A 56130-nucleotide genomic window follows, 5' to 3' on the forward strand; every position below is an offset into this window, starting at 1 on the left:
GGCACCAAGCAGCTGACGATCGGCGGCTGGCCCGCGTACCGCTACGCCAAGGACACCGCCGCCGGAGACGTCAAGGGCCAGGGCGTCGGCAAGAAGTGGTACGCGCTGGCCGCGGACGGCAAGAAGGCCAAGGCCGAACCGGCCGCCGGGCTGTCCACCCGCGAGGACCCGAAGCTCGGCGAGATCGTCGTCGACAAGAACGGCATGACCGTCTACCGCTTCCTGAAGGACGAGGCCTGGCCGAAGCCGGTGTCGGCCTGCACCGGCGCGTGCCTGGAGAAGTGGCCGGTCGTGGCACCCGTCGAGGCCGACGACACCGAGGGCGTGGAGAAGAAGGGGCTGATGAGCTTCACCCGGCCCGACGGCGCGGCCCAGCAGACGATCGACTGCTGGCCCCTCTACACCTTCGCCGGCGACAAGAAGGCCGGGGACACCAACGGTCAGGGCGTGGGCGGTACCTGGTACGCCGTCAAGCCCGACGGAAAGCCGGTCGGCGCACCGAAGAAGTAGCGACCTCCCGCCCGCCCTCCTTCGGCGCGCGACCGCGGGCCGTCCCCTCCGTACCCAGACGGAGGGGACGGCCCTGTTCGTATGCTTTGGCACGCCTTCGCCCACGGCACGTGCCGCAGGCAGTGACCGGGAACGGACGGTCAATTTCCGTTTGGGCTCGCCCCTTTGGCGGGCGATCAGTAGCCTCAGCTCGAACACCGGATCGCCTATGCCTTGGAGAGCTAGATGGAGCGTCCCGCCTGGGCCCCTCGCAGCATCGACATCTCGGTGCCCAGCGTGTCCCGGATCTACGACTTCTACCTGGGCGGTTCGCACAACTTCGAGGTCGACCGGGAGGCGGCCCGCAGGGCGATGGAGTTCATGCCGGGCCTCCCCAAGATCATGCAGGCGAACCGGGCGTTCATGCGCCGGGCCGTGCGCTTCGCGGCCGACCAGGGCATCGACCAGTTCCTGGACATCGGCTCCGGCATCCCCACCTTCGGCAACGTCCACGAGGTGGCCGGACGCAGCCGCCCCGGTGCCCGCGTGGTGTACGTCGACCACGACCCGGTCGCGGTCGCGCACAGCGAGGCCGTCCTGGCGGGTCACGACGACGCGGACGTCGTGGCCGGCGACCTGCTCAAGCCGCGGGAGATCCTTGCCAGTCCCCAGGTGGAGCGGCTGATCGACCTGAATCGACCGGTAGCCCTGCTGCTGGTTGCCATACTGCACTTCGTGGAAGACGAGGACGACCCGTACGCCGCGGTGGCCGAGTTGAGCGACGCGCTCGCGCCCGGCAGCCTGCTGGTCCTCACGCACGCCTCCTACGAGGGAATCCCGCTGCCCGCCGAGCGGGCCGGGGGCGCGGTGGACGTGTACAAGGACATCCGCAATCCGCTGATCATGCGTTCGCGCGAGGACATCGCGCGGTTCTTCGAGGGGTACGACATGGTGGAACCCGGACTGGTTCCGATGCCGCGCTGGAGGCCGGAGGGGGAGCCGGAGGAAGAGGACCCGTACGCGTTCTCCGGGTTCGCCGGCGTGGGGCGTACAGCGTGAGCGGGGAGCCGGACGGGCCGCAGGACAGACTGCGCCGGTTCGCGACGATCTGGAGCCGGGCGGTGTTCCCGGTGACGTCGACGTCGTCCACCCGGACCGAGTTCGAGGCCGAACTGCTTCCGCTGGCACGCCGGTTGAGCAAGGTGCTGCGGGCCCGGAGCTTCGACGCCGAGGAGGCCAGGGCGGTCGGCGCCGCGCTCGTCGACGCGCACTGCACCGACCCGGAGGCGCTCTCCCAAACCCTGGACTGCGTCGACGCCTACCTGGTGCTCTACTGCGGCGAGGGCGGCGACCCGGAGGACCTGCGGGCCCGTTCGGCACGGCTCCAGCACGCGATGGCGGCCGGGTTCGCCGGGGCGCTGCGGGCCCGGACCCTCGCCGAGCAGGAGGCCATCGCGCAGGCCGCCCTCAAGGCGCAGGGCGTGGTGGCCGAGGCCCTGCACGCCAGCGAGGCCCGCTTCCGCGCGGTCTTCGAGGGCGCCGCCATAGGCATCGGCATCGCCGACCTGGACGGCAACATCCTCCAGGTCAACCAGGCGTTGATGCGCATGTTCGGCATCGCCGACCCCGCGCTCGGCGGCCGCCGCGCCATGGAGTGGACCCACCCCGACGACGCGCCGCAGGTCTGGCGGCTCTACCAGGAACTGGTGCGCGGCGAGCGCGAGCACTACCACGTGGAGAAGGCCTTCTACCGGCCCGACGGGACGGTCCTGTGGACCAACCTCACCGTCTCCCTGCTGCGCGACGCCGACGGCACCCCGCAGTACCAGCTCGCGCTGATGGAGGACACCACCGAACGGCGGCTGCTCAACCTGCGGCTGCGCTACGAGGCCACGCACGACGCGCTCACCGGCCTGCCCAACCGCAGCTTCTTCTTCGAACGCCTGGAGAAGGCCCTGAACGCGGGCCCGGGACAGCGCTTCGGCCTGTGCTACCTCGACCTCGACGGCTTCAAGGCCGTCAACGACAGCCTCGGCCACGCGGCCGGCGACCGGCTGCTCGTGGAGGTCGCCGACCGGCTCCAGGCCTGCGCCACCGCGCCCGGCGAGATGGTCGCCCGGCTCGGCGGCGACGAGTTCGTGGCGCTGACCACGGGGCCCGACACCCGGCACGAGGTCGACGAGCTGGCCGGGCGCATCATGAACGCGCTGCTCTCCCCGGTCAGCGTCGACGGCCGCGAACTGACCGTGCGGGGCAGCATCGGCATCGTCGAGGGCCCGGCCGGCGAACGCAGCCCGGCCGAGGTCCTGCGCAGCGCCGACATCACCATGTACCGGGCCAAGTCGGCGGGCGGCAACCGCTTCGAGCTGGCCGACCCGGAGGCCGACGCCCGCGTCATCACCCGGCACGGGCTGACCACCGCGCTGCCCGCCGCCCTGGAGCGGGGCGAGTTCTTCATCGAGTACCAGCCGCTGGTCCACCTCGGCGACGGGAGTGTGCGCGGCGCCGAGGCGCTGGTGCGCTGGCTGCACCCGCAGCACGGGGTGCTCGGACCCGACCGGTTCATCCCGCTCGCCGAGCACACGGGGCTGATCGTGCCGCTGGGCCGCTGGGTCCTGGAACAGTCCGTGCTCCAGGCCCGCCTGTGGCGCGAGCGCTACGGAGAGGGCGGCGCCGCGGGCCCGCTCCGCATCAACGTCAACCTCTCGCCCTGCCAGCTCACCCACCCCGGACTGGTCCAGGACACCGTGGAGATCCTGGAGCGGACCGGCGTCGCGCCCGACGCGCTGTGCCTGGAGGTGACCGAGTCGGCGCTGATCGGCGCGGACGACGACCTGCTGAAACCGCTGCGCCGGCTGGCCGAGATGGGCGTGGACATCGCCCTGGACGACTTCGGCACCGGCTACTCCAACCTGGCCAACCTGCGCCGGCTGCCGGTGAGCGTCCTCAAGCTGGACCGCTCGTTCACCCAGAGCATGCAGCAGTTCCCGGCCGACCCCGTCGACCTGAAGATCGTCGAGGGGATCGTCGCCCTGGCCCACAGCCTGGACCTCGCGGTCACCGTGGAGGGCGTGGAGACCGGCGCCCAGGCCGAGCAGCTGCGCATACTGGGCTGCGACACGGCCCAGGGCTGGTACTACGCCCGCCCGGGCCCGCCGGAGCGGCTGCACGAACTGGCCCTGGTGGACGCCACGGGCTGAGCGGCGCCGGGGCTGAGCGGTGCCGCCGCGACGCTCAGGTGGCGTGGTGGGCGGCTTCGGCGACGGCGGTCGCCGCTCGGACCAGGGCCGCGGTCGCCGTCGAGCGGGACTGCCCCGGCCAGGCGAGGGAGAGGACGACCGGCGGCGCGTCGACGACGGGACGATAGGCGACGCCCGGGCGCGGATAGCGGGCGGTCACCGAGGCGGGCAGCAGGGTGACGACCTTTCCGAGGGAGACGGCCGCGAGCACCTGGGCCAGGTCGTCGTGGCCGCGCCGGGCCTCGTCGACATGCCGCTCCACGCTGCCGGTGTCGAGGCCGAGGTCGGCCAGCTCCAGCCGCTCGCGGGCGGCGAGCGGGTGGTCCGCGGCCAGGGCGGCGACACGCGGTTCGGCGGCGAGCGTCTCGGTGTCGAGGCCGGTCCCGTCGAACGGCGCGTGGACGAGGGCGACGTCCGCCTCGCCGGTGCGCAGCAGTCGTGGCTGCTCCTGCCATCCGCACAGGCGGACGGCGACCGGCACGGACCCGGGCTCGGAGGCGTAGCGCGCGAGGATCGGCTCCAGCAGCCCGGCGTCCCCGTCGGCCTTCACGGCCAGCACCAGCTTCGGCCCCTCGGCGGCCCGTCTGGCCCGCCGCCCGGCGGCCTCCAGGGCGTCCAGCGCGACGCGCGCCTCGGCGAGCAGGACGTCCCCGGCCGGGGTCAGGGTGACACGGTGGGTGGTCCGCTCGAACAGGGTGACGCCCAATGCGGTCTCCAGGCGGCGGATCGCCCGGGACAGGGGCGGCGGGGAGATGCCCAGCCGCTCGGCGGCGCGCGCGAAGTTGAGTTCCTCGGCGACCGCCACGAAGTAGCGCAGCGCACGCGACTCCATGCCTCGCCTCCCTCCGACGCCGACCGGTATTGCCTTCAGGGTAACAAGCGGGATCCGATCGATCCTTCAGTTCCCCCGGTCCCGCGCACAGGATGGAAGAGCGCCGGGATGCGAACGGAACGGGCTTCCCGCCCCGGCGCGGTCCCTCTCTTCTCCCCTTCCCTGAACCGGAGTTGTGCTCGTGATCGTCATCACCACCCCGACCGGCGGAATCGGCCGGCAGGTCCTCGACAACGTCCTGGACGCCCTCGGCGCCCGGGACGACGGGACCGCCCTGCGCGTCGTCGCGCGCGACCCCGGCCGGCTCACCGCCCGGGCCCGGGAGCGGGCCGAGGTCTTCCAGGGCTCGCACGCCGACCCCGAGGTCCTGGGCGCGGCCTGCGAGGGTGCCGACCAGGTGTTCTGGCTGGTGCCGCCCGCGCCCGGCGCCGACAGCGTCGAGGGCCACTTCCGCGACTTCACGCTGCCGCTGTGCGAGGTGATCGCGCGGCAGGGCGTCGCACGGGTCGTCGCGGTGTCCAGCCTCGGACGCGGCGTGGCCAAGGACGCGGGACCGATCTCCGCCTCCCTCGCCATGGACGACCGGATCGCGGCCACCGGCGTGCACTACCGCGCCCTGTGCCCGCCCTTCCTGATGGAGAACCTGCTCGGGCAGGCGGCGGCCCTGCGCTCCACGGGCGAGTTCCGCATGGCCTGCGCCGCCGACCGGGTCCTGCGGACCTGCGCCACCGCCGACATCGCGGCCACGGCCGCCCGCCTGCTCCTCGACGACTCCTGGACCGGCCGCGCCGACGTCCCGCTCGTCGGACCCGACGCGCTGACCCCCGCGGGCATGGCGGAGACCCTGTCCGAGGTGCTGGGCCGTCCGGTACGGGTACGGGAGACCACCCCGGAGGAGTACAGGGCGTCCGCCCTGCGGTTCGGGGCGAGCGAGGCGGGCGCCCGGGGCCTGGCCGACATGGCCGCCGCGATGGACACCCAGGGCTTCTACGGCGCCGCCGAGCCCAGCACCCCGGACACCGCCCCCACGGGTTTCCGCCGCTGGTGCGAGGAGGTACTGCGCCCGGCCGCGCTCGCCTGAGAGCGGCGGGGTCTGCGGGGCGGGGGCGTGTCGGCGCGCGCCTGTCGGGACAAGAGCCGCCATGGCCATGGCCATGGCCATGGCCATGCGGGGCCGCCGGGTGCGGTCCGGCGGGTGGCCGGCCCGGAGGTCCGGGGTCTGCGGGCCGGGGCGGGTGGGTGACCCGGAAGCGGTACGTCAGCGGCTCCGGCTCCGAGCCGATGAGCGTGTCGAACGCGCTCTCCGACCACCACGCCGACCGGAGGGGCGGTCTCGCAGGCTCGGGTGCGGCCGTGCGGGGCCGGGCGCGGTCCGGCGGGTGGTCGGGTCGGAGGTCCGGGGTCCGGGGTCCGGGGTCCGGGGGCCGGGGCGGGTCGGCGCGTGCCTGTCGCGAGGACGCGAGGAGCGGGGCCGCGGTTGCCGCCTCGCGGGGCCGGGCGTGGTCGCGCCGGGTCGGGCGCGGCCGGGCGGGGTCGGGGGTGGTCTCACCGGACCGGGGGGCGGCTTCGCCGGACCGGGGGCCGGTCCCACCGGGCCGGGGGTGCGTCCGTGGCCCACCCGGCGACCGCCGTGACCAGGCGTGCCCCCCGTGGCGTCGCCGCGCGAGTGACCCGGCGGGACGGCGGTGCGCGGCACCCGGAGCGCGGGGCCCTTAACGCTCCAGCAGCATCCGCTGCAGCTCCCGTGCCGCCCGCGGTGGAGCCACGTCGCTGCGGTGGGCGAGGGCGATGGTCCGGTGCAGGCCCGGCCGGGCCAGCGGGGTCACCCGCAGGCCGCGGCCCGAGCGGGCGGCCACCATCCGCGGGACGACCGCCATGCCCAGCCCGGCCCGCACGAAGCCCAGCACCGCGTCCATCTCGCCGCCCTCGACGGCGAAGTCCGGCTCGAACCCGGCCGAGCGGCACGCGGCCACGGTCAGCTCCCGCAGGTCGTAGCCGTGCCGGAACATCACCAGGCGTTCGCCCTCCAGGTCGGTGATGCGCACGGCGCGGCGCCCGCCACCCGGCCGGGGCGACTCCGGGGACGACACCACCACCAGGTCCTCCCGCAGCAGCTCCACCGTGGTCAGCGCCGGTGAGGCGGTGGGCAGCGGCAGCACCACCAGGGCGAGGTCGAGCGCGCCGCGCGCCAGCTCCCGCACCAGGTCGTGCGAGCCGCCCTCCTCGATCAGCAGCTGGATGCCGGGATAGCGGTCGTGGAAGGCGCGCAGCACGTCCGGGAGCAGGCCGGTGCACAGGCTGGGGGTGGCGCCCAGCCTGACCCGCCCCCGGCGCAGCTGCGCCAGCTCCTGCACCTCGTGCCGCGCGGTGTCCGCGTCCGCCAGGATGCGCCGGGCCAGCGGCAGCAGCGCCTCCCCGGCGTCGGTGAGCGTGATGTTCCCCCGGGCCCGCAGGAACAGGTCGGCGCCCAGCTCCCGCTCCAGCGCCTTGATCTGCTGCGACAGCGAGGGCTGCGCCACGTGGACCACCTCGGCGGCCCGGGTGAAGTGCCGGGTCTCGGCGACCGCCACGAAGTACTGGAGCTGCTGCAACTGCATGGCGCGAGCATACGTCCCCGATAGGGCATGCCTATGAAAACCAGGCGTTCCATGTCTTGGACCGATGAGGTGCCTCCCCCGTAACGTCCTGTGACATGGCTCTGGCAACGCGGACGGACCGACGGCCGTCCATGGCGCGCACCGTGTGGGACTCGACCGTCGGCAAGAAGACAGTGATGGCGGTCAGCGGTCTCGTCATGCTGCTCTACCTGGTCGCCCACATGATCGGGAATCTGAAGATCTACTTCGGGGCCGAGGAGTTCAACCACTACGCCCACTGGCTGCGCACGGTCGGCGAGCCGTTCATGCACTACGAGTGGACGCTCTGGCTGATCCGCGTCGTGCTGGTGATCGCCGTCGTCGCCCACGCGGTGTCCGCGTACCAGCTCAGCCGCCGCGACATCAAGGCGCGGCCCAGCAAGTACGTGCACAGCAGGCCCCGTTCCAGCTACGCGACGCGCACCATGCGCTGGGGCGGGATCATCCTCGGCCTGTTCATCGTCTGGCACCTCCTCGATCTGACCACCGGCACCGTGCACTCCGGCGGCTTCGAGACGGGCAAGCCCTACCAGAACGTCGTGGACACCTTCTCCACCTGGTACGGCAACGTCATCTACATCGTCGCGATGCTCGCCCTCGGCCTGCACATCCGGCACGGCTTCTGGAGCGCCGCCCAGACCCTCGGCGCCGGCAGCCGCACCCGCGACCGGGCCCTCAAGACGACCGCGAACGTCCTCGCGCTGCTGCTCACGATCGGCTTCGTCGCCGTACCCGTGGGCGTCATGACCGGAGTGGTGAGCTGACATGACAACCTACGCCGACTACACGACCGGCGAGCCGGTCGCCGACACCAAGGCCCCGGCCGGGCCCGTCAACGAGCGCTGGGACACCCGCCGCTTCGAGGCGAAGCTGGTCAACCCCGCCAACCGGCGCGGCAAGACCGTCATCGTCGTCGGTACCGGCCTCGCGGGCGGCTCGGCGGGCGCGACGCTGGCCGAACAGGGCTACCACGTCGTGCAGTTCTGCTACCAGGACTCCCCGCGCCGCGCCCACTCCATCGCCGCCCAGGGCGGCATCAACGCGGCGAAGAACTACCGCAACGACGGCGACTCGATCCACCGCCTGTTCTACGACACCGTCAAGGGCGGCGACTTCCGCTCCCGCGAGTCCAACGTGCACCGGCTGGCGCAGATCTCGGTCGAGATCATCGACCAGTGCGTGGCGCAGGGCGTGCCCTTCGCCCGCGAGTACGGCGGACTGCTCGACACCCGCTCCTTCGGCGGCGTGCAGGTCTCCCGTACGTTCTACGCCCGCGGCCAGACGGGCCAGCAGCTGCTGCTCGGTGCCTACCAGGCGCTCAGCCGGCAGATCGCGGCCGGCACCATCGAGATGCACGCGCGCACCGAGATGCTCGACCTGATCGTGGTGGACGGCCGGGCCCGCGGCATCGTCGCCCGGGACCTGATCACCGGGAAGATCGACACCTACTTCGCGGACGCCGTCGTCCTGGCCAGCGGTGGCTACGGCAACGTCTTCTACCTGTCGACCAACGCCATGAACTCCAACGCCACCGCGATCTGGCGGGCGCACCGGCGCGGTGCCTACTTCGCCAACCCCTGCTTCACGCAGATCCACCCGACCTGCATCCCGCGTACCGGCGACCACCAGTCCAAGCTCACGCTGATGAGCGAGTCGCTGCGCAACGACGGCCGGATCTGGGTGCCGAAGGCCAAGGGCGACGACCGGCCGCCGAACAGGATCCCCGAGGACGAGCGGGACTACTACCTGGAGCGCATCTACCCGTCCTTCGGCAACCTGGTGCCCCGCGACATCGCCTCCCGCGCCGCGAAGAACGTCTGCGACGAGGGCAGGGGAGTGGGCCCCGGCGGGCAGGGCGTCTACCTGGACTTCGCCGACGCGATCAAGCGTATGGGACGCAAGGCGGTCGAGGCCAAGTACGGCAACCTCTTCGACATGTACCAGCGGATCACCGACGAGGACCCGTACGAGGTGCCGATGCGGATCTACCCCGCCGTGCACTACACGATGGGCGGCCTGTGGGTCGACTACGACCTCCAGACCAGCGTCCCCGGCCTGTTCGCCATCGGTGAGGCCAACTTCTCCGACCACGGCGCCAATCGGCTCGGCGCCTCCGCGCTGATGCAGGGCCTGGCCGACGGCTACTTCGTGCTGCCGGCCACCATCAACGACTACCTCGCCCGCACCCCCCACCAGGACGACGTGGGCGAGGACCACCCGGTGGTGCAGGAGGTGCTGGCCGAGACCGAGGACCGGCTGAACCTGCTGCTGTCCGTCGACGGCGACCGCACACCGGACTCCTTCCACCGCGAACTGGGCGAGCTGATGTGGGAGTTCTGCGGCATGGCCCGCACCGACTCCGGCCTGCGCAAGGCCCTGGAGCGCATCCCGCAGATCCGCGAGGAGTTCTGGCGGCGCGTCAAGGTCCCCGGCACCGGCGAGGAGTTCAACCAGTCGCTGGAGAAGGCCAACCGCATCGTCGACTACCTGGAGCTCGCCGAGCTGATGTGCCTCGACGCACTGCACCGCGAAGAGTCCTGCGGCGGCCACTTCCGCGAGGAGTCCCAGACCCCGGACGGCGAGGCGGCCCGCAAGGACGACGAGTTCGGCTACGCCGCCGCCTGGGAGTTCACCGGCACCGGCGAGGCCCCCACCCTGCACAGGGAAGACCTGGTCTTCGAGTACGTCCACCCCACCCAGCGGAGCTACGCATGAAGCTCACCCTGCGCGTCTGGCGGCAGAAGAACGCCGACGCCGACGGCGCCATGTCCACGTACGAGGTGGACAAAATCTCCAGCGACATGTCCTTCCTGGAGATGCTCGACACCCTCAACGAGGAGCTCATCCTCCGGGGCGAGGATCCGGTCGCCTTCGACCACGACTGCCGCGAGGGCATCTGCGGCGCCTGCTCACTGGTCATCAACGGCGACGCCCACGGCCCCGAGCGCACCACCACCTGCCAGCTGCACATGCGGTCCTTCAAGGACGGCGACACCATCGACGTCGAGCCGTGGCGGGCCGCCGCCTTCCCGGTCGTGAAGGACCTGGTCGTCGACCGCTCGGCCTTCGACCGGATCATCCAGGCCGGCGGCTACATCACCGCGCCCACCGGCGCCGCGCCCGAGGCGCACGCGACACCGGTGCCGAAGCCGGACGCCGACCTCGCCTTCGAGCACGCGGAGTGCATCGGCTGCGGCGCCTGCGTGGCGGCCTGCCCGAACGGGGCGGCGATGCTGTTCACCTCCGCGAAGGTGAACCACCTGAACGTCCTGCCGCAGGGCGCGCCCGAGCGCGAGACGCGGGTGCTGGACATGGTGGAGCAGATGGACGCCGAGGGGTTCGGCGGCTGCACGCTCACCGGCGAGTGCGCCACGGCCTGCCCCAAGGGCATCCCGCTGGTCTCGATCACCAGCATGAACAGGGAATGGCTGCGGGCCACGCGCAAGGTGGCCAAGAAGTAGCCCCCACGACGTTCGCCGACAGGTGCGGACGGACGGGGCCGGGAGAGGTGCTCCTCCCGGCCCCGTTTCGCTCGGCCGGGACGCCCGTCCGGGAGCCCGGCATTCAGGAAGCGCACATCCGCGCTCCCGGCGGTCGTCACGCGCAGTACAGCCGGCGTCGGAAGAACTGTGGCGGAGCCGTCCCCACGACCACCGTTCTCACGACCAGGAGAGCACCCATGACCGGCGTACTGACCGCTGACCGTCCCCCGAAGCCCGCCGCGCCCCGCCGCTACACCGTCGCGCTGGCCCGCGACGAGGACGACGTGCGGGCCGCGCAGCGGCTGCGGCACGACGTGTTCGCCGGGGAGATGGGCGCGCTGCTGGCGAGCCCGCACCCCGGGTACGACGTCGACCCCTTCGACGCGTACTGCGACCACCTGCTCGTGCGCGAGGAGACGACCGGGCAGGTCGTCGGGACCTACCGGCTGCTGCCGCCGGAACGCGCGGCGGTCGCCGGACGGCTGTACGCGGAGAGCGAGTTCGACCTCTCCGCGCTGACCGCGATCCGGCCCTCGCTGGTCGAGGTCGGCCGGTCCTGTGTGCACCCCGACCACCGCGACGGCGCCGTCATCGGACTGGTCTGGGCCGGCATAGCCCGCTACATGACCGACCGCGGCCACGCATGGCTGGCGGGGTGCTGCTCCCTCCCGCTCGCCGACGGCGGGGCCCTCGCCGCCGGAGCCTGGGACCGGGTACGGACCAAGCACCTGGCGCCCGAGGAGTACCGGGTACGGCCGTTGCTGCCCTGGGTCCCGCGCCCCGCGGCGCCCGCCGCCCGCACCGAGCTGCCGGCGCTGCTGCGCGGCTACCTCCGGCTCGGCGCCTGGGTGTGCGGGGAACCCGCGCACGACGTGGACTTCGGCGTCGCGGACCTGTACGTGCTGCTGCCGATGAACCGGGTCGACCCGCGCTACCTGCGGCACTTCCTCTCGCTGGCCCCGGCCTGATGGGCGGCTGGCTGCCCGTCGCGCCCTGCACCCCCGCCGCGTGCCTGGAACCGTCCCCCCGGGCCGCGGCGGCCGTACCGCGCGCCGTGCTGCGGCTCATCGCGGTCGCCGCGCTGCTTCTCGCCGGCGTCGCCGTGGTGCTGGCGCCGTCCGGTCTGCGGCGCGGGCTGCCCGCGTCCCTGGTGCGGCGCTGGTGCCGGTGGGTCGTGCGGGCCGCGGGGGTCCGGGTGCGCGTCACGGGGGCCGCCGTCCCCGGCGGCGGGCTGCTCCTCGTCGCCAACCACGTCTCCTGGCTCGACATCCCGCTGCTGGCCGCCGTACGCCCCGCGCGGATGCTGGCCAAGAGCGAGATCCGGCGCTGGCCGGTGGCGGGCGGGCCGACGGCGCGCGCCGGGGTGCTGTTCATCGAACGGGACCGCCCGCGGGCCCTGCCGGGCACGGTCGACGCGATCGCTCGGGCCCTGCGCGCCGGCGCCGCGGTGGCCGCCTTCCCCGAGGGCAGCACGTGGTGCGGACGGACCCACGGGCCCTTCCGCCGGGCGGTGTTCCAGGCCGCGCTGGACGCCGGGGTACCGGTCCAGCCGGTCCGGATCCGTTACCGGTCCGGCGGGCCGGCGGTGAGTACGACGCCCGCGTTCGTCGGCGCGGACCCGCTGCTCGCCTCCCTGTGGCGGGTGGTGTCGGCACGTGGCCTGATGGCCGAGGTGGAGGTGAGACCGGCCGTCCGGCCCGGCCGCCACCGCGACCGCCGTTCCCTGGCCCGGGCCGTCGAGAACGAGGTCCACGGTGACCAGGGGAAAGCACCTTCGAAAAGTATGTGTGTTTTGTGAGGTTTGTGCCGTTTCCTCGGCGCCTGTTGCGGACAACCGGAAGGCAGGCACTCGAAAGGAGGGTGATGGCAGATGATCACCCGTGAAGAGATCGCCAACGTCCTGGACCAACCGGTCTACGACGGGGACGGCAACAAGATCGGCGACGCGAAGCATGTCTTCTTCGACGACATGACCGGGCGCCCCGAGTGGGTGAGCGTCAAGACGGGTATGTTCGGCTCCGCCGAATCCTTCGTGCCCATCCGCGACGCCGCGCTGGTGCAGGACCACCTCGAGGTTCCCTACGGCAAGGACCAGGTCAAGGGCGCGCCCTCGGTCGACGTCGACGCGGGCGGCCATCTGTCGGAGACCGAGGAGCACCGGCTCTACGACTACTACGGCATCAACTGGGACAGCGTGCTGTCCGAGGCCGAGCGCACCGACGACGGACGCTTCGCCGCGGGACCGGGCCCGGCGGGCGCCGCCGGAGCCGCCGGAGCGGCGGGTGCGGCGGGTGCGGCGGGCATGGCCGGCCGGACCGGCGAGACCGGCGAGCGGGGCGGGAAGGACATGCGCCATGCGGCCGGTACCGGCGGGATGACCGGCCGCAAGGACGCCATGCAGCGCGAGGGCATGCGCGGCGACGAGGCCATGACCCGCTCCGAGGAGCAGCTGCACGTCGGCGTCGAACGGCACGAGTCGGGCCGGGCCAGGCTGCGCAAGTACGTGGTCACGGAAGAGGTCCAGCAGACCGTTCCGGTCACCCACGAGGAAGTGCGCGTGGTGCGGGAGCCCATCACGGACGCCAACCGTGACGAGGCCCTGGCCGGGCCGGAGATCAGCGAGGCCGAGCACGAGGTCACGCTGCACGCGGAACGCCCCGTCGTGACGACGGAGACGGTGCCGGTGGAGCGCGTCCGGATGACCACGGAGGAGCTCACGGAGAACGAGACGGTGCGCGGCCAGGTCCGCAAGGAGCGCATCGAGGCCGAGACCGAGTCCTTCACGGAGGACGAGACCGGCCGGGGCGGCAAGCGGCGGGGCCGCGAGTGAGGCGTCCCCGGCCTCAGCGCGGGACCGTGCGCCGGTGAACCGACTTCACCGGCGCTTCCCGCCGTCCAGGGCCCGGGCCAGATAGGGCGCGGTGGCGCTTCCCTCGGTGCCCGCCACCTCGGCGGGCGCCCCGGCCGCCACGATCCGGCCGCCCGCGTCGCCGCCGCCGGGCCCCAGGTCGATCACATGGTCGGCGCCCGCGACCACACTCATGTCGTGCTCGACCACGACCACCGTGTGCCCGGCGTCGACCAGTCCGTGCAACTGCCGCATCAGCACCTCGACATCGGCCGGGTGCAGACCGGTCGTCGGCTCGTCGAGCAGGTACAGGGTGTGGCCGCGGCGCCCCCGCTGCAACTCGCTCGCCAGCTTGATGCGCTGCGCCTCCCCGCCGGACAGTTCGGTCGCGGGCTGGCCGAGCCGCAGATAGCCCAGCCCGACGTCCAGCAGGGCGGCCAGACTGCGGGCCGCCGCCGGTGTGTCCGCGAAGAACTCCGCCGCCCCCTCCACCGTCAGGTCCAGCACCTCGGCGATGTTCCGCCCCCGGTGGGCGACTTCGAGCGTCTCGGGGTTGTAGCGCGCCCCGCCGCAGTCCGGGCACGGGGCGTAGGTGCTCGGCAGGAACAGCAGCTCGACGCTGACGAAACCCTCGCCCTGGCAGGTCTCGCAGCGGCCTCCCGGCACGTTGAAGGAGAACCGGCCGACGCCGTAACCGCGCTCCCGTGCCTGGCCGGTGGCGGCGAAGACCTTGCGCACGACGTCGAACAGACCCGTGTACGTGGCCAGGTTGGAGCGCGGGGTGCGGCCGATCGGCCGCTGGTCCACCGAGACCAGCCGGTCCACGCCCGCCAGGTCCTCGGTGATCTCGCCGACCAGGGTCGACTTCCCGGAGCCGGACACGCCGGTCACCGCGGTGAGCACCCCGAGCGGGAAGCGCGCGGTCACCCCGCGCAGGTTGTGCCGGGTCACCGGACCGACCGTCACCGTGCCGCGCGGCTCGCGCACCTCGCGGACGGGCGCGGGGGAGCGGTGGAAGAGGTGAGCGGCGGTGGCGGACTCGGCGATGTCGGCCAGAGCGTCGACCGGACCGCTGTACAGCACCCGCCCGCCGTGCTCCCCGGCCCGCGGACCGACGTCCACGATCCAGTCGGCGCCGCGCATCACGCCCAGGTCGTGCTCCACCACGAACACCGAGTTGCCGGCCGCCTTCAGCCGCTCCAGCACCGCCAGGAGCGCCTCCGTGTCCGCCGGGTGCAGACCCGCCGAGGGCTCGTCGAGGACGTACACGACCCCGAACAGCCCGGAGCGCAGCTGGGTCGCCAGGCGCAGCCGCTGCAACTCGCCCGCCGACAGGGTGGGGGTGGGCCGGTCCAGGCTCAGATAGCCGAGCCCCAGCTCGACGACGGGCGCGATCCGGGAGACCAGGTCCCCGGTCAGCACCTTGGCCGTCTCGCCCTCGGTCGGCAGCAGTCCGGCCAGCTCGGTGAGCGGCAGCGCGGCCAGCTCGGCGACGGTCCGGCCGCCGACGGTCACGGCGAGCGCCTCGGCCCGCAGCCTGCCGCCCCCGCACACCGGGCAGGGCGCGCTGGTGAGGAACCGCTCCGCCTTCGCCCGCAGCGTGGCGCTCTTCGAGTCCGCGAACGTCTTCATCACATAGCGCCGGGCACTCATGTACGTGCCCTGGTACGGCCGCTGGATGCGGCCCGCGTCCCGCACCGGGTGCACGGTGACCACCGGCTGGTCGTCGGTGAACAGGATCCACTCCCGCGCTTCGGCGGGCAGCTCGCGCCAGGGCCGGTCCACGTCGTACCCGAGCGCGTCGAGGACGTCCCGCAGGTTCTTGCCCTGCCAGGCGCCCGGCCACGCGGCGATCGCACCGTCCCGGACGGACAGCGAGGGATCGGGGACCAGCAGTTCCTCGGTGGTGCGGTGCACCCGGCCCAGCCCGTGGCACTCGGGGCAGGCCCCGGCCGCGGTGTTCGGCGAGAAGGCGTCCGAGTCCAGCCGCTCCGCACCCGGCGGGTAGTGGCCGGCGCGGGAGAAGAGCATCCGCAGGGAGTTGGAGAGGTTGGTGACCGTCCCCACCGAGGAGCGGGACGTCGGGGTCGCCCGCCGCTGCTGGAGCGACACGGCGGGCGGCAGCCCGGTGATCTCGCCCACCTTGGGGGCGCCGACCTGGTGGATCAGCCGGCGGGCGTAGGGCGCGACCGACTCGAAGTAGCGCCGCTGCGCCTCCGCGTAGACCGTCCCGAAGGCCAGCGACGACTTCCCCGATCCCGAGACCCCGGTGAACACCGCCACCACGTCCCGGGGGACGTCCACGTCCACGCCCTGGAGATTGTGCTCACGGGCGTCGCGCACCCGGACGTACGGGTCGTGGGGGCTGTGCATCGCGGAGGGCTCCGTACGGTGGGGGGACAAACCCCGCGATTCTACGCCGGGGCGCCGAGCGGTCCCGTACCGGTGACACGGGCGAGCCGCCGGTAGGAGTCGAACAGCGCCGTGCGGTCGTACGTGCTGGTGGTGACCAGGACCTCCTGTGCGCCCGTCTCCTTCACCAGGGTCTCCAGCTCGTCGGCGACCTGCTCCTCGGTGCCGGCGACATGACCGGCCAGACCGGCCTCGTACAGGTCGCGCTCCTTCACGGTCATCGTCCGGGACTCGACCTTCTCGGCCGGCGGCAGCGGTGGGAAGGACCCGTGCGTGCGGGCGTGGGCCATGGACCACGCCTCCGGGACCAGGAGCCGCCGGGCCGCCTCGGGCGTGGCGGCCACCGCGACGGTCCCGGAGACGACGACGTACGGCTCCCGGCTCCACTCGGAGGGGCGGAACCCGGCGCGGTAGCGGTCGACGGCACGGCGCATCCGGTCCCGGTCGCGCAGGTCCCCGACGACCATCGGCAGACCGGCCCGGGCGGCGACGGCCGCGCCCTCGCCCATGGCCAGCACGAAGGGCGGTACGGTCAGCCCCTCCGCCGGGCGCGCGTGCACGCCCGTGGGCGAGGTGCCCCGGAACCAGCCGAGCAGCTCGGCCAGTTGAGCGTCGAAGTCCTCGGAGTCGTCCTTGTCCCGGCCCAGCGCCCTGCGGACGCCGTCGGTGAAGCCGACCGAGCGGCCGAGACCCATGTCGATCCGTCCGGGGAAGAGCGACTCGAGCACGCCGAACTGCTCGGCGACGACCAGCGGCCGGTGGTTGGGCAGCATCACGCCCCCGGTGCCGACGCGGATGCGGTCCGTGGCGCCGGCCACGGCGGCCGCCAGCACGGTCGGCGCCGATCCGGCCACCCCGGGCACGCCGTGGTGCTCGGCCACCCAGAACCGGTGGTAGCCGAGCCGCTCCGCCTCCCGGGCCAGCTCCACGGTGTCGCGCAGCGCCCGACCGGCGGTGCGGCCCGCCCGGATGCGGGAGCGGTCGAGGACGGAGAAGCGGGTGGTGGCGAGTGCGGAGGTCACATGGTGTTCAACGCCCCCACGCCGCACAGATTCCCGGAACCGCACGCCGCGCGGGGTTCCGGGCGCCCCTTTCCGGCGGCGGGGTCCCGGCGCCGGGTTCTAGGGTGGGCGGGTGAGTGACAGCAGCAAGCCCCCGGTGGCCGTGTTCGACCTGGACAACACCCTGGCCGACACCACGCACCGGCAGCGGTTCCTGGAGCGCCGGCCGCGCGACTGGGACGCCTTCTTCGCCACCGCGCCGCACGATCCGCCGCTCGCGGAGGGCATGGCGCTGGTGCGGGAGAGCGCGAAGGAGTGCGAGATCGTCTACCTGACCGGACGGCCCGAGCGCTGCCGGCGCGACACGCTCGACTGGCTGGCCGCGCACGGCCTGCCGGACGGGGCCGTGCACATGCGCGGCGACGCCGATCGCAGGCCCGCCCGGCGCACCAAGCTGGAGATCCTTCGCCGCCTCGCACGGACCCGCGAGGTCCGGGTCCTGGTGGACGACGACGAGGCGGTCTGCGACGACGCCGAACGGGCCGGTTTCCCCGTGCTCCGGGCGCGCTGGGCGGCCCGGTCGGCCGAGCTGCGCGTGGCACAGGAGCGCGAGGGCCGCACCTGAGCCGCACCTTGAGGGACGTGACCGGCCGAGCGCGCTCCGGGAAAGTCAGTCCGACTCCTCCAGGCGGAAGCCGAGCTTGAGGCCGACCTGCCAGTGCGCGACCTGTCCGTCCTCGATCTGGCCGCGCACCTGCGTCACCTCGAACCAGTCCAGCTTGCGCAGGGTCTGCGAGGCGCGCGTGACGGCGTTGCGGACGGCCTGGTCGACGCCGTCGGGCGAGGTGCCGACGACCTCGGTGACCCGGTAGGTGTGGTTCGACATGCGGGTGCTCCCTTCCGGGGCAGCGGTGTGCCCCGCGTCACTCCACCGTGCCCCAAGTCGGGACGGAGCGCGAGGCATCGGCCCGGGGGTGGAAACCGTCCGGTACCTCTCGGTGCCTCCCCTTGACCTTTGTAATGGTCCATACCAAAATCCCAGACACCCGTTCGAGCCTCGGGCTCGTCCCCCACGTCGGGTCTCCCTTCGCGTGTGCAGGGCCCACCTGCCCGTGCCCTCTGTTCGTCAGTCAGAAGGACCCCTCGTGAGACGTCGCCTCCCCGCCCTTGTCTGTGTGTCCGCCGTCGTGCTCAGCGGCTGCGGCCTGATCCCGCAGGACGGCGGGAGCGGGCGGCACACCGTCACCGTGTGGCTGATGAAGGACAGTGCCTCGCAGGACTTCCTGAAGCGGTTCACCGAGGGCTTCGAGGCCGACCATCCCGACCTCGAACTGGACATCCGCATCCAGGAGTGGACCGGCATCGGCGACAAGGTGCAGGCCGCGCTGAAGGCCGACGGCACGGACGGGCCCGACGTCATCGAGGTCGGCAACACCCAGGTCCCGCAGTACGCGGAGGGCGGCCGGCTGCAGAACCTGACCCTGGAGTCGATGCGCGACTGGGGCATCCGCGACTGGCTGCCGGGTCTCGCCGAACCGGGGCAGTGGATGTCCCAGCAGTTCGGCATCCCCTGGTACGCCGCCAACCGCGTCGTCATCTACCGCAAGGACCTCTTCGAACAGGCCGGCATCAACGAGCCGCCCCGAACCCGCGAGGAGTGGCTCACCGCCACCGAGAAGCTCGACGAGGACGGCGACCAGGGCATCTACCTGGCCGGCCAGGACTGGTACACGCTCTCCGGCTTCATCTGGGACGAGGGCGGTGAACTGGCCACCCAGGACGGCGAGGGCGGCTCCTGGACGGGCGACCTGGACTCCGGGGCGGCCCTGCGCGGGATGGAGTTCTACCGCGAACTGCAGGCCCTGGGCGACGGACCGGTCGACGCCGACGAGGAACACCCGCCGCAGTCCGGGGTCTTCGCGAAGGGACGGGTCGCGCAGATCGTGGCGGTGCCGGGCCAGGCCCAGTCCATCCTGCGCGAGAACCCCGGCCTCAAGGGCAGGATCGGCTTCTTCCCCGTGCCCGGCAAGAGCGCCGACAAGCCCGGCGCCGTCTTCACCGGCGGCTCCGACCTCGTCGTCCCGAAGAACACCGACCAGGAGGAGGGCGCGCTCGCCGTGATCGAGGCGCTCGCCGGCGAGAAATGGAACACCGACCTGGCCCGCACCATGAACTACGTCCCCAACAAGACCACGCTCGCCGAGGAGGTCTCCGGCGAGGAGGGCATCGAGGCCATGGCGGCCGGCGCCGCACAGGGCCGGGCGACCCCCGGCACGCCCCGGTGGGGCGCGGTCGAGGCGGACAACCCGATCAAGCAGTACATGACGAAGGTGCTCACCGGGGCGGACGCGAAGTCGGAGGCCCGCAAGGCCTCCGACCGCGTCACACGACTGCTGGACGCCAACGCCCGCTGACCGCCCCGGTGCGTTCGGTGCGGCCCGCTCGGCGCGCCACGCTCAGCGCGCCACGTTCAGCGCGCCACGCTCAGCGACAGGGCGAAACGGCCCTCGCCGTCCGTCCACCAGTGGGCCAGGTCGAGCCCGGCCGCCGCCAGCTCGGCCCGCACGCCCTCCCGCCGGAACTTCGCGGACACCTCGGTGCGCAGCTCCTCCCCGTCCGCGAAGTCCACCGCCAGGTCGAGCGCCTGGACCTTGACGGTCTGCGCGGTGCGCGAGCGCAGCCGCATCTCGATCCACTCCCGCTCGGCGTTCCAGAGCGCCACGTGCTCGAAGGCCTCGGGCGCGAAGTCCGCCTCCAGCTCCCGGTTGACCACCGACAGCACGTTCTTGTTGAACTCGGCCGTCACCCCGGCCGCGTCGTCGTACGCCCGGACCAGCACCCCCTCGTCCTTGACCAGGTCCGTGCCCAGCAACAGCGTGTCGCCCGGCGAGAGAAGGGCGCGCACGGAGGCCAGGAACCCGGCGCGTTCCTCGGGCAGCAGGTTGCCGACGGTGCCGCCGAGGAACGCCACCAGGCGGGGTCCCGGTGTGTCGGGCAGCGTCAGCCCGGCGGTGAAGTCGGCGATCAGCGCGTGCACCTGGAGGCCGGGACGCTCGGCGACCAGCGCCTGCCCGGCCAGGGTGAGGGCGCTCTCGCTCACGTCGACCGGCACGTAGCCGCGCAGGCCGGTCCGCTCGGTGAGCGCGTCGAGCAGCACGCGCGTCTTCTCCGAGGAGCCGGAGCCCAGCTCGACCAGGGTGCGGGCGCCGGTCGCCGCCGCGATCTCCCCGGCCCGGTCGACGAGGATCTCCCGCTCGGCCCGGGTCGGGTAGTACTCGGGCAGCGCGGTGATCTCCTCGAACAGCTCGCTGCCCCGCGCGTCGTAGAACCACTTCGGCGGCAGCCACTTGGGCGTGCTCGTCAGGCCCGCCCGGACGTCGGCGCGCAGGGCGGCGTCCGTGGCGTCCTCGGGCAGCGTCCGGGTCAGACGGAACTGGCTCACGTGCGGGACTCCTTCACAGAGGCGAAAGCGTCTGCCGGGGCGGTGTCGCCCGGGACCTTGAGCGGGGTGAGCCGCACGTCCGTGCCGCTCGCCACGAGCAGGGAGCGGTCGGGGACCTCCTGCCAGCTCGGGTCGTCGTCGTAGGGCTCCGAGGCGACGACCGTGCCGCCGCCCGGGCGGGACAGGTACCACAGGGTGTCGCCCCAGGTGGTGGCGGTGACGGTGGAGCCGTTGGTCAGGAGCAGGTTGAGCCGGGAGGCGGGTGCCGCCCCGGCGACCTCCAGCACCGTCTCGGCCAGCGCCCGGCCCTCGTCGTCCCCGGCGCGCAGCCGCGCCAGGACCAGCGCCCACACGAGCGCCGAGTCGTTGCGCGCCTCCAGCGACAGCAGCTCACCGGGCGGCAGCGTCGCGGCCACCGGGGCGAGCGAGTCGGGCCAGCCCGCCACGGCGCCGTTGTGGCTGAACAGCCAGGCCCCCGCGGCGAACGGCGCGGCGGCCGCCTCGGCGTCGGCGCCCGCCAGCGTCGCGTCCCTGACGGCGCCCAGGAGCGCGCCGGTGCGCACCACCCGGGCCAGGTCGGCGAAGGACTGGTCCGCCCAGATCGGCCCCGCCCGCCGGTAGCGGGCCGGTACCGGGTCGCCCTCGGCGTACCAGCCGACGCCGAAGCCGTCGGCGTTGACCGTGCCGTACCGCTGGTGCCGCGGCGCCCAGGACTGGCGGTACAGACCGTGCGGCGGCGCCACGACGAGCGCGCCGAGCGGCTCCGGGGGGCCCACATAGGCCAGGTGACGGCACATCAGGCGACCTCCGCCGACCGGGCCGTGCGGAACCCGGAGAAGATCTGCCGCCGGATCGGGTAGTCCCAGTTGCGGAACGTCCCCCGGCAGGCCACCGCGTCCACGGCGAAGGAACCGCCGCGCAGCACCTTGTACTCCGGGCCGAAGAACACCTCCGAGTACTCCCGGTACGGGAACGCCCTGAAGCCCGGGTACGGGGCGAAGTCGCTCGACGTCCACTCCCAGACGTCGCCGATCAACTGCCTCACGCCGAGCGGCGACTCACCGGCCGGGTAGCTGCCCGCGGGAGCCGGGCGCAGGTGCCGCTGCCCGAGGTTGGCGTGCTCCGGGCCCGGGTCGGCGTCGCCCCACGGATAGCGCATGACCCGGTCGCCGGCCGGGTCGTACCGCGCGGCCTTCTCCCACTCGGCCTCGGTCGGCAGCCGGCGCCCGGCCCAGCGGGCGTACGCGTCGGCCTCGTACCAGCACACGTGCAGCACCGGCTCGTCGGCCGGCACCGCCTCGGTCACCCCGAAGCGGCGCCGCAGCCACTGCCCGCCGTCCCGGCGCCAGAACAGCGGAGCGGTGAGGGAGTGCTTGCGGACGTGCTCCCAGCCCTCGGGGGTCCACCAGCGCGGGTCGTCGTAGCCGCCGTCCTCGATGAAGGCCCGGTAGGCGCCGTTGGTCACCGGGACGGTGTCGATGAAGTACGGCGCGACCTCGCGCCGGTGCGCGGGCCGTTCGTTGTCCAGGGCCCAGGGCTCGGTCGACGTGCCCATGGTGAACGGACCGCCCGGCACCAGGACTTCCGCCGGTCCGGTGAACAGCGGCACCGGGTCCGGGTCGGGCGCGGTCAGGGCCTGCGGGCCCCTGCGCAGCTGGTGCGTGATCAGCATGGTCTCGTCGTGCTGCTGCTCGTGCTGGGCGATCATCCCGAAGGCGAAGCCCGCCTCGGTCAGCCGCGTCCCGTCGAACGCGGTGCGCTCCAGCACGTCCAGGGCCCGCCCGCGCACGTCCGCCGCGTACCGGCGGGCCTCGGCGGGCGACAGCAGCGGCAGGCTCGGCCGCTCGGAGCGGGGATGCTCGAAGGCGTCGTAGAGGCTGTCGATCTCCGGGCGTATCGCCTCCTGCCCGGCGACCGCGCGCAGCAGCCACTGCTCCTCCTGGTTGCCGATGTGCGCGAGGTCCCACACCAGCGGGGACATCAGCGGCGACACCTGGGCGGTCAGGTCGGGGCCCTCCACGCAGCTGGTCAGCAGCGTGGTGCGCTCGCGGGCCGTGATCAGTGTGGTCAGCGCCCGCTCCCGCAGCCGCTCGGCGTCCACGGCCCCTTCGCCGGAGGTGGCGGCGGCGGTGTGGTCGGTGGGGTGGTTCATGAGCGGGTCTCCCTCCCGTGCGGGCCACGGTCCGGCCCGCCCGGCATGTCCAGCAGATCGTCGGCGGGGCAGCGGCCCCTGAGCACGTAGCGCTCCCGGTAGGCGGCGACGGCGTCCGTCACCTCGGTGCCCGCGCCGAGCCGGGGCAGCGCGGCGAGCGCCGCCGTGAAGCAGATGACGGCCGCCTCGCGCAGCTCGGGGTCGGTCAGCGCGGCACGGGCCGCGTCCTCGTACAGCGGGTTGTGCGGCGCGGGCAGGCCGAGCGTGCGTTCGGCCAGGGGCTTGACGGCCCGATAGGCGGTCTCGGTGGCCTCCGGGTCGTCGAACAGCGCGGCGGTCACCGCCAGCGGCACGATCCAGCCGTCGTCCCCGGGCTGCGCGTCGATCATGCGCAGCTCCAGGTGGCCGCGCGGTCTGACCGGCGGGAAGAGCGTGGTGAGGTGGTAGTCCAGGTCCTCCCGGGTCGGCGGCCGGGGCACCATTTCACGGGTCCACTCCCGCAGGGTCAGGCCCTCCGGCACGTCCCAGGGGCCGCCGTCGCGGCGCACGCACATCACCGGGGCGTCCAGCACGTGCCGGGCCCAGGTACGGCGCGGGTCGCTGTCCAGCGGGGGACCGCCCGCCCGGCCGGCACCGATCTGCGTCCACCGCAGCTGCCGGGTGGACCGCCAGCCGGTGGGGCGCCCGCCGGACAGCGGGGAGTTGGCGAACGCGGCCAGCAGGACCGCGCCCAGGTGATGGGCCAGCCACCACCGGCGGACGTGTCCCAGCGGGCCCGGCTCCTCGTGCCCGGCGTCCACGCACACCTGCACCGAGGCGGAGGCGCACATCATGAAGCGCCCGCCGGGGCCGGAGCGGTCGAGACAGGCCTCCATGGCGTCGTAGCGCGGCTGCCGCAGGTAGCGGCGCGGCGCCTGCCAGGGATCGTGGCCGAGGCCGACCAGGGCGAGGCCGTCCTCGCGCAGTACGGCGCGGACGGCGTCGAGGTCGGCGGAGACGGAGCGGACGCACTCCGTCAGGGAGGCGGCGGGGAGCGAACTCAGCTCCAGCTGACCGCCGGGCTCGACGGTCAGCGCCGACCTCAGGGGCACGGCCCGCAGCGCGGTGTACGCCGCACGGAGCCGTTCGGGTGACACGGGGAGCCGCGGCTCGCGCAGCTCGTGGACCAGCCATTCCACCTCGACGCCGAGGAGCCTGGGCGGGCCGGTCTTGAAGCAGATGCCGCGGACCAGCGCCTCGACCTCGGCCTCATTGACGGCGGTACGTGGCCGGATACAGCCACCAACCGAATCGGACATGCGGGGATCCTCCTGAGATTCCACCATGTCGCCGGCCCTCTGGGACGGGCCGGCACACGTGTTCCACCCAAGACCCTCGTGCCGCTCCGCACAAGGGGGCATTTCGGGACGTTCCCGCTCGGCGATCTCCGTGATCCGCCCGTTTCCGGGGGCTTTCCCCGTCGTTCGCCGGTCGGGAAACTCCGTTGCACCGCCTCCCCAGCATCACCCAGGATCTCCGTATGAGCACCACGGGGGAGACCGCGCGGCCCGCGGTCACGGCGTCCACGGGGGTGGCGCCGTGAGCGCGCGCCTGCGGGGCATCGCACAGCAGACCGAGCAGATCGTCGCGGCGGGGACCTACCGCACGTCCGACGGCCGGGAGGTGTCCCTCGCGGCGGCCCTCGGGGCGGCCTGGGACGGTACGCGGATGTACGGTCCGGGGCCCGTCGAGGTGACCGTACCGGCCCGCGCGAGCACGGTCCTCGAGGTCACCGGTGAGAGCAGCCTGGAGGCCGCCCGGCGGCTCGGCGGCGACGTCGCCGTGCTCAACTTCGCCTCCGCGCGCAATCCGGGCGGCGGCTACCTCAACGGCGCCCAGGCCCAGGAGGAGGCCCTGTGCCGGGCCTCCGCCCTGTACACCTGCCTGCTGCGGGCCCGCGAGTTCTACGACCATCACCGCGCCCACCGCGACCCGTTCTACACGGACCGCGTCGTCCACTCGCCCGGCGTGCCCGTCTTCCGCGACGACCGGGGCCACCTGCTGGACGAGCCGTTCACGGCCGGGTTCCTCACCTGTGCCGCGCCCAACGCGGGCGTGGTGCTGCGCACCGCCCCGGAGCGCGCCGCCGGCCTGCCCGCCGCCCTCACCGCCCGTGCCGAGCGGGTGCTGGAGACGGCCGCGGCCCACGGCCACCGGCGGCTGGTGCTCGGCGCCTGGGGCTGCGGCGTGTTCCGCAACGACCCGGCCCAGGTGGCGGGCGCGTTCCGGACCCTGCTCGGACCCGGCGGGCGGTTCGCCGGGGCCTTCGAACGGGTGGCGTTCGGCATCCTGGACCGCACCCCGGGCGGCACCGTCCGGGCCGCGTTCGAGCGGGCCTTCCCCGAGGGCGCGGGCCGTCCCGGTCAGCTCCAGCCGTAGCGCTCCCGCAGCCGCTGCCGCACCAGGTTGAACCGCATCCGGTCCAGGGCGCACGCCTCGCGGCGCATCCCGGCGTCGTGCAGCCGCAGCACCCGGTCCACGTCGACCCAGGAGTCCCGGCCCGAGCGGTCCCAGGGCCCGCTCCCGATCGGCACCCACTCCCGGTCGCCGTCGTGCCGCCTGCTGGAGAGCTGCACCGCCAGCACCGTCCCGGCCGCCTCCCGGGCCACCACGAGCACGGGCCGGTCCTTGCCCCGGCCGTCCGCCTCCTCGTAGGGCACCCACGTCCAGACGATCTCGCCGGGATCGGGGTCGCCGTCGGGTGCGGGGGAGTACTCGGTGCGCACCCGGCCCACCTCCCGCGGATCGGCCTCGGTGGTGGCGAAGGGCCCGTAACGGCCCGGGGCGGGCGCGTCGTTGCTGTCGATGTCGTCGGCGAAGGCGTTCACGGCCGTACCGTACGGGACGGGCGGTGCGCGGACGCGCGGGGACCCGCGGCCGGTGGCAGGCTTGCCCCGGCAAGCCCTTACGAGTCAGAAGGCGACGTCATGACCGACCAGCTCACCGTGAGCGTCCTGGGCACCGGCATCATGGGTGCCGCGATGGCCCGCAACCTCGCCCGCGCCGGACACGCCGTCCGCGTCTGGAACCGCACCCGGGACAAGGCCGAGCCGCTGGCCGCCGACGGCGCGTACGTCGCGGGCAGCCCGGACGAGGCCGTGAGCGGCGCCGACGTCGTCCTCACGATGCTGTACGACGGTCCGGCCGCCCTCGACGTCATGCGGCGGGCCGCCCCCGGTCTGAGCCCCGGCGCCGTGTGGGCGCAGTCCACCACCGCGGGCGTCGACGCGGTCGCCGACCTGGCCGCCTTCGCCCACGAGCACGGCCTCGTCTTCCTCGACGCACCCGTCCTCGGCACCCGGCAACCCGCCGAGGCCGGTCAACTGCTGGTGCTGGCGGCCGGTCCCCGTGAGGCGCGGGACACCGTGGCGCCGGTGTTCGACGCCGTCGGCTCGCGCACCGTGTGGACCGGCGAGGACGGCGCGGCCGGCAGCGCGACCCGGCTGAAACTGGTGGCCAACAGCTGGGTCCTCGCCGCCACCAACGCGGTCGGCGAGGTCCTGGCGCTCGCCAAGGCGCTGGGCGTGGACCCGGACGCCTTCTTCGACGCCATCGCCGGCGGCCCGCTCGACATGGGCTACCTGCGCGCCAAGGCCGGTCTGATCCGGGACGGCGCGCTGACGCCGGCCCAGTTCGCCGTCACCACCGCCGAGAAGGACGCCCGCCTGATCGTCGAGGCCGGTGAGGCGAACGGAGTCCGGCTGGACCTCGCCGCCGCCGGCGCCCAACGGTTCGCCCGGGCCGCCGCCCAGGGACACGGTGACGAGGACATGGCGGCGACCTACTTCGCCAGTTTCGAGGAGAAGGCGACCGACTGAGCCCGCCCGGGGTACCGGGTGACGAGACCTCCGACACCGGCCGACCGGACCCGGTGCCGGACCACACCGAATCGCTAGGAGTCCGTATGTCCAAGCCGCCGCTGCCGTCCGAGGCCGTCGAACTGCTGCGCCGTCCCAACCCGTGCGTCATGGCCACCCTCCGCAAGGACGGCGCCCCCGTCTCCACGCCCACCTGGTACGTGTGGGACGACGACGGCCGCGTGCTGGTCAACCTCGACGCGGGCCGCGTGCGCCTGGGACACCTGCGCCGCGACCCGCGTGTCACCCTCACCGTCCTCGCGGGCGACGACTGGTACACCCACGTCACCCTCGTCGGACGCGTCGCCGAGATGCGCGACGACGAGGACCTCTCCGGCATCGACCGGCTCTCCCGGCACTACACGGGCAACCCGTACCCGAACCGGGAGCGCCCCCGGGTCAGCGCCTGGATCGAGGTGGAGCGCTGGCACGGCTGGGGAGCGCTGAAGGACAGCTCCCAGGCCGGCTGACGGCCTGGCTCCGCGAGTCGCGCGTACCGCGTGGGGAGTCCCTTGTCCTGCTCCTCGCGCGCCGCCGGCATCCGGGCCCACCAGGTGGCGGCGACCGAAGCAGGGAAGACAGGACGGGACTTCGGGTTGTATGATCTTCGCGCGGCATCGCGTGTCGGTCACCGTCTGGGTGAGGCATGGAGGCGCCGTGGAGATGCCCATGGAGGCATTGACCCGTGTCAGTCGAGTTCAACCACACCATCGTTCTCTCCCACGACCGGGAGAACTCCGCCCGTTTCCTCGCCGGGATCCTCGGTCTCGAGGTCGGCGAACCGGCCGGAATGTTCCTGCCGGTGACGACCGCCAACGGCGTCACACTCGATTTCGCCACCGTCGGCACCGACATCGCCCCGCAGCACTACGCGTTCCTCGTCTCCGAGGACGAGTTCGACGCCGTACTCGCCCGGCTCGTCGAGGGCGGGGTGCCCATCCAGGCCGACCCGCACGGCCGGCATCCGCGCCGGATCAACCGCAACGACGGCGGCCGGGGCGTGTACTTCACCGACCCCTCCGGGCACGGCATGGAGGCCTTCACCCGCCCGTACGGCAGTGACCCGTCCTCGCCGCTGAACGGGGTCACCGAGGACGTGCCCGGGGCCTGGTGACCGGCGCCCCCGAGGCCGTCGCGGTCGCCCACGGCACCGACCGCCCGGCGCGGACCGCGTGGTGGGGCCTCATACGTCGCCGCTGGGCTTCGCCGGGGCCGGTATGGGGACCGGTTCCCGGCGGGGCAGCAGCAGCGGGGTCGCCAGGAGCAGCGCGCCCGCGAGCGCGACCGCCGTGCGCGTACCGGTCACGGCGGCCAGCAGCCCCCACAGCGCGGTCAGCGCCGCGGTCACCAGCTTCCCGCTGACCGTCCAGGCCGACAGGGTGCGCACCACCCGGTCCGCAGGCGTCAACTCCAGCCGACGGGTGGCGTACACCGGGTTGTACACGGCCACGGACGTGATCAGCCCGAACTCGACGGCCATCACCAGGACCAGCCCCGGCGTCCCCGGACCCACGAAGGCCAGCCCGAGCGGCCAGCACACGCGCACCACACCACTGGTGACCAGCACCCGGTGCTCCCCGAAGCGCGCCACCAGCCATCCGGCCAGCCGGGAGCCGAGCAGCCCGCCGGCGCACGGCACCGCGAAGGCGAGGGAGTACTGCCAGGGCGCGAAGCCCAGATCGCCCAGCATGAGCACGGCCAGCAGCGGTGCCGTCGCCATGATCAGCCCGTTGACCAGGACCGTGTTGAGGAACAGCGGACGCAGCCCCGGCGAGGCGAGCACGTACCGCCAGCCGTCCAGCGGGTCACCGGCGCGCAACCGGCCCGCTTCCGTGCGCCGCGGGCTCGGCTCCCCGCCCCCGATCGCGCGGATGCCGAGCGCCGAGAGGAGATAGCTGACCGCGTCGACCGCCACCGTCACCACCGGCCCGAAAAGCCCGACCGCGGCCCCGCCGACCGGGGGCCCGAGCATGGCCGCGGTCCAGGTCGTCGACTCGAACCGGCCGTTGGCCCGCAGCAGGTCCGGCGGGCGCACCAGCGCCTTGAGGCAGGAACCGGCGGCGGCCCTGAACGTGATGTCGGCCGCGGCGACGACGACCGACACGACCAGCAGTTGGACGAAGCCGAGCCGGCCGAAGGCGTACGCGAGCGGCACGCTCAGCAGCACCGCGCACCGGACCAGGTCCATCGCCACCATCACCGGCCGCTTGCGCCGGAACTCCACCCACGGCCCGAGCGGCACGGCCACCACCGCGCCCACCGCGAGACCGGCCGAGGCGAGCGCCGCCACCCGCGCCGGACCGGCGTCCAGCACCAGGACCGCGATCAACGGAAAGGCGTCGAAGGCGAGCCGCGTGCCGAACGTGCTGACGGCGTAGGCCGCCCACAGCCATCGGAACCCCCGATCCCACGATCCGCCGCCCACCACGTCCGACTCGACCACACCCGACTCCGTCACGCCGGACATCAAAGCGAGCCGGGGCCGGACGGATCAAACAACCGTCCGGGCGGCAGACACAACCGATCGTTGTGCGGGCGTCCCGGCGCGCCCTACCGGGCCAGCAGCCCGCGCAGCGCCCCGGCGACCTCGCCCGGCGCCTCCTCCGCCAAGAAGTGCCCGCAGCCGACGGTCTGGTGCCGCAGGTCCGGCGCCCACGCCCGCCACAGCGCGGCGGCGTCGTACCCGAGGGCGGAGCCCCAGTCCTGCTGGAGCACGGTCACCGGCATCCGGAGCCGGTTCCCCTTCTCCCGGTCCGCCCGGTCGTGCTCGACGTCGATGCCGGCCGAGGCCCGGTAGTCGGCCACGATGGAGGGCACCGCCTCGCGGGACGCCTTCAGGTAGGCGGCGCGGACGTCCGCGGGCAGGGCGTCCGGGTCCCGGGTCCAGACGTCGAGGAAGTGACCGAAGAACGCGTCCGGCGCGGCGCCGATCAGCTGCTCCGGCAGCCCCGGCGGCTGCGCCATCAGGTACAGGTGGAAGCCCACCGCCGCCGTCGTACCGTGCAGGACGTCCCACATGTCGAGCGTCGGCAGTACGTCCAGCGCGGCCAGGTGCGTCACCGCGTCGGGGTGGTCGAGCCCGGCGCGCACCGCCACCAGCGCGCCCCGGTCGTGACCGGCCAGCGCGAACCGCTCGTGCCCCAGCTCCCGGGCCAGGGCGACCACGTCGGCGGCCATGGCCCGCTTGGCGTATGCGGTGCCGTCCGGGTCGGCGGGCTTGTCGCTGGCGCCGTAGCCGCGCAGGTCGGGGCAGATGACCGTGTGGTCGGCCGCCAGGTCGGCGGCGACGTGCCGCCACATCAGGTGGGTCTGGGGAAAGCCGTGCAGCAGCACGACCGGGCTGCCCGTGCCGCCGACGGCCACGTGCAGGCCGACGCCGTCGGCGACCGTCACGCGTTCGTGGGTGAAGCCGGGGATGGCCGGTTCCGGGGTGGTCCAGGTGGTCATGGTGGTCAGTGCCTCTCTGTTCCGCTCGCGTCTGTTCCGCTCGCGTCTGTTCCCGCTCGTGTCACGGGTCCTTGTCCTGGTGACGCCTTCGAGGCTGCCGCGCTCGAATCAGCAACCGATCAGCGACCGATCAGCGACCGATCAGCGACCGGCCTCGGACCGGCCCGCACGCGTACCGTGGTGGTCGCAGGCGCGGTGGCGGATCGGAGCGGACGGAACACGGAACATGGAAGCGGTCACGTTCGGTGTGCTCGGCGCCGCAACCGCCTGGCGCGGACCCCACGCGCTCGCCCTCAAGGGACCCCGGCACCGGGCCGTGCTCGCCCGGCTGATCCTGGCCCGGCGGCGGGTCGTCCCGGTCGCCCGCCTGGTCGAGGACCTGTGGGACGCGCCGCCGCCGCGGGCCGTGGGAGCGGTGCGCACCTTCGTGGGCGATCTGCGCCGCGCCCTGGAACCCGACCGCCCGCCGCGCGCGCCCGCCCGGCTGCTCGTCACCGAGGGACCGGGATACGCCCTGCGCGCGGAGCCCGACGCCGTGGACGCCTGGCGCTTCGAGGCCGCCGTCGCCGAGGCGGACCGGATGCCCGCCGCTCAGGCCCCCGACCGGCTGCGGGCCGCCCTGGCGGAGTGGCGGGGACCCGCCTACGCCGAGTTCGGCACCGAGGACTGGGCACGCGGCGAACGCTCCCGGCTCACCGAGTTGCGGCTGCGCGCCGTCGAACGCCGAGCGGAACTGCTCGTGGAACTCGGCCGCGCCGCCGAGGCGGTCCCCGACCTGGACGCGCACCTGACCGAGCACCCCTGGCGTGAGGAGTCCTGGCGCCTGCTGGCGCTCGCCCTGTACCGCACCGGACGGCAGGCGGAGGCCCTCGCCGTGCTGCGCCGGGCCCGCGCCCTGCTGGCCGAGCGGCTCGGCATCGACCCCGGACCCCGGCTGCGCCGCCTGGAGGCCGGGATCCTCGCCCAGGACCCGGACCTGGACCCGCCCGGCGAACCGGCGGACGCGGCGGCCCGGCTGTGGGCCCGGGCGACCGAGGCGTACGACCGCACGGTCGCCGCCGGTTCCCGGGCCCGCCTGGAGTCCACCGTCGGCCTGCTGCGGAGCCTCGCGGTCACCGGCGGCGGTGGCCTGGAAGCGGCCCGGGAGTACCGGATGACAGCGGTCCAGGCGGCCGAGGAGACGGGCGACCCGGAGCTGACCGCCCGGGTGATCGGCGCCTACGACGTGCCCGCCAACTGGACCCGCAGCGACGACCCCGAACTGGCCCACAGCCTCGTCGCCGCGGCCGAACGCACCCTCCTCGCCCTGCCGGAGGACCCCGCCACCGACGCGGCACGCTGCCGTCTGCTGGCCACCGTCGCCCTGGAGTCGCGGGGCGTGCGCTCCCCGCGCGGGCCGCGGGCGGCCGCCGAGGCAGAGCGGATCGCGCGCCGCCTGGACGATCCCGCGCTGCTCGCGTTCGCCCTCAACGGCGTCTTCATGCAGTCCTGCACCCGCGCCGGACTGGCCCCGCGCCGCGACGCCGTCGGCGCCGAACTCGTCGCCCTCGGCACCCGGCACGGCCTGGTCAACTACGAGGTGCTCGGCCACCTGGTCCGGCTCCAGGCCCGCTCGGCCCTCGCCGACCTCACCGCCGCCGACGCGCACGCGAGCGCCGTGGAACGCCTCGCCGAACGGCACGAACGGCCCCTCGTGGCCGTCTTCACCGCCTGGTACACGGCCCTGCGCGAGTCCGCCACCGCCGGATCCCGCCCCGGCTCCTACGACCGCGCCGAGGCCGCCTTCCGATCGGCCGCGGCGCGACTCGAGGGCGCGGGGATGCCGGGCCTGGAACGCGGGCTGCTGCCGCTCGCCCTGCTCGGCCTGCGCCTGGCCCACGGCCGCCCCGCCGAGGTGGACCCGCGCGCGGACTGGGGGCCGTACCGGCCCTGGGCCGAGCCCTTCGCCCTGCTGGCCGAGGGCCGTGCCACCGAGGCCCGGCGCGCGCTGCGGGCGCTGGCCGAACCTCCGCCCGACCTCCTCTACGAGGCCCTGTGCTGCGCCGAGGCCGCGCTCGCCCTCGCGCTCGACGACCGCGCCGCCCTGACGCGGACGTACGAGAGGCTGCTGCCCGCCTCCGGTGAACTCGCGGGCGCGAGCAGCGGGCTGCTCACCTTCGGACCGGTCGACGGCTGGCTCGACGCGATCCGCCGGGCACTGGACGCCTGACGGCGTCGCCGCGAGGCGGCGTCACGGGCACGCCGGTCCCCGCGGGACCGGTGTACGCGCCCGAGGGCCGTGCGCGACGAGGGCGGCCCGGCCGCGGCGGGCCCCTCGGCCGGACGCCGACCGGGGTTGCTCCGGCCCCTGCCGGGTACCCGCCGGGCCATGAAGTGGCAGCAGGTCCAGGAAGGTCCGTCCGCGGTGTACGTGGTGGTGCTCGACCGGGGCGAGGACGCGGTCGCCGAGCTGACCGCCTTCGCCCGTGACCGGTCGCTGGGTGCCTCCCAGGTGACCGCCGTGGGCGCCTTCTCCGAAGCGGTCGTCGGCTGGTTCGACCGGCGGGCCAAGGACTACCGGCGCATCCCGGTCCAGCAGCAGTGCGAGGTGCTGTCCCTCATCGGGGACATCGCCGTCGCCGACGACGGGCCCACCCCGCACCTGCACGCCGTACTGGGTCTGTCCGACGGCTCCACGCGTGGCGGCCACCTGCTGTCCGGCCGGGTCTGGCCGACGCTGGAGGTCGTCGTCCGGGACAGCCCGACGGAGCTGGCCAAGACCCACCGTCCCGACATCGGCCTGGCCCTGATCGACCTGGGCTGAACCCCGCGCCGAGGCCCGGTTCACCGGACCCGGCGCGGGCTACGCGGCCCGCAGGCATTCCCGTACCGACACCCCGGGAGGCGCGAGATGACACGGCGCATCCGAGACGTGATGTCACCGGCGACGGTGGCCGTCGAGCCCATGACGACGGTGGCGCGGGCGGCCCGGCTGATGCGCGAGGAGGACGTCGGCGACGTCCTGGTCACCTACGACTGCGATCTGTTCGGTGTCCTCACCGACCGCGACATCGTGCTCCGCGGCGTCGCCGACGGCCGGGACCCCGACGCCACCACGGTCGGCGCGGTGTGCACGCCCCCGCCCGTCGTCACCCTCGGACCCGACGACACCACCGACCGCGCCGCCGAGCTGATGCGCCGCCACGCCGTGCGCCGGCTCCCGGTCGTCGAGCACGGTGGTGTCCCGGTCGGCGTGGTCAGCCTCGGCGACCTCGCCGCCGCCGACGACCCGCACTCCGCGCTCGCGGACATCAGCCGGACCGCCCCCGACCACTGACGCCGCGCGGGCCGGCGGGCCGGGAGACGAACGCGGGACCGGAACCTTTTGATCCACCGGAAGGGGACGGAGGAAACGACATGGCGCCCACATCACGCACACCCGCTTCACGCACACCCGCCGCAGGCACTGCTGAGGACCGCCGCTCCACCACCCGCACCGCACGGCTGCGCAGCCGGATCCCCGAACCCGACGAGGAACCCGACCTGCTCGGCCAGTACCTGACCCAGATCGGCGCCACCCCCCTGCTGACCGCCGAGGACGAGGTGCGGCTCGCCACCCGCATCGAGGCGGGGGTGCGGGCCCGTGAGGAACTGGAGACGGCCGACACCGGCGAGCCCGCCCCCGCGCCCGGGCGGCGCCGCGCGCTGGAGGAAGCCGTCCGCGACGGCCAGGAGGCCAAGGACCACATGGTGCGGGCCAATCTGCGGCTCGTGGTCTCGATGGCCAAGCGCCACGCCCACCGCGGGCTGCCCCTCCTCGACGTCATCCAGGAGGGCAACCTCGGACTGATCCGGGCGGTGGAGAAGTTCGACCACACCAGGGGCTTCAAGTTCTCCACGTACGCCACCTGGTGGATCCGCCAGGCCATCGAACGGGGCCTGGCCACCCACGCGCGCACCGTACGGCTGCCGGTCCACGTCGTGGAGCAGCTCCAGAAGCTGGCCAAGGTCGAGCGCAAGCTCCGCGCGGGCCTCGACCGGGAGCCGACCACCGAGGAGGTCGCCGCCGAGAGCGGCATCGACGGGGACAAGGTCGTCTGGCTGCGCCGGGTCGGACGGGACGCGGTCAGCCTGGACACCCCCGTGGACGAGACCGGCGACACCGTCGTCGGCGACCTCATTCCCGACACCGAGGTGCTGCGGGCCCCGGAGGTCGCCGAGTTCCAGGCGCTCGCCGCGGAGCTGCGGGAGGCCGTCGGCACCCTCGCACCCCGCGAGTCGCTGATCCTCAGCCTGCGCTACGGGCTGCACGACGGACGCCCCCGCACCCTTCAGCAGGTCGCCGAGCACGTGGGCCTCACCCGCGAACGCGTCCGCCAGCTGGAGAAGGAGTCCCTCGCCCACCTGCGGGCCCCCGAGCAGCGGGAACGCCTGCTGGACTGGGCGAGCTGACCCGTCCGGGGTGCTAGGGCGGCTCCGTCCGCAGCCGGGCCCCCTGCCGCAGCAGTTCCCGCTGGACCAGCCGGTAGGGCAGCCCGCGCGGCCCGCTCCCGTGCCGGACGGTCAGTGCCGCGCACACCCCGGCCGCGTGCCCGGTCGCCATGGCGATGGGCATCACCCGGTACGACGAGTGCGCCACGTGCGTTCCGGAGATGCAGCGGCCCGCGACCAGCAGCCGGTCGGTGTACCGGGGCAGCAGGCAGCGCAGCGGGATGTCGTAGAAACTGCCCCGCGGCACTCGTTTGAGGACCGTGCCGGAACCGCGCGGGTTGTGGATGTCGACCGGATAGGCGCCGTGCGCGATCACGTCCGGGAAGGTCCGCGCCGCCAGGATGTCGTGGCCGGTCAGCCGGTAGTCGCCGAGCACCCGCCGGCTCTCCCGCACCCCGATGTGCGTGCCGCTCTGCACCACGTAGGACTCCTCGAAGCCGGGCACGCGGGTGCGCAGGAACCGGTCGATCCCGGCGAGCTGGTGCCGGGCCGTGTACTCGGCGCGGGTGAGGTCCCAGACGCTGGTGCCGAGGACCCGGTTGACCCGGGTGCTGTTGACGGCGACCTCGCGCGGGTGCGGGGTGGCGAAGAAGAGGATGTCCTCGCGCGGCAGCCGCAGTTCGCCGTTGGCCCTGGCCTCCTCGATCAGGTCCCACAGGCCGTGCACACCCCGCCACTGGTCGGGGTGCTCGCGCACATAAGCGGCGAAGTCCGGCCGGGCGAAGTCGGCGACGCGGAACATCAGCGTCATGGGCTGCACCAGCCCGTCCTCCGGCCGCCCGATCTCGTACGGCGCCCCGCAGGCCGTCGCCACGTCGCCGTCGCCCGTGCCGTCCACCACCACCCCGGCGTCGATCACCACCGGCCCCGACTTGGTCTCGAACACCACCCGCCAGCCCGAGCCGTCCTCCAGAGGCAGCGCGCCGGAGGCGAAGGAGTGGAACAGCATCCGCACCCCCGACTCGTCCATCATCTCCAGCAGGGAGAGCTTGAACAGCTCCGGGTCGAAGGGGACCGTGTAGCCGGTCTTCGGGGAGGGCGGCAGACAGCCGCCCCGGCCCATGAGCCGGTCGAGCAACTGCCACAGCACGCCCGCGACCACCGGCTCGCCCTCGCCGTGGTCGGTGGGCAGCAGCCGTGAGGTGTCCCCGGCCTCGGTGAACGCGGCCTGCTTGTGCTCGTTGTGGAACGACATCAGCGGCATCACCAGCGCCACGGTCGCGTTGCCGCCGAGGAAGCCGTACCGCTCCACCAGCACGACGTCCGCCCCGGCATCGGCCGCGCCGACGGCGGCCGCGAATCCGGCGGGGCCGCCGCCCACCACCAGGACGTCGCAGCGGCCCCCGTGCCGGGCGGGCCGGGGCGGCAGGGTGACGGTGCGGGACTCGCGGGGCTCTTCGAGGATCGGCATCGCCCACCTCCGGGTCAGGCGTTGAGCGGTCGCGGCCCGACGGGGTACGGCCGGTCCCCGGCCGGTTCCCCGCCCGGGGGCCGCTCGCCGGTCGGGCCGTCGCCGGCGGGCACGTCACCGGTGGGGCCGTCACCGGTGGGGCCGTCGTCCGTGGGTCCGTCACCGGTCGGTCCTTCGTCCGTCGGCACGTCGTCCGTGGGCCCGTCACCGGTCGGTCCTTCGTCCGTCGGCACGTCGTCCGTGGGTCCGTCACCGGTCGGGCCTTCGTCCGTCGGCCCTTGGTCGGTCGGCCCGTGGTCGGTCGGCCTCTCGTCCGGCGGTCCCGCGTCGTCCGGCACCTCGTTCGTCGCGGTGCCGTCCGACCCGCGTGCGGCGCCGATCTCGTCGAGCAGGGATCCGCACCGCTCACAGGTCTCCCGCGCCGACGCGGACAGCTCGTCCATCCGGGTTCGCAGTTCGTCCCGGCGCTGCGGGTACTCGTCCCAGAGCCGGTCCACCTCGGCCAGCAGCAGCCCGGCCTGTTCCCGCGCCACCCCCACCAGCGCCGGGGCGCCCAGCCGGCGCGCGAAGTCGAAGACCTTGCCGGAGTACGGCAGCGGCAGCACCGGCACGCCGGTGAGCGCGGCGAAGATCACGAAGTGCAGCCGCATGCCCACGGCCACGTCGAGATGGCGCATGAAGCCGAGCACCTGCCCCGGGCTGTAGTCGCCGTGCAGGATGCGGCCCTGGTCCGGGGCCGTCATGTGGGACAGCACGGCGTGCGCGTGCCGTACGTCGTGCCGTTCCATCGGCAGGAACACCACGCGCGCGTCCAGCCGGCGGACCAGGAAGTCCGCCACGTCGGCGAGCAGCGCGTGGTAGTCGGCCTCGTCGAGCTTCTCGGCGGCCCGCCCCGGCTCGCGCACCGACATCCCCACCAGCCGGGCGCCGGACGGGAAGCCCTCGTCGCGCATCATCGCCTCGGTGAACGGCTCCGGAGCCAGCAGCAGCGCCGGGTCGGCGGTGACCTGGACCTCCCGCTCCAGGCCGACCTCCTCGAGCACCAGCCGCGACTCCTCGTCGCGCACCACGACGTCGTCCATCTCCGCCAGCACCGTCCGCACCGCGTCCCGGTCCTCGGCGTCGGTCAGCGGCCCGGCACCGACGGCGTAGGCGAAGGTGGGCACCTGCCGGATCTGCGCGGCGCGCACCAGCCGCAGATAGCGCCGTGCCTCGCCGTCGTACAGGATTCCGCCGCCGCCCAGCACCAACAGGTCCAGACCGGGCAGCACGTCGAGGACGTGGTTGCGGCTGACCCCCTCCCAGGGCACCACCTCGTCGGCGTCGGGGTGATGGGTCCGGGTGTGCTCCGCGTTCCGGCTCAGCACCACGAGGTGCGCGTGTGGCCGCCGGGCGCGCAGACAGCTCAGCACGCAGGTCAGTATCGCCTCGTCGCCGGTGTTGAAGCCGCCGTAGGACCCCAGTACGCCGATACGCGGGCCACGGCGGGCAGGGGGCGGATGCGAGGGCCGAAGGTTCATCCGGGGCTCCCGTCACGTCGGAATCGGCCGGCGCGCGCCGGTCTCGGTGCGTGGGGCCGGGCACGGTGCCGGGTTGCCTGCGCCGCATCCCGGAAACACCCTGACCAAGAACCACCCTGACCGAGACCACCTGGACCGAGACCCCCCGGACCGAGACCCCCCGGACCGAGACCACCCGGACCGAGACCCCCGGACCGAGGGCCCACCCGTACACGACCCGTCCCGCACTGAGGAGCACCGGTGAACGTCTCCCTCAGCACCTGGCTGCTGACCGTCGCGGGCCTCGGCGTCCTCGTTGCCGCCGACTTCTTCATCGGGCGCAAGCCGCACGACGTGTCCCTCAGGGAGGCCGGGATCTGGACCGCCGTCTGGGTGGTCCTGGCCTGCCTGTTCGGCGTGGGGCTGCTCGCGGTGGGCGGGGGCGGGCCCGGGGGCGAGTTCTTCGCCGGCTACATCACCGAGAAGTCCCTCAGCGTCGACAACCTCTTCGTCTTCGTGCTGATCATGGCCAAGTTCGCGGTGCCCTCGCAGTACCAGCAGCGGGTGCTGATGGTCGGCGTCCTGGTGGCACTCGTGCTGCGCGCCGGGTTCATCGCGGCCGGCGCCGCGATGATCTCCGCGTTCTCCTGGGTGTTCTACCTCTTCGGCGCCTTCCTGATCTGGACCGCCTGGAAGCTCGTCCAGGACGCCCGCAAGGGCGGGCACGAGCAGGAGTACGAGGAGAACAAGTTGCTGAAGTCGATCGAGCGCCGTTTCGGTGTCGCCGACCGGTACCACGGCACCCGGCTGTGGGTGGAGGAGAACGGCAGGCGGGTGATGACCCCGATGCTGGTCGTGATGCTCGCCATCGGGTTCACCGACGTCCTGTTCGCCCTGGACTCCATCCCCGCCATCTACGGGCTGACCCAGGACCCGTACATCGTGTTCACCGCCAACGCGTTCGCCCTGATGGGCCTGCGCCAGCTGTACTTCCTCATCGGCGGCCTGCTGCGGAAGCTGGTCCACCTCTCCTACGGCCTGTCCGTCATCCTGGGGTTCATCGGCGTCAAGCTGGTGCTGCACGCCCTGCACGAGTCGGGCGTGCACGTGCCCGAGATCGGCATCCCCTTCTCGCTCGGGTTCATCGTGCTCGTCCTCGCTATCACCACGGCCAGCAGTCTGTGGGTCACGCGGGGGCAGGAGCGGGCGTGACGCCTACTCCACCAGCTCCTGGGTGCCCAGGACGGTGAGCAGGGCGAGCCGCTCCGCGTCCGCGGTGTCCGGCTCGGCCGTGTAGACCATGATCCGCAGATCGCTGCCCGCCACACCGAGCACGTCGCAGTCCAGGGTGAGGGGCCCCACCCGCGGATGGTCGACGGTCTTGCGGGCCGCCTCGTGCCGGCCGACCGCGTCCGCCCGCCACAGCTCGTCGAACCGCTCGCTGCGCTCCCGCAGCTCCGCGACCAGCCGGGCCAGCCCGCGGTCGGCGGGGTAGCGGGCGGCGGTGGCCCGCAGGTCCGCGACGAGGGCCGCCTCGACCGCCCGGCGCTCCTCGGGCGTGTACCGGGCCCGGCTGCCCGGCCCGACGAAGTTGCGCCACACGCCGTTGCGCTCCGGGCCCCGCCAGTGGGACGGGTCGCCCATCAACGCCGCGTAGGGCGCATTGGCGAGCAGCACCGTCCATGCCGCGTCGTACACGACGACCGGGGTGCCGGCCAACCGGTCGAGCAGCCGGTGGACGCTCGGCGGGATGTACGCCGGAACGGTCTCGGGACCCGGCGGGACCAGCCCGGCCAGCCGGAACAGGTGCGCGCGCTCCTCGGCGGGCAGCCGCAGCGCCCGTACGAGGGCCTCGACGACCTGCGCCGAAGGGTGGGCCGCCCGGCCCTGTTCGAGGCGGGTGACGTAGTCGACGGAGACACCGGCCAGCAGGGCCAGCTCCTCGCGCCGCAGCCCCGCCGCCCGCCGGTGCCCGCCCGAGGGCAACCCGGCCGCCTCGGGCGAGACCCGGTCCCTGCGCAACCGCAGCGCCCGCCCGAACTCCGTAGCCGTCATGCCCCCAGTGAACACCGCCGCACCGGGTCTTCCTGGTACCCGTGGTCCCAGGAAGACCGGACGCCTGGCTGCCCGCACCGGCGCGCCGCACGCTTGGCCCCATGACGACCACACTGATCACCGGAGCCAACAAGGGCCTCGGCTTCGAGACGGCCCGCCGTCTCCTCGCCGCGGGCCACATCGTCTACGCCGCCGCCCGCGATCCCGAGCGCGGCCGCCGCGCCGCCGCGGAACTGGGCGCGCGCCCCCTCGTCCTGGACGTCACCGACGACGCCTCGGTCGCCGCCGCCGTGCGGACCGTGGCGGCCGACGGCGGCCTGGACGTACTGGTCAACAACGCCGGCGTCGAGCAGCGCGGCGAGCACAACTCGGTGACGGGGGCGCAGGACACGACCGCCGACCTGCTGCGCACGGTCTTCGAGACCAACGTCTTCGGTCTGGTGCGCGTTACCCACGCGTTCCTGCCCCTGTTGCGCCGCTCCGCCGCACCCGTCGTGGTCAACGTGAGCAGCGGGCTGGCCTCCCTGACCGGACTCACCTCGCCGCGGAGCCCGGGGTACGGGTACCCGGGCCTCGCCTACCCGGCGTCCAAGACCGCCGTCAACGCGCTGACCGTGCAGTACGCGAAGGCGTTTCCCGGGATGCGGATCAACGCGGTCGAACCCGGCTTCACCGCGACCGACCTGAACGGCAACACCGGCACGCAGACCGTGGCCGAGGGCGCCGAGGTCATCGTCCGGATGGCCCGGCTGGGCCCGGACGGACCCACCGGGGGCTACTTCGACGCGGCGGGCCCGCTGCCCTGGTGACGCCCGGGGCACCGGCCGCGGGACGGGGCCGGCCGCCGGAGGGGCCCTAGCAGCCCGCGGGGCTCGGCCTGCCGCGTGAGACGACCCGGGTGCCGTGGTCGTCGACGACGCGGGCCTGGAGCGAACCGCAGGCGCACCGGGTCCACAGGGTGCCGCCCGCCCCGGTGGGGTGGGCGGACAGCACCTGGAAGGGCTCGGCACCGTCGGGCCACCCGCAGTGCGGGCAGGCGACACCGGTCGTGCTGGGCATGGCGACTCCTCGTGCGTCAGTGGTACGTCGGGATGCTGGTGTGGGCCTCGGTCCCACCGTGGCGCCACTGACAGGGTGCGGCCACGGATCCGTTCACGTCCAGGTTGACTTCACGGACTCCACCGTGAAGCGTGCACTTCATGATTGACCTGCGCAGGCTGCACGTGCTGCGGGCCGTCGCCCACTACGGCACCGTCACCGCGGCGGCCCGTGCCCTGCACTTCACCCCCTCGGCCGCCTCGCAGCAGATCCGGCAGCTCGCCCGGGACCTGGGCGTCGACCTGCTGGAGCCGCAGGGGCGCGGGGTGCGGCTCACGGCGGCCGCGGAGAGCCTGCTGGAACACGCCGACGCGATCGAGGCCCGCTGGGACGAGGCCGAACAGGACCTGCGGGCGGGGGAGGGGACCCCCGCCGGGGCGCTGCGGGTGACGGGATTCCCGGTCGCCGTCTCCGTCCTGCTGGCGCCGATGGCGGCGCGGCTGCGCGAGCGGCACCCCCGGCTGTCGGTGCGGATCCGGGAGGTGGAGGTGGCGGAGAGCTTCGACCTGCTCTTCGAGGGGGAGAGCGACCTGGCGGTGGTGGAGGCGACCCCCGCCAGCCCGCCGTCGGCCGACACCCGCTTCGAGCAGCGGCCGCTCCTGGACGAGCCGTTCGATCTGGTCCTCCCCGCGGACCATCCGCTGGCCGGACGGGAGGAGGCCGACCTCGCCGACGTGGCCCACGAGGCCTGGATCGCGCCGCTGCCGCAGAGTCCCTGCCGGACGCACCTGGTGGCGGCGTGCGGTGCCGCCGGGTTCACTCCCGACGTGGTCCATCTCGCGGTGGACTGGAACGTCACGGCCCACCTGGTCGCCCACGGGCTCGGCGTCGCGCTGGTGCCCCGGCTCGCCCGGCTGACGCCCGAGCTGCCGATCGTCCGCGTGCCCTGTGCCGGACGGCCGCACCGCAAGCTGCTGACCTGCACGCGCGGCGGTGGTCACCGACGTCCTGCGGTCGCGGCCGCGCTGGAGGAACTGCGCGCGCTGGCCGCCGCGGCGGTGGCCTGACGCACGACGGGACCGGAGCTCGGGCGAGCTCCGGTCCCGTACGCGCCGCTCGCGCCGGTCAGGCGGCGAGGACCTCGTCGGCGTGGCCGTGCAGCTGGGCGACGACCTCGGTCAGCTGGGCGGCGACCTCGGCGTCGTCCGCCGGGTGGGTCTCGGCGAAGCGGGTCACCGAGCCGGGGATGGAGAGCTTGATCTCCTCGATCACCTTGCCACCGGCGATGCCCACGGCCTTGCGGGCCTCGTCCTGCGCCCACACGCCGCCGTACTGGCCGAAGGCGGTGCCGACGACGGCGACCGGCTTGCCGCCGAAGGCGCCCGCGCCGAAGGGGCGGGACAGCCAGTCGATGGCGTTCTTCAGGACGGCCGGGATGGTGCCGTTGTACTCGGGCGAGAAGAGCAGGAAGGCCTGCGCGCTCTGGGCGGCCTCGCGCAGCTTCGCGGCGGCGGCCGGGACGCTGCCCTCGACGTCGATGTCCTCGTTGTAGAAGGGGATGTCGGCGAGCCCTTCGAACAGCTGCACGTCGGCGCCCTCCGGCGCGAACTTGACGGCGGCTTCGGCGAGCTGACGGTTGTGCGAACCGGCGCGAAGGCTGCCGACGAGCGCGAGGATGCGGACAGACATGAGTACTCCCACTGCTGAACAGGTGATGGCGGGCGGGCCGAAACACGGCGGTTACGATCCGGACCGAGGTCCGTTTAATTTCTAACATCTCAAACGGACCGCGGTCCAGTTTTCTTCCCGATGCTCTACGCTGGCTTCATGTCCGCCGCCCTGCCGCCCTCCTTCCCGATGCCCCCGGACGCCGTCGGCCCGTCCGAACTGCTCCAGCTCGGCACGGGCGCCGAGGAGGACGAGCCCTGCCTGCGGGCCGACGCCGCACGCAACCGGGCCCGGCTGCTGGAGGCCGCCGGACGCCTGGTCGCCGAGCACGGCGCGGCCGCCCTCACCATGGAGGCGGTGGCCGCCGAGGCCCGTGTCGGCAAGGGCACCGTCTTCCGCCGCTTCGGCGACCGCACCGGCCTGCTCGCGGCGCTCCTGGACCACTCCGAGCGCAAGTTCCAGGCCGCGCTCCTGAGCGGTCCGCCGCCCCTGGGTCCCGGCGCACCGCCGGTCGAGCGGCTGCGGGCCTTCGGCTGCGCGCTGCTGCGCCGCTCCATCGACGAGCTCGATCTGCAACTCGCCGCCGAGCCGAGCGCGGAACGCCGCCACACGGCCGCGCCGCGCCGCTTCCTGCTCGGCCACCTCGCCCTGCTGCTGCGGGAGGCGGTGCCGGACGGCGACAGCGGGCTCCTGTCCCACACACTGCTGGCGTATCTCGACGCCGCGCTGATCCACCACCTCACCGCCCAGTGCGGGCTGCCCCCGGAGCGGCTGCGGACCGGCTGGCTCGACCTGGTCGCCCGGGTGACCCGCACCGACCCCGCGGTCTGAACTCCGTCCGCGGTCAACGACGTTGCCCCGCCCCAGGCCCCGCCTCCGGCTTCTGCCAGGATGCCGTACGTCATGGTGCAGATACCGAATCCGCCGCCCCCCGATCCCTCCGCGGCGCGCTCCGTGCCCACCAGTGCGGATGTGGCCCGCCTGGCCGGCGTCTCGCGCGCGACCGTCTCCTACGTCCTCAACAACACCGGCGCCGTACGGATCAGCGAAGCCACCCGCCGCCGCGTCCGCGAGGCCGCCCGGGAACTCGGCTACGTCCCGCACGCCGCGGCCCGCTCCCTGCGCGCCGGACACAGCCGCATGGTCCTGATGCCGGCGCCGTCCTTTCCCGCCGGCCCGCTCTACAGCCGCTTCGTCGGCGAACTCCAGGGGGCGCTGGGCCGCCTCGACTACACCGTCGTGCAGTACGGCACCGTCGGCGCCCACGGCGACGAGGCCGCCCGCGCCTGGGCCGAGCTGCGCCCGGTCGCCGTCCTGGCCCCCGGTTCCGACCTCGGCCCGCAGGGCGTGCAGGTCCTCAAACGCTCCGGCGCCCGGGCCGTGCTCACCCTCGGCCCCGAGGCCGTCGAGGGAGCACACGCCCTGCTCACCGACCAGGAGGGCGTCGGCCGCAGCGCGACCCGCCACCTCTACGACCGCGGACGCCGCAGCATCGGCGTCGTCGTGCCCGCCGAAGGAGGCCTGGACGTCTTCTCGGCACCGCGTCTCGCCGGCGCCCGGCACGCCGTGGCCGGCACCGACGCCACGGTCACCGAGCTACCCCTCGCCTACGACGAAGGGGACGCCGCGCGCCTCGCGGCGCGCTGGCGCCCCCTGGGGCTCGACGCGGTGTTCGCGTACAACGACGAATACGCGATGCTGCTGATGCGGGCCCTTCAGGACGAGGGCCTCCACATCCCCGGCGACGCCGCGGTGATCGGCGCCGACGACCTGATGCTGGGCCGGCTGCTGCGGCCCCGGCTGAGCACCGTCCACCTGGAACTGCCCGCCGGCCGCGACCTGGCCGCACTCGTCGACCGGGCGGTGCACGACCCCGGCGCCGCGCCCGAGCGCCACAAGGTGCTGGGCGCGACGGTGGTGCACCGGGAGTCGAGCTGACCCGCGGCCGACCCGGCCGCTACCGGCCTTCCTGGCCGTTCTGCCCGGCCTGCGCCTGCTGCTCGGCGACCGCCTTGCGGACCTCGTCCATGTCCAGCTTCCGGGCCTGGCCGATCACGTCGGTGAGGGCCTCCTCCGGCAGCGCGCCCGGCTGCGCGAACACGGCCACCTGGTCCCGCACGATCATCAGCGTCGGAATCGACTGGATGCCGAAGGCCTGCGCCAGCTCCGGCTGCGCCTCGGTGTCCACCTTGCCGAACACCAGGTCCGGGTTGGCCTCCGCCGCCTTCTCGTAGACCGGGGCGAACTGACGGCACGGACCGCACCAGGACGCCCAGAAGTCGATCAGCACGAACTCGTTGTCCGTGACCGTCTGGTCGAAGTTCTCCTTGGTGAGTTCCACGGTGCTGGTCATGAGGTGATCCCTCTTCCTGGTTGCGGGGGGACAAGCCATCGGCACAACACTGCCGACCTGGTGGGTATTCCGCGCACGTACCCATGTGGCCACCTCGCACACCACCCACCAGACTGGCCCCATGACGCAATCGGATTCCCTCACGTACGACGTCGTGGTGATCGGCGCGGGCCCCGTCGGTGAGAACGTCGCCGACCGCACCCGCGCGGCCGGGCTGTCCACCGCCATCGTGGAGAGCGAACTGGTCGGCGGCGAGTGCTCCTACTGGGCCTGCATGCCCAGCAAGGCCCTGCTGCGCCCGGTCATCGCCCGCGCGGACGCCCGCCGCCTGCCCGGCCTCGCCCGGGCGAACGAGGAACCCCTCGACGCGCAGGCCGTCCTCGCCCGCCGCGACGAGTTCACCTCGCACTGGAAGGACGACGGCCAGGTCCAATGGGTCGAGGGCATCGGCGCCGACCTGTACCGCGGCCAGGGACGCCTCGCCGGCCCCCGCACCGTGGAGGTGGCCGGCCCCGACGGCACCCGCCGGCCCCTGACCGCCCGGCACGCCGTCGCCGTCTGCACCGGCAGCGCCGCAGCCCTGCCCCCGCTGCCCGGCCTGGCCGAGGTACGCCCCTGGACCAGCCGCGAGGCCACCAGCGCCGAGAGCGCGCCCGGCCGGCTGATCGTCGTCGGCGGCGGAGTCGTCGCCGTCGAGATGGCCACCGCCTGGCAGGCCCTCGGCTCCCGGGTCACGATGCTGGTGCGCGGCGACGGCGGCCTGCTCGCCCGGATGGAGCCCTTCGCCGGGGAACTGGTCGCCGAGGCGCTCACCGAGGCCGGCGTGGACCTGCGCACCGGCGTCTCCGTCGAGTCCGTCACCCGCGAGAACGGCACCGTCGTCGCCGTCACCGACACCGGCGACCGCCTGGAGGCCGACGAGATCCTCTTCGCCACCGGCCGCACGCCGCGCACCGGCGACATCGGCCTGGAGACCGTCGGCCTGGAGCCGGGCTCCTGGCTGCCCGTCGACGACAGCCTCCGGGTGGCGGGCCACGACTGGCTCTACGCCGTCGGCGACGTCAACCACCGCGCCCTCCTCACCCACCAGGGCAAGTACCAGGCGCGCATCGCGGGCGCCGCCATCGCCGCCCGCGCGTCCGGCGTACCGATCCTGGAGTCCGACCCCTGGGGCGCGCACGCCGCGACCGCCGACCACGACGCCGTACCCCAGGTGGTCTTCACCGACCCCGAGGCGGCGTCCGTCGGCCTGAGCCTGGCCGAGGCCGAGCAGGCGGGCCACCGGGTGCGCGCCGTCGACGTCGACATCGCGGTGGCGGGATCGAGCCTGTACGGCGACGGCTACAAGGGCCGCGCCCGCATGGTGGTCGACCTTCAGGACGAGATCGTCCGCGGCGTCACCTTCGTCGGACCCGGCGTCGGCGAACTGATCCACTCCGCGACCGTCGCCGTCGCCGGCCGGGTGCCGGTCAGCCGCCTGTGGCACGCGGTGCCGTCGTACCCGACGATCAGCGAGGTGTGGCTGAGGTTGCTGGAGGCGTACCGGGACAACTGACGGTCACCGCGGGTCGGGACGCCCGGGCCGCGTGCTGTCGTACCTCGGCATGGAGGAACTCGGGCCGAGCGGTGCCCGGCAGGCGGCTCGTGGGCCGAGCCGGCTGCCGCCCCGTGGTCGTGGGCCCGGCGGCCGGTCAGACCGCCGGGCCGGGCAGATCGAACCCCAGCGCCGACGCCGCCCGCTCCGGCGTCGGCTGGGACCAGAGATCCGCCATCGCCGCGTTCGACGCCAGCGAGCGCGGCTCGGCCCGGTCCAGGTACAGGGTGCCGTCGAGGTGGTCCGTCTCGTGCTGCACGATCCGGGCCGGCCAGCCCGCGAACACCTCGTCCACCGCCCGCCCGTGCTCGTCCCGCGCCCGCAGCCGCACCTCGGCCGGGCGCGCCACCACCGCCTGCCAGCCCGGCACGCTCAGACAGCCCTCGAAGAACGCGGCCCGCCCCGCGCCGACCGGCTCGTACGACGGATTGACCAGCACCCGGAACGGCTGCGGCACCCGCCCCCGGGCCACCCGCACCTCGTCCGGCACCGGCGCCGGATCCTCGATCACCGCGATCCTCAGCCCCACCCCCACCTGCGGTGCGGCCAGCCCGACACCCGGCGCCGCGTGCATGGTCAGCCGCAGCGCCTCGACGAACCGGACGAGGAGCGCGGGCGCCAACTGCCCGTCGTACGGCTCGGCCGAGCGCCGCAGCACCGGGTCCCCGGCCGCGACGATCGGCAACGGGCCGCCGGCGGCGAGCAGTTCCTCGACCCGCTCGGCAAGCGGGGCACGATCACTCGGATTTCCCGTCGCGGTTCCCATCGCGCCAGGATGCCACGGCCGGGGTGCCACGCCCGGGGTGCGCGCTCAGAGTTCGGCGAAGTCGCCCGCGAGCGCCGAGGCGATCCGCAGCTGGGCGTCGGCCTCCTCCTGCCGCCCCTGCCGCTCCAGGGTGCGGCCCAGCATCAGCCGGGCGTACTGCTCGACCGGGTCGCGCTCGACGAGGATCCGCAGCTCCGCCTCCGCCCGACGCAGCTGGGCCGAGTGGTAGTAGGAACGCGCCAGCAGCAGCCGCGGGCCGGTCTGCTCGGGCACCTCCGCGACCAGGGGGCCCAGGACGCGGGCCGCGGCGGCGTAGTCCTTGGCGTCGAAGAACATCCGCGCGCGCTCCCAGCGCTCCGCCGGCGTTCCGTGGTCGTAGTACGTCATGTCCACTCGAGCCTCCTTCGACCCCTCCAACCACGCGACACCGTTGAACATTCCACTACTGATCCGGGTGCGCGTGGAGGCGCTGTCGCCCGCCACGGTGACGGCCCGCGGTCCGACGGACGCGAAGGCCCCGCCGGGTCTAGGTTGGGCGGCATGAGCAACCTTGATCGCGAGGCCGCACCCAGTCTCTGCGGCGGCCGCGGCTTCGTGATGACGGAGCCCGTACGGGAACTTCTCAGCCCTCGCCGGGTCCCGCTCGGCGAGTCCACCGAGGTCCGCCGACTGCTGCCCAACCTGGGCCGGCGCATGGTCGGCGCCTGGTGTTTCGTCGACCACTACGGCCCCGACGACATCGCCGACGAGCCCGGCATGCAGGTGCCCCCGCACCCGCACATGGGCCTGCAGACGGTGAGCTGGCTGCACGAGGGCGAGGTGCTGCACCGCGACTCCACGGGCAGCCGCCAGACCATCCGCCCGCGCCAGCTGGGCCTGATGACCTCCGGCCGCGCGATCAGCCACTCGGAGGAGAGCCCCCGCCCGCACGCCCGCCTCCTGCACGGCGCGCAGCTGTGGGTGGCCCTCCCGGACGCCCACCGGCACACCGTCCCCCACTTCGAGTTCCACGCCGAGCTGCCCCGGGTCACCGCCCCGGGCCTGGCGGCCACCGTGCTCCTCGGCACCCTCGACACCGCCACCTCGCCCGGCACCACGTACACCCCCCTGGTCGGCGCCGACCTGACCCTCACCGGCGGCACGGACGTACGCCTGCCGCTGGAACGGGACTTCGAGTACGCCGTCCTGGCCATGAGCGGCGAGGCCCACGTCGACGGCGTGCCCCTGGTACCGGGCTCGATGCTCTACCTCGGCTGCGGTCGCGCCGAGTTGCCCCTGCGCGCCGACTCGGACGCGGGCCTGATGCTCCTGGGCGGCGAGCCGTTCGAGGAGGAGCTGATCATGTTCTGGAACTGGATCGGGCGCTCCCAGGAGGAGATCGAGCAGGCCCGGCGGGACTGGATGGAAGGGACACGGTTCGGCAAGGTGAAGGGGTACGACGGAGCGCCACTGCCTGCACCGGAACTGCCGCCGGTGCCGTTGCAACCGCGGGGAAGGGTGCGCTGAACTGCAGGAAGCCTGAAGTCGCGCGGATGACGAGCGGGAGTCGGTCGGGCCCTGCTTCCCGCTCCTGGATCGCCGGCGGGAGCGCGGTGCAACGGGTGTCGGGAGTGGTTTCGGGTGGCGGACGATTCCACGGTGTGGCTGTCTGCGGGTGGCTGTGGCAGGACGTTTGCTGACCTGATGCTGGTCGGGCGTAGGAGCGGTGGTCCTGTGGGAGTGGTGGCGTGTCGTTTCGTTGCTCCTTGAGAGGTCGCTGACACCGTCGGCCACAGAGCTGCTGGAACGGTTGGATCGCGCCTGACGTTCCGGTGGTCGACGCGGTGAGTTCGCGGTTCGCCAGAGGCGTGGGCGAAATCAGATGACCTCCGGGTCCGGCCGACCGAAGGACAGCCTCGCCGACTGGCTGTTCATCCGGCCGGAGATCTCCTGGCCATCCTGGCGCGGCAGATGCCTCGCCTCCGGAGCAACGGCCCGCGACGGCTTCCGGAGTTTCTTCCTGGCAACGCGAGGTGGACGTGACAGCGGGGGAACCGCGCGGGTCCTGACCGCCCTCGACGTGGCCTTTACCGACGCGGAGCAGGGCAGGCCGCTGGCCTTCGCCCTGATGGCGAAGTGGCAGCGGACCGTGTTGGGCCACGACCTCGTCGGTTTCCGCACCATGCCGGCCTTCGCGAAGGCCGGACGGGAGCGCTACGGTCTTGCCCCCGATACGCAGGCGCTGTTCGAGCACTGTCTGTCTGGCCTCCTGGCGGTCGGCGGTAGATGGCGTAATCCACACCGAACCCAGAAGGCCCTCACCTGTTCAAGCATCCAGCGTCTAGCGCGGCAGACGCTGCTCAGAGGGAGGCCAGGAACCTATTTGCCTCGGCGGCGAACGTGTCGGGGGCTGTGGTGGGGATCAGGTGGTCGGCGTCGATCTCGATCGGCACGGTGCCCGGGCGGCGCCGGACCATGGCCTCGATCTGTTCGGCCGGGATGATCCCCCGGGTTCCGTGCATGAGCAGGGCGGGGCAGTCGGACGCCGTCCAGTCCGCCCAGTGGTCGCCGTGGACGAGGTCCTCCGAGTGGTACATGTCCTGCGGGTGGAATGGGAGCCGCCAGGTGCCGTCCGGGTTCTGCCGCAGCCGGTCGGCGAAGTAGGGCGCCGCGGGTCCCATGCCCGTCAGTAATTGCTCCCGGCTGGTGGCTTCATAGGGCTGACCGAGCAGGAACGCAAAGGGGTTGGGTCCTTGCAGGCCGAGGCAGGCGGCGCCCTCGACATTGATCAGCGCGGTGACCCGCTGGGGGTGGCGGGCGGCGAACTGGTAGGCGTTGACGGCTCCGAGCGAGTGGCCGAGCAGTACGACCCGGTCGAGGGCCAGGTGATCGAGCAGAGCCTCGATGTCGGCGAGGTAGCCCTCCCGGGAGTAGTCGGCGGCGCGGCCGGAATCCCCATGCCCGCGCTGGTCCGGGGCGATCAGCCGCCACTTGGGCTCCAGCGTCTGGGCGAAGGGGGTAAAGGACGAGCCCTCGGAGAGGTGGCCATGCAGACCGACGATCGGAGAGCCGGCGCCGCCGAAGTCCAGATACGACAGCGGGCGCCCGTCGAGGTCGAGGCGCCCGCGGACGGCGGCCGGGTGCGGAGCGGTGGCGGAGTTCGGAGCCGTGCTGTTCACGAAGTCCCCTTGAGTCGATGGCAGTGGAGGCCGCCGGCGCCGGTGGCTGCCCCGGTGGCGATGTGGAGACCGTAGTCTCTATTTGGGCGTGCGCGCAATACGCTTGTATAGGACGCTCGTATAAGGCGCGCGCCTTGTACGCCCGTTTCACGGCCGCATAGCCTCTCACTATGGGAAATCGTGAAGACCTGCTCGCCGGGGCCCGCCGCTGTCTGGAGGAGAAGGGCTGGGCGCGGACCACCGTCCGCGACATCACCGCCGCCTCGGGCGGCGTCAGCATGGCCGCCATCGGCTACCACTTCGGCTCCCGCGAAGGTCTGCTCAACGCCGCCCTCATTGAGACCATCGAGGAATGGGGCGCCAGCGTGGGCCGCTCCCTGGCCAGCTTCGGGGCCCCGGAAGCCACGGCCGCGGAGCGCTACGAGGCGATGTGGGACCGGATCATCGCCTCGTTCTCCACCCACCGGGCCCTGTGGCTCGCCTCCGTCGAAGCGGTCACCCAGGCCGAACACTCCGGGGAACTGCGCCGTCACCTCGCCGACGGGCAGGCACAGGGACGACGGGGCATCGCGGCACTCCTCACCGGAGCCGACGAGGCGGCGGTCGGCGACGAGGACACCCGTACCCTGGGCACCGTCCAGATGGCGCTCCTCTCCGGCCTCATCATGCAGTGGCTCACCGATCCCGAGCACACCCCCACCGGCGCCGATATTGTGGCCGGCCTGCGCACCCTGGCCCATACGGTCGGCACTCATGCCTGAGCAAGCCCCGTGAAGGAGAGGGCGGTTGTCGGTGGCGCGTGTCGCCCTCGCGCCGCGACGCTGTCCACGCGGCCCAGCATCAACCCCGTCGCCATCCACGGTCTGCTGCAGACGCCCGAGGACGCTCGGAGGGTGTGTGTGCACTGAGCCGCGGCGGGTGCAGCTCGTTTCCACGTCGATGGTGATCGCTGACCGTGCCGGAGCAGGTACGGGGTGAGCCGTTGAAGGGCGAGGGACCTGCGGGCGGAGGGCACGCTCGCGACAGGAGAGGTCGACGATGACCGCGTGGTGATCACTACATCCGGCTCATGCTGTGGACTGTGGAAGGTGACGCAGGCCCGGACTCACAGCCCGGCATCCCGGCCCGGCATCCCGCCGAAACGGTGGCGCCAAGGCTACGAGGAGGTACGGAAGCCGCAGCAGCCCGACTGGCTGGCCATGCTGGAACTCAAGTACCCACACACCCGACCCGACGCGCCCCCGAAGCGGATACTGAACAGACGCGCCGGCCGCGACCGGGGCGTTCCACCGTGTCGTCCCGCTATCCGCCGGCGGCGTCGTCCTCCAGGCGACCGAGACGGCGGCGGCGTACACACAGGACCGGCTCCCCATGGCCGGCCGCCGCGAAACGGCGAGTTCGACTGTCCAAGCGGCCAAGATCTCTCTACGGTGGCTCCGACCGTGTCGTGAGATGGAACCCGGCGAAGGGGGGACCGTGGAGGCCGAGTTGGCGGCCCTTGCCGCTTCGGGGGCGACGGCGTTGGTGGGGCTGATCGTTTCCGAGGCGTTCGAACGCGCGAAGAGCAGGGTCACCCGGTTCTTCGGAAGCCGGGCCTCGGGGGAGGGGGCCGAGGAGGAGTTGCAGTCCGCGCGTGCCGAGCTGGACCGGGCGCGGTCGGGGGGTGACGCCGACGCAGGGGCAGATGTCCATGGCCGACTGCGGCGGCGGCTGGAAGAGGTCTTCCGGGAGGATCCCGGCGCCGCGCGGGAACTGGCGGGGCTGCTGTCGGAGTTGGCGCCGGACACGTCCCGCGGTTTCGTCTCGCTGGTGGGCGTCGGGGTGAATCACGGCCTGGTGCTCGAGGGTTCTCCCGTCCACGGTGACATCCACTTCCACGTTCCTCCCGGGGCATCGCCCGCCACGGGACGGACGTCCCCGCCCGATCAAGTACCCGTCTTCAACGGGCCGTTCAGCAACCGGACGGCGGAACTCGCGGCGCTGGAGGCGAGGCACGGGGACACCGTGGAGGACCGTTCGGTCCGTGTCGACGTGCTCTACGGTCTGCCCGGAGTCGGCAAGTCGGCCATGGCCTGGCGCTGCGCGGAAAGGACCAGGGGACGTTTCCCGGACGGGCAGCTGTACGTGGACTTCGCGGCCCTGCGCGATCAGGCTGCCCCGGCGACCGGTGGTGATGTCTCCGAGGCGCTGGCCATGTGCCTGAGAGCTCTGCCGGGAGGCCACCTCGGCATTCCGGACTCGCTTCCCGACCGGGCCAACCTCTACAGGTCGCGCACGGCCGGGCTGCGCATCCTGCTCGTCCTCGACGACGTGAACCAGGCCGCGCAGGTGCGTGCGCTGGTTCCCAAGGGCCCGGGCAGCGCGGTGCTGGTCACGAGTCAGGGCGGAATGGGGGAACTGGCCGTCCACGACGGTGCCCGGATGGTCCCCGTCAGGCCGCTGGACGAACACCACGGGCTGCGACTGCTGACGGACTGGTGCGGTGCGGAAGCCGTCGAGGCGGACCAGGAGGCCGCGAAGCACCTGGTGCGACTGTGTGGCGGTCTTCCCGTCGCCCTGCGGGTCGCGGCGGCACGGCTGGTCACCGACGAACATGCGATGAGCATCGCCGAGCTGGCCGCCGAACTCGACGACGAGGCGGACCGGTTGGCGGGACTGGCACTGGACGGAGAGGAGTCCTCGGTGTCCGCGGTTCTGGGAGCTTCCTACCGGATGCTGCCGCCCGACGCCGCCCGGCTCTACCGGCTGCTCGGGTGGCTGCCCTTCGGGCGTTTCGACCTCGGCGTGGCCGCGGTCGCCGTCGGCGCCGACACGCGCGGCGCCCAACGCCTGCTGCGTGTTCTGGCGAACGCCAGCCTGGTGGAGAGAGCGCGGGACGGTCGCTACCGCATGCACGATCTGGTGCGCCTCCACGCCCGGGAGCGGGCGGCCGAGGAGGAGCCGCACACCGAAGAGGCGGCGCTGACCGAGCGGGTCGGCACGCACTACCTGGCCCTGACCGCCTTCGCCGACCTGGCACTGCGCAGGGAGCGGCTGCGGATCGCCGACCTCACCGACCTGCTGCACCGCGCCACCGACCCCTTCGCCGCGCCCGGCGGGCCGCCACCGCTGGAATGGCTGGACACGGAGCGCACCGCTGTCCTCGCGGTGCTGCGTGCCGCCGTCCGCCAGGAGTTGTACGCCCTGGCATGGCGACTGGCCGAGGCGTTCTCGGTGCTGTTCCTGTACCGCCGCTACCTCCGGGCCTGGGCCGAGACGCTGGAGCTCGGCATCGAGGCAGCCGCGGCGGCGACGGCGGGCGCGGGGACCGCGGGGGAGGTCGAGGAGGCCACGGCGGGCGAGGCCCGGCTGCGCAGTCTGCTGTCGCGCCCCCTGCTCGACCTCGGGGAGACCGACCGGGCCAGGGACCAGCTGCGGCGAGCCGTCGCCCTGGCAGAGACGACCGGACGCCTGACGCTGCGCGCCTCGGTGCAGGAGTTCCTCGGCCGGTGCCTGGACGTGGTCGAGCCGTCCGAAGCGGCGGCCGCCTACCGGCGCTCCCTCGAACTCAACGAACGCGCGGGCGAGACCCGCGGAGCGGCACTCGCCACCTTCTTCCTCGGACGCGCGCTCGACGCACGGGGCGACCACGCGGAGGCGATGGTCCTACTGCGCCGGGCGCGGCAGGACTTCGAGCACCGGGCGGAGCCCGACCGGCGGATGGCGGCCCGGGCGAGGGCGGCCATCGGTGTCGCCCACGACCACCTGGGCGACACCGGACAGGCGATCCACGAGCTGCGGGAGGCGGTGCGCGAGCTCCGCGCGGCAGCCGACGGGATGCAGTACGAGGCGCGGGCCCGGGTGCAGCTCGCCGACATCGCCGAGCGGGCCGGGGGACACGACGACCTGGTGCGGGAGTGCCTGGAGCGAGCCGCCGACATCCACGAGGCGCTGGGCGACGTAGGCCCGGCGGAGACCCTGCGGAGGAGGCTGGGCGACCTTGACCGCTGAGCCGTTCCGGGCGGAACCGCTCGGACCTGGCTACCCCCGGGGAGGAGCCGGCCGCAGCCGCAGGACGACATCCTCCTCGCGCACGTCACCGAGTCGCAGGGTCACGTGGGCGCCGTCCAGACGGAGCCCGGTGCGCAGCCCGGCGTAGACGACCGCGGCCGGCACACCCGGGTCCAACGGCGAGCCGGTGACGGCCGCCTCCACGACGCGGCCGTCCCTGACTCCGACCAGGCAGCCGCCCCCGCGCACCGCCGTCGCCGCGAGAAGGCTGCCGGGCAACCGGGTGAGCGTGTCCTCGATCCAGCGCAGCGCACCGACGGACGTGGAGGCCGGGTCGGACCGCACCAGGACCGAGGCGCTCTCGGTCAGCCGACGGTCGCGCTCGTCCTCCGAGCAGGCCAGATGGGTGGAGACCGCGGCGGAGTCCGGGGGCGCCGCCCCGTACGCCGCGACGGCGGCCGGAGAGCGACGCACCCTGACGACGGGCGCCGGTCCGCCTCCGGTGACCCCGGCCGTCACCTGCCACGAGGTGACCGGTGCGGCGGGCGGGTCGGGAACCGGCAGTGTCAGGGGAACCGGGGGAGGCGAGGGCGGCTCGGGGAGCTCCAGCAGGCGGTACAGGACCGTGCGCAGTCGGGCGAGCGCATGCCCCGGCTCGCTGAACGCCCGCGCCGCGACATCGGCGTATCGCTCAGGTGTGTGCTCCGCGGCGACTCGCTCCACCTGGTCGAGCAGGTCTCCGTGGACGTCCAGCCGGGGTGCGACCGAGGCCAGGTGGTGGACGGCGGTCCCCGCAACCGCGTCCTCGCCGAACGCGGCCAGCAGCAGCGGTGTGCCGGCCGCCGCCCCGTACAGCGTCACCGAGCCGTGGTCCCCCACCAGGACATCGGCGGCGACCAGCGCGGGCCGCCAGGCGTGGACGGGCGGCATCAGCATCAGCCCGGCCTCCCGGGCGGCGGCCTGAAGGGTGCGGAGCTGCCAGGCCCCGTGGGCCGACCACACATTGGGGTGCACGATCGCGCCGACCCGGTACTCGTCGCAGGCGAGGTGCGCGAGGAGGCGGGCGGGCAGGTCCGGATGGTTGCCCAGCAGCGACGTCGGACCCCACGTCGAGCTGACGACGACCAGGCGCTGATGCTCCGCGACACCCAGTGCTTCACGGTAGGCCGACCTGCGGCTCCGGCTGCCGGCCAACTCGTCGAAGCACGGATCACCGACGAGCAGGGTGCGTCCCGCCGCCCTCGGGTGACTGGCGAGCAGCTGCTCCTCCTGAGCCGGGTGGGAGATCGCCAGCCAGGCGCGCCCCGACTCGAGCAGCGAGTCCGGGACGACACCGGAGAGCCGCTCGCGCGAACTCCGGGAATCCGGTACGAGTTTCTGGAAACCGACGCCGTGCGGCAGCACCAGCACCGGGCAGTCGCCCTCCGGAACGTCGATGTTCTCGCTGGCGGAGAGGATCAGGTCGGGGGAGAGGCGCTCCAACTGCTCCCAGGGAACGACCCGGCATCCGGCGGTGCGCAGAAGGTCGAGTACGCCGTCGTTGAACGCGGAACCGGGATCGTGGGCGAAGACCACGCTCACGCGGGGGTCGTCGCGCAGGAGCGCCGGCAGGGTTTCGAGGACTCGCACGGTCGAGGTGACCGTACGGGCGGCGACGATCAGGGTGCGCTCACCGTGGAAGGTGCTCCAGCGGTGAGCGTCCGGTCCGACCGGCACACGAAGCGGCGGGCTACCGAACACGCTCACCGCCTCGCACGAACCCGCCCTCCGGTCGGTCAGCCCGCGCGGCTCGCGGCTCGCGGCTCGCGGCTCGCGGCTCGCGGCTCGCGGCTCGCGGCTCGCGGCTCGCGGCTCGCGGCTCGCGGCTCGCGGTCCCTCACAGCGGCTTCCCGGCTTAACGTGGAACGCAGGGACGCCGGGAACGAAGCACGCGAGTTCCTCACGTCCTTGGACGGGACGCGCACTGGCACGGCGCGAAGGCCGACTCCTGGTTCTCCCACATCGCCTTCATCACCCCCGGCCCGGACGTCCGCAACGAATGGCTCGAACCCGTCACCGACGAGGTGTACGGCGAGCTGCCGAAGAACGGAGCGAACGCATGACCATCCTGAACGAGACCTACACGATGTCCAACGGCGTCGAGATCCCCAAGCTGGGGCTCGGTACCTGGTTCATCGCCGACGACCAGGTGGCCGAGGCGGTCCGCGCGGCCGTGGAGATCGGCTACCGCAACATCGACACCGCCCAGGCCT

At 73.5% G+C, this 56130-nt stretch carries 51 protein-coding genes and 2 pseudogenes (2 of these 53 running past the window's edge); 31 read left to right on the forward strand and 22 right to left on the reverse strand.

Translation table 11 applies throughout. The annotated features are described in order from the left end of the window. From IE94_RS0122235 to rmdA, 3 genes are all read left to right on the forward strand, one after another. On the forward strand, nt 1-510 hold the 3' portion of the coding sequence (locus IE94_RS0122235; protein WP_030187019.1) for an SCO0930 family lipoprotein. The gene continues 438 nt to the left of window position 1, outside the view; only the last 510 of its 948 coding nucleotides appear in the window; its start codon lies beyond the left edge, outside the window; the stop codon is at nt 508-510. 225 nt (nt 511-735) lie between these two features. Next, complete coding sequence (locus IE94_RS0122240; protein ID WP_030187021.1) at nt 736-1548, forward strand: SAM-dependent methyltransferase; 813 nt, start codon at nt 736-738, stop codon at nt 1546-1548. Next, nucleotides 1545-3689, forward strand: a complete 2145-nt coding sequence (rmdA, locus tag IE94_RS0122245) for a cyclic Di-GMP phosphodiesterase RmdA (RefSeq protein ID WP_030187023.1) — start codon at nt 1545-1547, stop codon at nt 3687-3689. The genes IE94_RS0122240 and rmdA overlap by 4 nt, the downstream gene beginning before the upstream one ends. A gap of 34 nt (nt 3690-3723) precedes the next feature. On the opposite strand, the gene IE94_RS0122250 is transcribed toward rmdA, so the two are convergent. Further along, entirely contained in the window at nt 3724-4560 is an 837-nt protein-coding gene (locus tag IE94_RS0122250; RefSeq protein ID WP_030187026.1) for a LysR family transcriptional regulator, read from the reverse strand. A gap of 181 nt (nt 4561-4741) precedes the next feature. Between IE94_RS0122250 and IE94_RS0122255 the strand changes: the two genes are divergently transcribed. Further along, on the forward strand, nt 4742-5641 hold the full coding sequence (locus tag IE94_RS0122255; RefSeq protein ID WP_030187029.1) for an NAD(P)H-binding protein: 900 nt from the start codon (nt 4742-4744) through the stop codon (nt 5639-5641). A 631-nt stretch (nt 5642-6272) separates the two neighbouring features. On the opposite strand, the gene IE94_RS0122260 is transcribed toward IE94_RS0122255, so the two are convergent. Continuing rightward, nucleotides 6273-7157 carry a LysR family transcriptional regulator gene (locus tag IE94_RS0122260; RefSeq protein WP_030187032.1) on the reverse strand — a complete coding sequence of 295 codons (885 nt, stop codon included), beginning with the start codon at nt 7155-7157 and terminating at the stop codon, nt 6273-6275. Nucleotides 7158-7288: 131 nt separating this feature from the next. On the opposite strand from IE94_RS0122260, the gene IE94_RS0122265 reads away from it, so the two are divergent. The 6 genes from IE94_RS0122265 (at nt 7289) to IE94_RS0122290 (ending at nt 13508) form a co-directional block, all read left to right on the forward strand. Next, nucleotides 7289-7960, forward strand: a complete 672-nt coding sequence (locus IE94_RS0122265; protein ID WP_030187034.1) for a succinate dehydrogenase — start codon at nt 7289-7291, stop codon at nt 7958-7960. A 1-nt stretch (nt 7961) separates the two neighbouring features. After that, nucleotides 7962-9911, forward strand: a complete 1950-nt coding sequence (locus IE94_RS0122270) for a fumarate reductase/succinate dehydrogenase flavoprotein subunit (protein ID WP_030187036.1) — start codon at nt 7962-7964, stop codon at nt 9909-9911. Continuing rightward, nucleotides 9908-10657: a succinate dehydrogenase/fumarate reductase iron-sulfur subunit gene (locus tag IE94_RS0122275; RefSeq protein WP_030187039.1), complete on the forward strand. Its 750-nt coding sequence runs from the start codon at nt 9908-9910 to the stop codon at nt 10655-10657. Before IE94_RS0122270 ends, IE94_RS0122275 begins: the two co-directional genes overlap by 4 nt. 218 nt (nt 10658-10875) lie before the next feature. Further along, nucleotides 10876-11646 (forward strand): GNAT family N-acetyltransferase, encoded by a 771-nt coding sequence (locus IE94_RS0122280; protein WP_030187042.1) that lies wholly within the window; start codon nt 10876-10878, stop codon nt 11644-11646. Then, a complete protein-coding gene (locus tag IE94_RS0122285; protein WP_030187045.1) occupies nt 11646-12476 on the forward strand; it encodes a lysophospholipid acyltransferase family protein in 831 nt (276 codons plus the stop codon). The genes IE94_RS0122280 and IE94_RS0122285 overlap by 1 nt, the downstream gene beginning before the upstream one ends. 72 nt (nt 12477-12548) lie before the next feature. After that, nucleotides 12549-13508 (forward strand): DUF2382 domain-containing protein, encoded by a 960-nt coding sequence (locus tag IE94_RS0122290; protein WP_030187047.1) that lies wholly within the window; start codon nt 12549-12551, stop codon nt 13506-13508. Between the two features lie 45 nt (nt 13509-13553). Here IE94_RS0122290 and IE94_RS0122295 read toward each other — a convergent pair whose 3' ends face one another. Then, nucleotides 13554-15899, reverse strand: a complete 2346-nt coding sequence (locus IE94_RS0122295; RefSeq protein ID WP_030187051.1) for an ATP-binding cassette domain-containing protein — start codon at nt 15897-15899, stop codon at nt 13554-13556. 41 nt (nt 15900-15940) lie between these two features. Then, complete coding sequence (locus IE94_RS0122300) at nt 15941-16960, reverse strand: LLM class flavin-dependent oxidoreductase (RefSeq protein ID WP_030187055.1); 1020 nt, start codon at nt 16958-16960, stop codon at nt 15941-15943. Nucleotides 16961-17072: 112 nt separating this feature from the next. On the opposite strand from IE94_RS0122300, the gene IE94_RS0122305 reads away from it, so the two are divergent. Next, entirely contained in the window at nt 17073-17564 is a 492-nt protein-coding gene (locus IE94_RS0122305; protein WP_030187058.1) for a phosphatase domain-containing protein, read from the forward strand. A 45-nt stretch (nt 17565-17609) separates the two neighbouring features. Here the strand turns inward: IE94_RS0122305 and IE94_RS0122310 are convergent, their stop codons facing one another. Beyond that, nucleotides 17610-17825, reverse strand: a complete 216-nt coding sequence (locus IE94_RS0122310; protein ID WP_016325534.1) for a dodecin — start codon at nt 17823-17825, stop codon at nt 17610-17612. Between the two features lie 259 nt (nt 17826-18084). On the opposite strand from IE94_RS0122310, the gene IE94_RS0122315 reads away from it, so the two are divergent. Then, nucleotides 18085-19353: an extracellular solute-binding protein gene (locus tag IE94_RS0122315; protein WP_030187062.1), complete on the forward strand. Its 1269-nt coding sequence runs from the start codon at nt 18085-18087 to the stop codon at nt 19351-19353. Between the two features lie 56 nt (nt 19354-19409). Here IE94_RS0122315 and egtD read toward each other — a convergent pair whose 3' ends face one another. From egtD to egtA, 4 genes are read right to left on the reverse strand one after another with little or no spacing between them, the layout of a single operon-like run. Next, entirely contained in the window at nt 19410-20381 is a 972-nt protein-coding gene (egtD, locus tag IE94_RS0122320) for an L-histidine N(alpha)-methyltransferase (RefSeq protein WP_030187074.1), read from the reverse strand. Continuing rightward, nucleotides 20378-21178, reverse strand: a complete 801-nt coding sequence (gene egtC / locus IE94_RS0122325) for an ergothioneine biosynthesis protein EgtC (protein ID WP_030187077.1) — start codon at nt 21176-21178, stop codon at nt 20378-20380. Before egtC ends, egtD begins: the two co-directional genes overlap by 4 nt. Continuing rightward, nucleotides 21178-22533 (reverse strand): ergothioneine biosynthesis protein EgtB, encoded by a 1356-nt coding sequence (egtB, locus tag IE94_RS0122330; RefSeq protein ID WP_030187080.1) that lies wholly within the window; start codon nt 22531-22533, stop codon nt 21178-21180. The genes egtC and egtB overlap by 1 nt, the downstream gene beginning before the upstream one ends. Beyond that, nucleotides 22530-23831, reverse strand: coding sequence for an ergothioneine biosynthesis glutamate--cysteine ligase EgtA (gene egtA / locus IE94_RS0122335; protein ID WP_030187083.1), 1302 nt, complete (start codon nt 23829-23831; stop codon nt 22530-22532). The genes egtB and egtA overlap by 4 nt, the downstream gene beginning before the upstream one ends. Nucleotides 23832-24111: 280 nt before the next feature. Between egtA and IE94_RS0122345 the strand changes: the two genes are divergently transcribed. Next, on the forward strand, nt 24112-24951 hold the full coding sequence (locus IE94_RS0122345; RefSeq protein ID WP_030187086.1) for a TIGR02452 family protein: 840 nt from the start codon (nt 24112-24114) through the stop codon (nt 24949-24951). Here the strand turns inward: IE94_RS0122345 and IE94_RS0122350 are convergent. After that, nucleotides 24936-25400, reverse strand: coding sequence for a type II toxin-antitoxin system PemK/MazF family toxin (locus IE94_RS0122350; protein ID WP_051777602.1), 465 nt, complete (start codon nt 25398-25400; stop codon nt 24936-24938). The two genes, IE94_RS0122345 and IE94_RS0122350, sit on opposite strands and share 16 nt — an antisense overlap. 99 nt (nt 25401-25499) lie before the next feature. Between IE94_RS0122350 and IE94_RS0122355 the strand changes: the two genes are divergently transcribed. The 3 genes from IE94_RS0122355 to IE94_RS0122365 all read left to right on the forward strand — a co-directional run bounded on the left by IE94_RS0122355 (nt 25500) and on the right by IE94_RS0122365 (nt 27543). After that, entirely contained in the window at nt 25500-26390 is an 891-nt protein-coding gene (locus tag IE94_RS0122355; protein WP_030187089.1) for an NAD(P)-dependent oxidoreductase, read from the forward strand. A gap of 86 nt (nt 26391-26476) precedes the next feature. Then, complete coding sequence (locus IE94_RS0122360) at nt 26477-26899, forward strand: PPOX class F420-dependent oxidoreductase (RefSeq protein ID WP_030187092.1); 423 nt, start codon at nt 26477-26479, stop codon at nt 26897-26899. Nucleotides 26900-27114: 215 nt separating this feature from the next. Next, nucleotides 27115-27543 carry a VOC family protein gene (locus IE94_RS0122365; RefSeq protein ID WP_030187095.1) on the forward strand — a complete coding sequence of 143 codons (429 nt, stop codon included), beginning with the start codon at nt 27115-27117 and terminating at the stop codon, nt 27541-27543. Between the two features lie 69 nt (nt 27544-27612). On the opposite strand, the gene IE94_RS0122370 is transcribed toward IE94_RS0122365, so the two are convergent. Beyond that, nucleotides 27613-28896, reverse strand: coding sequence for an MFS transporter (locus IE94_RS0122370; RefSeq protein ID WP_106977960.1), 1284 nt, complete (start codon nt 28894-28896; stop codon nt 27613-27615). 83 nt (nt 28897-28979) lie between these two features. Then, nucleotides 28980-29876, reverse strand: coding sequence for an alpha/beta fold hydrolase (locus IE94_RS0122375; RefSeq protein WP_030187101.1), 897 nt, complete (start codon nt 29874-29876; stop codon nt 28980-28982). Between the two features lie 226 nt (nt 29877-30102). Between IE94_RS0122375 and IE94_RS0122380 the strand changes: the two genes are divergently transcribed. From IE94_RS0122380 to IE94_RS0122395, 4 genes are all read left to right on the forward strand, one after another. Next, a complete protein-coding gene (locus tag IE94_RS0122380) occupies nt 30103-32085 on the forward strand; it encodes an AfsR/SARP family transcriptional regulator (protein ID WP_030187103.1) in 1983 nt (660 codons plus the stop codon). Between the two features lie 159 nt (nt 32086-32244). After that, nucleotides 32245-32679, forward strand: a complete 435-nt coding sequence (locus IE94_RS0122385) for a PPC domain-containing DNA-binding protein (protein WP_030187106.1) — start codon at nt 32245-32247, stop codon at nt 32677-32679. Between the two features lie 87 nt (nt 32680-32766). Further along, nucleotides 32767-33192 (forward strand): CBS domain-containing protein, encoded by a 426-nt coding sequence (locus IE94_RS0122390; RefSeq protein WP_030187107.1) that lies wholly within the window; start codon nt 32767-32769, stop codon nt 33190-33192. A gap of 80 nt (nt 33193-33272) precedes the next feature. Continuing rightward, nucleotides 33273-34307, forward strand: coding sequence for a sigma-70 family RNA polymerase sigma factor (locus IE94_RS0122395; protein ID WP_030187110.1), 1035 nt, complete (start codon nt 33273-33275; stop codon nt 34305-34307). 13 nt (nt 34308-34320) lie between these two features. Here IE94_RS0122395 and IE94_RS0122400 read toward each other — a convergent pair whose 3' ends face one another. Together IE94_RS0122400 and IE94_RS0122405 are read right to left on the reverse strand one after the other, a co-directional pair. Then, on the reverse strand, nt 34321-35757 hold the full coding sequence (locus IE94_RS0122400) for an FAD-dependent oxidoreductase (protein WP_030187113.1): 1437 nt from the start codon (nt 35755-35757) through the stop codon (nt 34321-34323). A gap of 350 nt (nt 35758-36107) precedes the next feature. Beyond that, nucleotides 36108-37277 (reverse strand): annotated as a pseudogene (locus tag IE94_RS0122405) (polysaccharide pyruvyl transferase family protein); the annotation flags it as partial. A 240-nt stretch (nt 37278-37517) separates the two neighbouring features. Between IE94_RS0122405 and IE94_RS0122410 the strand changes: the two are divergent. Beyond that, nucleotides 37518-38468, forward strand: a complete 951-nt coding sequence (locus IE94_RS0122410; RefSeq protein WP_030187119.1) for a TerC family protein — start codon at nt 37518-37520, stop codon at nt 38466-38468. A 3-nt stretch (nt 38469-38471) separates the two neighbouring features. Here IE94_RS0122410 and IE94_RS0122415 read toward each other — a convergent pair whose 3' ends face one another. Then, entirely contained in the window at nt 38472-39311 is an 840-nt protein-coding gene (locus IE94_RS0122415; RefSeq protein WP_030187121.1) for a helix-turn-helix transcriptional regulator, read from the reverse strand. Nucleotides 39312-39412: 101 nt separating this feature from the next. On the opposite strand from IE94_RS0122415, the gene IE94_RS0122420 reads away from it, so the two are divergent. Then, entirely contained in the window at nt 39413-40120 is a 708-nt protein-coding gene (locus IE94_RS0122420; RefSeq protein WP_030187123.1) for an SDR family NAD(P)-dependent oxidoreductase, read from the forward strand. Nucleotides 40121-40166: 46 nt separating this feature from the next. Here IE94_RS0122420 and IE94_RS0122425 read toward each other — a convergent pair whose 3' ends face one another. Further along, on the reverse strand, nt 40167-40370 hold the full coding sequence (locus tag IE94_RS0122425; RefSeq protein WP_030187126.1) for a hypothetical protein: 204 nt from the start codon (nt 40368-40370) through the stop codon (nt 40167-40169). 140 nt (nt 40371-40510) lie between these two features. Between IE94_RS0122425 and IE94_RS0122430 the strand changes: the two genes are divergently transcribed. Further along, nucleotides 40511-41416 (forward strand): LysR family transcriptional regulator, encoded by a 906-nt coding sequence (locus tag IE94_RS0122430; RefSeq protein WP_030187128.1) that lies wholly within the window; start codon nt 40511-40513, stop codon nt 41414-41416. Between the two features lie 58 nt (nt 41417-41474). Here IE94_RS0122430 and IE94_RS0122435 read toward each other — a convergent pair whose 3' ends face one another. Next, on the reverse strand, nt 41475-42038 hold the full coding sequence (locus IE94_RS0122435) for an NAD(P)H-dependent oxidoreductase (RefSeq protein ID WP_030187130.1): 564 nt from the start codon (nt 42036-42038) through the stop codon (nt 41475-41477). Nucleotides 42039-42176: 138 nt separating this feature from the next. Here IE94_RS0122435 and IE94_RS0122440 point away from each other — a divergent pair, with 138 nt between their 5' ends. Together IE94_RS0122440 and IE94_RS0122445 are read left to right on the forward strand one after the other, a co-directional pair. Further along, nucleotides 42177-42848 carry a TetR/AcrR family transcriptional regulator gene (locus tag IE94_RS0122440; RefSeq protein ID WP_037923278.1) on the forward strand — a complete coding sequence of 224 codons (672 nt, stop codon included), beginning with the start codon at nt 42177-42179 and terminating at the stop codon, nt 42846-42848. A 72-nt stretch (nt 42849-42920) separates the two neighbouring features. Beyond that, complete coding sequence (locus IE94_RS0122445) at nt 42921-43955, forward strand: LacI family DNA-binding transcriptional regulator (protein ID WP_030187136.1); 1035 nt, start codon at nt 42921-42923, stop codon at nt 43953-43955. Between the two features lie 19 nt (nt 43956-43974). Here IE94_RS0122445 and trxA read toward each other — a convergent pair whose 3' ends face one another. Further along, the gene (gene trxA, locus IE94_RS0122450; protein WP_030187139.1) at nt 43975-44370 is read right to left on the reverse strand and encodes a thioredoxin; all 396 of its coding nucleotides are present in this window, start codon (nt 44368-44370) and stop codon (nt 43975-43977) included. A gap of 121 nt (nt 44371-44491) precedes the next feature. Between trxA and IE94_RS0122455 the strand changes: the two genes are divergently transcribed. Next, complete coding sequence (locus tag IE94_RS0122455; protein ID WP_030187142.1) at nt 44492-45925, forward strand: dihydrolipoyl dehydrogenase family protein; 1434 nt, start codon at nt 44492-44494, stop codon at nt 45923-45925. A 136-nt stretch (nt 45926-46061) separates the two neighbouring features. Here the strand turns inward: IE94_RS0122455 and IE94_RS0122460 are convergent, their stop codons facing one another. Together IE94_RS0122460 and IE94_RS0122465 are read right to left on the reverse strand one after the other, a co-directional pair. Then, nucleotides 46062-46730, reverse strand: coding sequence for a peptide deformylase (locus tag IE94_RS0122460; protein ID WP_030187144.1), 669 nt, complete (start codon nt 46728-46730; stop codon nt 46062-46064). Nucleotides 46731-46775: 45 nt separating this feature from the next. Then, on the reverse strand, nt 46776-47123 hold the full coding sequence (locus IE94_RS0122465) for a tetratricopeptide repeat protein (RefSeq protein WP_030187145.1): 348 nt from the start codon (nt 47121-47123) through the stop codon (nt 46776-46778). A 147-nt stretch (nt 47124-47270) separates the two neighbouring features. On the opposite strand from IE94_RS0122465, the gene IE94_RS0122470 reads away from it, so the two are divergent. After that, nucleotides 47271-48236: a pirin family protein gene (locus tag IE94_RS0122470; protein WP_030187146.1), complete on the forward strand. Its 966-nt coding sequence runs from the start codon at nt 47271-47273 to the stop codon at nt 48234-48236. Nucleotides 48237-49069: 833 nt separating this feature from the next. On the opposite strand, the gene IE94_RS0122475 is transcribed toward IE94_RS0122470, so the two are convergent. Next, the gene (locus IE94_RS0122475) at nt 49070-49888 is read right to left on the reverse strand and encodes an alpha/beta fold hydrolase (RefSeq protein WP_030187147.1); all 819 of its coding nucleotides are present in this window, start codon (nt 49886-49888) and stop codon (nt 49070-49072) included. A gap of 170 nt (nt 49889-50058) precedes the next feature. On the opposite strand from IE94_RS0122475, the gene IE94_RS0122480 reads away from it, so the two are divergent. Then, nucleotides 50059-50649 carry a TetR/AcrR family transcriptional regulator gene (locus tag IE94_RS0122480; RefSeq protein WP_030187148.1) on the forward strand — a complete coding sequence of 197 codons (591 nt, stop codon included), beginning with the start codon at nt 50059-50061 and terminating at the stop codon, nt 50647-50649. 715 nt (nt 50650-51364) lie between these two features. Continuing rightward, nucleotides 51365-53878, forward strand: coding sequence for an ATP-binding protein (locus IE94_RS0122485; RefSeq protein WP_030187151.1), 2514 nt, complete (start codon nt 51365-51367; stop codon nt 53876-53878). A gap of 30 nt (nt 53879-53908) precedes the next feature. Here the strand turns inward: IE94_RS0122485 and IE94_RS0122490 are convergent, their stop codons facing one another. Further along, on the reverse strand, nt 53909-55594 hold the full coding sequence (locus IE94_RS0122490; protein ID WP_030187154.1) for a hypothetical protein: 1686 nt from the start codon (nt 55592-55594) through the stop codon (nt 53909-53911). A gap of 245 nt (nt 55595-55839) precedes the next feature. Here IE94_RS0122490 and IE94_RS41750 point away from each other — a divergent pair. Both IE94_RS41750 and IE94_RS0122495 read left to right on the forward strand, forming a co-directional pair. Continuing rightward, a pseudogene (locus tag IE94_RS41750) lies at nt 55840-55980 on the forward strand (cupin domain-containing protein); the annotation flags it as partial. Next, on the forward strand, nt 55977-56130 hold the 5' portion of the coding sequence (locus tag IE94_RS0122495) for an aldo/keto reductase (RefSeq protein ID WP_030187157.1). Its footprint extends 704 nt past the window's final position; only the first 154 of its 858 coding nucleotides appear in the window; the start codon lies at nt 55977-55979; its stop codon lies off the right edge, out of view. The pseudogene IE94_RS41750 and the gene IE94_RS0122495, both read left to right, overlap by 4 nt.

Source organism: Streptomyces violaceorubidus (genome assembly GCF_000717995.1).
In the GTDB taxonomy this organism is placed as follows: domain Bacteria; phylum Actinomycetota; class Actinomycetes; order Streptomycetales; family Streptomycetaceae; genus Streptomyces; species Streptomyces violaceorubidus.

What these genes read in the sequence shown, in the direction of transcription:
- IE94_RS0122240 (WP_030187021.1), top strand. Translation starts at nt 736, where the DNA reads ATGGAGCGTCCCGCCTGGGCCCCTCGCAGCATCGACATCTCGGTGCCC.
- IE94_RS0122250 (WP_030187026.1), bottom strand. Translation starts at nt 4,560, where the DNA reads ATGGAGTCGCGTGCGCTGCGCTACTTCGTGGCGGTCGCCGAGGAACTC.
- IE94_RS0122260 (WP_030187032.1), bottom strand. Translation starts at nt 7,157, where the DNA reads ATGCAGTTGCAGCAGCTCCAGTACTTCGTGGCGGTCGCCGAGACCCGG.
- IE94_RS0122265 (WP_030187034.1), top strand. Translation starts at nt 7,289, where the DNA reads ATGGCGCGCACCGTGTGGGACTCGACCGTCGGCAAGAAGACAGTGATG.
- IE94_RS0122270 (WP_030187036.1), top strand. Translation starts at nt 7,962, where the DNA reads ATGACAACCTACGCCGACTACACGACCGGCGAGCCGGTCGCCGACACC.
- IE94_RS0122275 (WP_030187039.1), top strand. Translation starts at nt 9,908, where the DNA reads ATGAAGCTCACCCTGCGCGTCTGGCGGCAGAAGAACGCCGACGCCGAC.
- IE94_RS0122280 (WP_030187042.1), top strand. Translation starts at nt 10,876, where the DNA reads ATGACCGGCGTACTGACCGCTGACCGTCCCCCGAAGCCCGCCGCGCCC.
- IE94_RS0122285 (WP_030187045.1), top strand. Translation starts at nt 11,646, where the DNA reads ATGGGCGGCTGGCTGCCCGTCGCGCCCTGCACCCCCGCCGCGTGCCTG.
- IE94_RS0122290 (WP_030187047.1), top strand. Translation starts at nt 12,549, where the DNA reads ATGATCACCCGTGAAGAGATCGCCAACGTCCTGGACCAACCGGTCTAC.
- IE94_RS0122295 (WP_030187051.1), bottom strand. Translation starts at nt 15,899, where the DNA reads ATGCACAGCCCCCACGACCCGTACGTCCGGGTGCGCGACGCCCGTGAG.
- IE94_RS0122310 (WP_016325534.1), bottom strand. Translation starts at nt 17,825, where the DNA reads ATGTCGAACCACACCTACCGGGTCACCGAGGTCGTCGGCACCTCGCCC.
- egtC (WP_030187077.1), bottom strand. Translation starts at nt 21,178, where the DNA reads ATGTGCCGTCACCTGGCCTATGTGGGCCCCCCGGAGCCGCTCGGCGCG.
- egtB (WP_030187080.1), bottom strand. Translation starts at nt 22,533, where the DNA reads ATGAACCACCCCACCGACCACACCGCCGCCGCCACCTCCGGCGAAGGG.
- egtA (WP_030187083.1), bottom strand. Translation starts at nt 23,831, where the DNA reads ATGTCCGATTCGGTTGGTGGCTGTATCCGGCCACGTACCGCCGTCAAT.
- IE94_RS0122355 (WP_030187089.1), top strand. Translation starts at nt 25,500, where the DNA reads ATGACCGACCAGCTCACCGTGAGCGTCCTGGGCACCGGCATCATGGGT.
- IE94_RS0122360 (WP_030187092.1), top strand. Translation starts at nt 26,477, where the DNA reads ATGTCCAAGCCGCCGCTGCCGTCCGAGGCCGTCGAACTGCTGCGCCGT.
- IE94_RS0122370 (WP_106977960.1), bottom strand. Translation starts at nt 28,896, where the DNA reads ATGTCCGGCGTGACGGAGTCGGGTGTGGTCGAGTCGGACGTGGTGGGC.
- IE94_RS0122375 (WP_030187101.1), bottom strand. Translation starts at nt 29,876, where the DNA reads ATGACCACCTGGACCACCCCGGAACCGGCCATCCCCGGCTTCACCCAC.
- IE94_RS0122380 (WP_030187103.1), top strand. Translation starts at nt 30,103, where the DNA reads ATGGAAGCGGTCACGTTCGGTGTGCTCGGCGCCGCAACCGCCTGGCGC.
- IE94_RS0122385 (WP_030187106.1), top strand. Translation starts at nt 32,245, where the DNA reads ATGAAGTGGCAGCAGGTCCAGGAAGGTCCGTCCGCGGTGTACGTGGTG.
- IE94_RS0122390 (WP_030187107.1), top strand. Translation starts at nt 32,767, where the DNA reads ATGACACGGCGCATCCGAGACGTGATGTCACCGGCGACGGTGGCCGTC.
- IE94_RS0122395 (WP_030187110.1), top strand. Translation starts at nt 33,273, where the DNA reads ATGGCGCCCACATCACGCACACCCGCTTCACGCACACCCGCCGCAGGC.
- IE94_RS0122400 (WP_030187113.1), bottom strand. Translation starts at nt 35,757, where the DNA reads ATGCCGATCCTCGAAGAGCCCCGCGAGTCCCGCACCGTCACCCTGCCG.
- IE94_RS0122415 (WP_030187121.1), bottom strand. Translation starts at nt 39,311, where the DNA reads ATGACGGCTACGGAGTTCGGGCGGGCGCTGCGGTTGCGCAGGGACCGG.
- IE94_RS0122420 (WP_030187123.1), top strand. Translation starts at nt 39,413, where the DNA reads ATGACGACCACACTGATCACCGGAGCCAACAAGGGCCTCGGCTTCGAG.
- IE94_RS0122425 (WP_030187126.1), bottom strand. Translation starts at nt 40,370, where the DNA reads ATGCCCAGCACGACCGGTGTCGCCTGCCCGCACTGCGGGTGGCCCGAC.
- IE94_RS0122430 (WP_030187128.1), top strand. Translation starts at nt 40,511, where the DNA reads ATGATTGACCTGCGCAGGCTGCACGTGCTGCGGGCCGTCGCCCACTAC.
- IE94_RS0122435 (WP_030187130.1), bottom strand. Translation starts at nt 42,038, where the DNA reads ATGTCTGTCCGCATCCTCGCGCTCGTCGGCAGCCTTCGCGCCGGTTCG.
- IE94_RS0122440 (WP_037923278.1), top strand. Translation starts at nt 42,177, where the DNA reads ATGTCCGCCGCCCTGCCGCCCTCCTTCCCGATGCCCCCGGACGCCGTC.
- IE94_RS0122445 (WP_030187136.1), top strand. Translation starts at nt 42,921, where the DNA reads ATGGTGCAGATACCGAATCCGCCGCCCCCCGATCCCTCCGCGGCGCGC.
- trxA (WP_030187139.1), bottom strand. Translation starts at nt 44,370, where the DNA reads ATGACCAGCACCGTGGAACTCACCAAGGAGAACTTCGACCAGACGGTC.
- IE94_RS0122455 (WP_030187142.1), top strand. Translation starts at nt 44,492, where the DNA reads ATGACGCAATCGGATTCCCTCACGTACGACGTCGTGGTGATCGGCGCG.
- IE94_RS0122460 (WP_030187144.1), bottom strand. Translation starts at nt 46,730, where the DNA reads ATGGGAACCGCGACGGGAAATCCGAGTGATCGTGCCCCGCTTGCCGAG.
- IE94_RS0122470 (WP_030187146.1), top strand. Translation starts at nt 47,271, where the DNA reads ATGAGCAACCTTGATCGCGAGGCCGCACCCAGTCTCTGCGGCGGCCGC.
- IE94_RS0122480 (WP_030187148.1), top strand. Translation starts at nt 50,059, where the DNA reads ATGGGAAATCGTGAAGACCTGCTCGCCGGGGCCCGCCGCTGTCTGGAG.